This window comes from Mycobacterium sp. Root265, assembly GCF_001428895.1.
Lineage (GTDB): Bacteria > Actinomycetota > Actinomycetes > Mycobacteriales > Mycobacteriaceae > Mycobacterium.
Window position 1 is genome coordinate 227,933 of sequence record NZ_LMJA01000033.1, and the last position, 46,237, is coordinate 274,169.

At 67.6% G+C, this 46,237-nt stretch carries 51 protein-coding genes and 3 pseudogenes (1 of these 54 only partly in view); 30 read left to right on the plus strand and 24 right to left on the minus strand.

Features of this window, described 5'->3' with window-relative positions; all coding sequences use genetic code 11:
• From ASE48_RS31735 to ASE48_RS31745, 3 genes are all read left to right on the plus strand, one after another.
• Positions 1-294: the 3' end of a septum formation family protein gene (locus tag ASE48_RS31735; protein WP_082614568.1), read on the plus strand. It extends 1,137 nt beyond the left edge of the window; 294 of the gene's 1,431 nt are visible here — the last part of the coding sequence; its start codon lies off the left edge, out of view; its stop codon occupies positions 292-294.
• A gap of 16 nt (positions 295-310) precedes the next feature.
• Positions 311-649 (plus strand): metallopeptidase family protein, encoded by a 339-nt coding sequence (locus ASE48_RS31740; RefSeq protein ID WP_156409481.1) that lies wholly within the window; start codon positions 311-313, stop codon positions 647-649.
• A 65-nt stretch (positions 650-714) separates the two neighbouring features.
• Positions 715-957: a hypothetical protein gene (locus ASE48_RS31745; RefSeq protein ID WP_156409471.1), complete on the plus strand. Its 243-nt coding sequence runs from the start codon at positions 715-717 to the stop codon at positions 955-957.
• Here ASE48_RS31745 and ASE48_RS31750 read toward each other — a convergent pair.
• Together ASE48_RS31750 and pheA are read right to left on the minus strand one after the other, a co-directional pair.
• Positions 903-1,580, minus strand: a complete 678-nt coding sequence (locus ASE48_RS31750; protein WP_057171173.1) for a histidine phosphatase family protein — start codon at positions 1,578-1,580, stop codon at positions 903-905. The two genes, ASE48_RS31745 and ASE48_RS31750, sit on opposite strands and share 55 nt — an antisense overlap.
• The gene (pheA, locus tag ASE48_RS31755) at positions 1,577-2,506 is read right to left on the minus strand and encodes a prephenate dehydratase (protein WP_057171174.1); all 930 of its coding nucleotides are present in this window, start codon (positions 2,504-2,506) and stop codon (positions 1,577-1,579) included. The genes ASE48_RS31750 and pheA overlap by 4 nt, the downstream gene beginning before the upstream one ends.
• 115 nt (positions 2,507-2,621) lie before the next feature.
• On the opposite strand from pheA, the gene ASE48_RS31760 reads away from it, so the two are divergent.
• On the plus strand, positions 2,622-3,413 hold the full coding sequence (locus tag ASE48_RS31760) for a DUF2470 domain-containing protein (RefSeq protein ID WP_057171175.1): 792 nt from the start codon (positions 2,622-2,624) through the stop codon (positions 3,411-3,413).
• Between the two features lie 21 nt (positions 3,414-3,434).
• Complete coding sequence (locus ASE48_RS31765; RefSeq protein WP_057171176.1) at positions 3,435-4,196, plus strand: CPBP family intramembrane glutamic endopeptidase; 762 nt, start codon at positions 3,435-3,437, stop codon at positions 4,194-4,196.
• 140 nt (positions 4,197-4,336) lie between these two features.
• Here the strand turns inward: ASE48_RS31765 and ASE48_RS33740 are convergent, their stop codons facing one another.
• Entirely contained in the window at positions 4,337-4,471 is a 135-nt protein-coding gene (locus tag ASE48_RS33740) for a hypothetical protein (RefSeq protein WP_268766345.1), read from the minus strand.
• On the opposite strand from ASE48_RS33740, the gene ASE48_RS31770 reads away from it, so the two are divergent.
• Together ASE48_RS31770 and ASE48_RS31775 are read left to right on the plus strand one after the other, a co-directional pair.
• Entirely contained in the window at positions 4,459-5,472 is a 1,014-nt protein-coding gene (locus tag ASE48_RS31770) for an LCP family protein (protein ID WP_235571784.1), read from the plus strand. The genes ASE48_RS33740 and ASE48_RS31770 overlap by 13 nt on opposite strands.
• 139 nt (positions 5,473-5,611) lie before the next feature.
• Positions 5,612-6,157 (plus strand): ferritin, encoded by a 546-nt coding sequence (locus tag ASE48_RS31775; RefSeq protein ID WP_057171177.1) that lies wholly within the window; start codon positions 5,612-5,614, stop codon positions 6,155-6,157.
• Between the two features lie 15 nt (positions 6,158-6,172).
• Here ASE48_RS31775 and ASE48_RS31780 read toward each other — a convergent pair whose 3' ends face one another.
• From ASE48_RS31780 to ASE48_RS31790, 3 genes are read right to left on the minus strand one after another with little or no spacing between them, the layout of a single operon-like run.
• Positions 6,173-6,976 (minus strand): glycerophosphodiester phosphodiesterase, encoded by an 804-nt coding sequence (locus tag ASE48_RS31780; RefSeq protein WP_200962327.1) that lies wholly within the window; start codon positions 6,974-6,976, stop codon positions 6,173-6,175.
• Positions 6,977-7,016: 40 nt separating this feature from the next.
• Positions 7,017-8,054, minus strand: a complete 1,038-nt coding sequence (locus ASE48_RS31785; RefSeq protein ID WP_057171179.1) for a DUF4328 domain-containing protein — start codon at positions 8,052-8,054, stop codon at positions 7,017-7,019.
• A 20-nt stretch (positions 8,055-8,074) separates the two neighbouring features.
• Positions 8,075-8,413: a rhodanese-like domain-containing protein gene (locus ASE48_RS31790; protein WP_057171239.1), complete on the minus strand. Its 339-nt coding sequence runs from the start codon at positions 8,411-8,413 to the stop codon at positions 8,075-8,077.
• 403 nt (positions 8,414-8,816) lie between these two features.
• On the opposite strand from ASE48_RS31790, the gene ASE48_RS33260 reads away from it, so the two are divergent.
• From ASE48_RS33260 to ASE48_RS31805, 5 genes and pseudogenes are all read left to right on the plus strand, one after another.
• Entirely contained in the window at positions 8,817-8,972 is a 156-nt protein-coding gene (locus ASE48_RS33260) for a hypothetical protein (protein ID WP_194166871.1), read from the plus strand.
• Positions 8,973-9,115: 143 nt separating this feature from the next.
• A pseudogene (locus tag ASE48_RS32490) lies at positions 9,116-9,204 on the plus strand (superoxide dismutase); the annotation flags it as partial.
• Between the two features lie 11 nt (positions 9,205-9,215).
• Positions 9,216-9,939 (plus strand): annotated as a pseudogene (locus tag ASE48_RS31795) (superoxide dismutase).
• A gap of 183 nt (positions 9,940-10,122) precedes the next feature.
• Complete coding sequence (locus ASE48_RS31800; protein ID WP_057171180.1) at positions 10,123-10,656, plus strand: hypothetical protein; 534 nt, start codon at positions 10,123-10,125, stop codon at positions 10,654-10,656.
• Between the two features lie 510 nt (positions 10,657-11,166).
• Positions 11,167-11,565 carry a helix-turn-helix domain-containing protein gene (locus ASE48_RS31805; protein WP_057171181.1) on the plus strand — a complete coding sequence of 133 codons (399 nt, stop codon included), beginning with the start codon at positions 11,167-11,169 and terminating at the stop codon, positions 11,563-11,565.
• A 66-nt stretch (positions 11,566-11,631) separates the two neighbouring features.
• Here ASE48_RS31805 and ASE48_RS31810 read toward each other — a convergent pair whose 3' ends face one another.
• The 3 genes from ASE48_RS31810 to ASE48_RS33625 all read right to left on the minus strand — a co-directional run bounded on the left by ASE48_RS31810 (position 11,632) and on the right by ASE48_RS33625 (position 14,330).
• Entirely contained in the window at positions 11,632-12,795 is a 1,164-nt protein-coding gene (locus ASE48_RS31810) for a hypothetical protein (protein ID WP_057171182.1), read from the minus strand.
• Positions 12,792-13,283, minus strand: a complete 492-nt coding sequence (locus ASE48_RS31815) for an ImmA/IrrE family metallo-endopeptidase (protein ID WP_057171183.1) — start codon at positions 13,281-13,283, stop codon at positions 12,792-12,794. The genes ASE48_RS31810 and ASE48_RS31815 overlap by 4 nt, the downstream gene beginning before the upstream one ends.
• Positions 13,284-13,346: 63 nt before the next feature.
• Entirely contained in the window at positions 13,347-14,330 is a 984-nt protein-coding gene (locus tag ASE48_RS33625) for a hypothetical protein (protein ID WP_235571786.1), read from the minus strand.
• 220 nt (positions 14,331-14,550) lie between these two features.
• Here ASE48_RS33625 and ASE48_RS31825 point away from each other — a divergent pair, with 220 nt between their 5' ends.
• The 6 genes from ASE48_RS31825 (at position 14,551) to rraA (ending at position 18,519) form a co-directional block, all read left to right on the plus strand.
• Positions 14,551-15,231 (plus strand): DUF6474 family protein, encoded by a 681-nt coding sequence (locus ASE48_RS31825; RefSeq protein WP_057171241.1) that lies wholly within the window; start codon positions 14,551-14,553, stop codon positions 15,229-15,231.
• Positions 15,231-15,764 (plus strand): copper resistance CopC family protein, encoded by a 534-nt coding sequence (locus tag ASE48_RS31830; protein WP_082614571.1) that lies wholly within the window; start codon positions 15,231-15,233, stop codon positions 15,762-15,764. Before ASE48_RS31825 ends, ASE48_RS31830 begins: the two co-directional genes overlap by 1 nt.
• A complete protein-coding gene (locus ASE48_RS31835; protein WP_057171242.1) occupies positions 15,761-16,681 on the plus strand; it encodes a CopD family protein in 921 nt (306 codons plus the stop codon). Before ASE48_RS31830 ends, ASE48_RS31835 begins: the two co-directional genes overlap by 4 nt.
• 65 nt (positions 16,682-16,746) lie before the next feature.
• Positions 16,747-17,226, plus strand: coding sequence for a hypothetical protein (locus tag ASE48_RS33745; RefSeq protein WP_057171185.1), 480 nt, complete (start codon positions 16,747-16,749; stop codon positions 17,224-17,226).
• Positions 17,227-17,281: 55 nt separating this feature from the next.
• Positions 17,282-18,037, plus strand: a complete 756-nt coding sequence (locus ASE48_RS31845) for a MerR family transcriptional regulator (protein WP_057171186.1) — start codon at positions 17,282-17,284, stop codon at positions 18,035-18,037.
• On the plus strand, positions 18,034-18,519 hold the full coding sequence (gene rraA, locus ASE48_RS31850; protein WP_057171187.1) for a ribonuclease E activity regulator RraA: 486 nt from the start codon (positions 18,034-18,036) through the stop codon (positions 18,517-18,519). The genes ASE48_RS31845 and rraA overlap by 4 nt, the downstream gene beginning before the upstream one ends.
• A 27-nt stretch (positions 18,520-18,546) precedes the next feature.
• On the opposite strand, the gene ASE48_RS31855 is transcribed toward rraA, so the two are convergent.
• On the minus strand, positions 18,547-20,016 hold the full coding sequence (locus ASE48_RS31855; RefSeq protein WP_057171188.1) for a flavin-containing monooxygenase: 1,470 nt from the start codon (positions 20,014-20,016) through the stop codon (positions 18,547-18,549).
• A gap of 78 nt (positions 20,017-20,094) precedes the next feature.
• Here ASE48_RS31855 and ASE48_RS31860 point away from each other — a divergent pair, with 78 nt between their 5' ends.
• The 3 genes from ASE48_RS31860 to ASE48_RS31870 are packed head-to-tail and all read left to right on the plus strand — an operon-like array spanning position 20,095 to position 22,299.
• The gene (locus tag ASE48_RS31860) at positions 20,095-20,721 is read left to right on the plus strand and encodes a TetR/AcrR family transcriptional regulator (RefSeq protein WP_057171189.1); all 627 of its coding nucleotides are present in this window, start codon (positions 20,095-20,097) and stop codon (positions 20,719-20,721) included.
• A 27-nt stretch (positions 20,722-20,748) separates the two neighbouring features.
• Entirely contained in the window at positions 20,749-21,960 is a 1,212-nt protein-coding gene (dinB, locus tag ASE48_RS31865; RefSeq protein WP_082614572.1) for a DNA polymerase IV, read from the plus strand.
• 48 nt (positions 21,961-22,008) lie between these two features.
• Positions 22,009-22,299 carry a YiaA/YiaB family inner membrane protein gene (locus tag ASE48_RS31870; protein WP_057171190.1) on the plus strand — a complete coding sequence of 97 codons (291 nt, stop codon included), beginning with the start codon at positions 22,009-22,011 and terminating at the stop codon, positions 22,297-22,299.
• Position 22,300: 1 nt separating this feature from the next.
• On the opposite strand, the gene ASE48_RS31875 is transcribed toward ASE48_RS31870, so the two are convergent.
• Together ASE48_RS31875 and ASE48_RS31880 are read right to left on the minus strand one after the other, a co-directional pair.
• A complete protein-coding gene (locus ASE48_RS31875) occupies positions 22,301-23,332 on the minus strand; it encodes a PHP domain-containing protein (protein ID WP_057171244.1) in 1,032 nt (343 codons plus the stop codon).
• Positions 23,333-23,370: 38 nt separating this feature from the next.
• Positions 23,371-23,952, minus strand: coding sequence for a TIGR03086 family metal-binding protein (locus tag ASE48_RS31880; RefSeq protein WP_442928791.1), 582 nt, complete (start codon positions 23,950-23,952; stop codon positions 23,371-23,373).
• Positions 23,953-24,028: 76 nt separating this feature from the next.
• Here ASE48_RS31880 and ASE48_RS31885 point away from each other — a divergent pair, with 76 nt between their 5' ends.
• Entirely contained in the window at positions 24,029-24,883 is an 855-nt protein-coding gene (locus tag ASE48_RS31885; protein WP_057171191.1) for an LLM class F420-dependent oxidoreductase, read from the plus strand.
• A gap of 382 nt (positions 24,884-25,265) precedes the next feature.
• Here ASE48_RS31885 and ASE48_RS31890 read toward each other — a convergent pair whose 3' ends face one another.
• Positions 25,266-26,732, minus strand: a complete 1,467-nt coding sequence (locus tag ASE48_RS31890) for a glutamate synthase subunit beta (protein ID WP_057171192.1) — start codon at positions 26,730-26,732, stop codon at positions 25,266-25,268.
• Positions 26,725-31,299: a glutamate synthase large subunit gene (gltB, locus tag ASE48_RS31895; protein WP_057171193.1), complete on the minus strand. Its 4,575-nt coding sequence runs from the start codon at positions 31,297-31,299 to the stop codon at positions 26,725-26,727. The genes ASE48_RS31890 and gltB overlap by 8 nt, the downstream gene beginning before the upstream one ends.
• A 501-nt stretch (positions 31,300-31,800) precedes the next feature.
• Between gltB and ASE48_RS31900 the strand changes: the two genes are divergently transcribed.
• Complete coding sequence (locus tag ASE48_RS31900; RefSeq protein ID WP_057171246.1) at positions 31,801-32,610, plus strand: PaaI family thioesterase; 810 nt, start codon at positions 31,801-31,803, stop codon at positions 32,608-32,610.
• Positions 32,611-32,728: 118 nt separating this feature from the next.
• Positions 32,729-33,502 carry an aquaporin Z gene (aqpZ, locus tag ASE48_RS31905; RefSeq protein WP_057171194.1) on the plus strand — a complete coding sequence of 258 codons (774 nt, stop codon included), beginning with the start codon at positions 32,729-32,731 and terminating at the stop codon, positions 33,500-33,502.
• A gap of 1 nt (position 33,503) precedes the next feature.
• Here the strand turns inward: aqpZ and ASE48_RS31910 are convergent, their stop codons facing one another.
• The 3 genes from ASE48_RS31910 to ASE48_RS31920 form a co-directional block, all read right to left on the minus strand.
• Positions 33,504-34,046 (minus strand): Dps family protein, encoded by a 543-nt coding sequence (locus ASE48_RS31910; protein ID WP_057171195.1) that lies wholly within the window; start codon positions 34,044-34,046, stop codon positions 33,504-33,506.
• Positions 34,047-34,129: 83 nt separating this feature from the next.
• Positions 34,130-35,026 (minus strand): DNA-3-methyladenine glycosylase family protein, encoded by an 897-nt coding sequence (locus ASE48_RS31915; RefSeq protein WP_057171196.1) that lies wholly within the window; start codon positions 35,024-35,026, stop codon positions 34,130-34,132.
• 9 nt (positions 35,027-35,035) lie between these two features.
• Positions 35,036-35,395 (minus strand): DUF427 domain-containing protein, encoded by a 360-nt coding sequence (locus ASE48_RS31920; RefSeq protein WP_057171197.1) that lies wholly within the window; start codon positions 35,393-35,395, stop codon positions 35,036-35,038.
• A gap of 63 nt (positions 35,396-35,458) precedes the next feature.
• Here ASE48_RS31920 and ASE48_RS31925 point away from each other — a divergent pair, with 63 nt between their 5' ends.
• Positions 35,459-35,917 (plus strand): SRPBCC family protein, encoded by a 459-nt coding sequence (locus tag ASE48_RS31925; RefSeq protein ID WP_057171198.1) that lies wholly within the window; start codon positions 35,459-35,461, stop codon positions 35,915-35,917.
• A gap of 10 nt (positions 35,918-35,927) precedes the next feature.
• Here ASE48_RS31925 and ASE48_RS31930 read toward each other — a convergent pair whose 3' ends face one another.
• Positions 35,928-37,337, minus strand: a complete 1,410-nt coding sequence (locus ASE48_RS31930; protein WP_156409472.1) for an NAD(P)/FAD-dependent oxidoreductase — start codon at positions 37,335-37,337, stop codon at positions 35,928-35,930.
• A 33-nt stretch (positions 37,338-37,370) separates the two neighbouring features.
• Between ASE48_RS31930 and ASE48_RS31935 the strand changes: the two genes are divergently transcribed.
• Together ASE48_RS31935 and ASE48_RS33925 are read left to right on the plus strand one after the other, a co-directional pair.
• The gene (locus tag ASE48_RS31935) at positions 37,371-37,838 is read left to right on the plus strand and encodes a DUF4262 domain-containing protein (protein WP_057171199.1); all 468 of its coding nucleotides are present in this window, start codon (positions 37,371-37,373) and stop codon (positions 37,836-37,838) included.
• Positions 37,839-38,133: 295 nt separating this feature from the next.
• Positions 38,134-39,126: pseudogene (locus ASE48_RS33925) on the plus strand (DUF222 domain-containing protein); the annotation flags it as partial.
• Positions 39,127-39,432: 306 nt separating this feature from the next.
• On the opposite strand, the gene ASE48_RS31945 reads toward ASE48_RS33925, so the two are convergent.
• The 4 genes from ASE48_RS31945 to ASE48_RS31960 form a co-directional block, all read right to left on the minus strand.
• Positions 39,433-40,260 (minus strand): class I SAM-dependent methyltransferase, encoded by an 828-nt coding sequence (locus tag ASE48_RS31945; protein WP_057171201.1) that lies wholly within the window; start codon positions 40,258-40,260, stop codon positions 39,433-39,435.
• A 62-nt stretch (positions 40,261-40,322) separates the two neighbouring features.
• A complete protein-coding gene (locus ASE48_RS31950; RefSeq protein ID WP_057171202.1) occupies positions 40,323-41,336 on the minus strand; it encodes an NAD-dependent epimerase/dehydratase family protein in 1,014 nt (337 codons plus the stop codon).
• Complete coding sequence (locus ASE48_RS31955) at positions 41,333-41,833, minus strand: nuclear transport factor 2 family protein (RefSeq protein WP_057171203.1); 501 nt, start codon at positions 41,831-41,833, stop codon at positions 41,333-41,335. Before ASE48_RS31955 ends, ASE48_RS31950 begins: the two co-directional genes overlap by 4 nt.
• Before the next feature lie 20 nt (positions 41,834-41,853).
• On the minus strand, positions 41,854-42,303 hold the full coding sequence (locus ASE48_RS31960) for a hypothetical protein (RefSeq protein WP_235571788.1): 450 nt from the start codon (positions 42,301-42,303) through the stop codon (positions 41,854-41,856).
• 70 nt (positions 42,304-42,373) lie between these two features.
• On the opposite strand from ASE48_RS31960, the gene msrA reads away from it, so the two are divergent.
• Positions 42,374-42,883, plus strand: a complete 510-nt coding sequence (gene msrA, locus ASE48_RS31965) for a peptide-methionine (S)-S-oxide reductase MsrA (RefSeq protein WP_057171204.1) — start codon at positions 42,374-42,376, stop codon at positions 42,881-42,883.
• Here msrA and ASE48_RS31970 read toward each other — a convergent pair.
• Positions 42,880-44,202 (minus strand): cytochrome P450, encoded by a 1,323-nt coding sequence (locus ASE48_RS31970; protein WP_057171205.1) that lies wholly within the window; start codon positions 44,200-44,202, stop codon positions 42,880-42,882. The genes msrA and ASE48_RS31970 overlap by 4 nt on opposite strands.
• A gap of 107 nt (positions 44,203-44,309) precedes the next feature.
• Between ASE48_RS31970 and ASE48_RS31975 the strand changes: the two genes are divergently transcribed.
• Positions 44,310-44,900, plus strand: a complete 591-nt coding sequence (locus ASE48_RS31975) for a TetR/AcrR family transcriptional regulator (protein ID WP_057171206.1) — start codon at positions 44,310-44,312, stop codon at positions 44,898-44,900.
• Here the strand turns inward: ASE48_RS31975 and ASE48_RS31980 are convergent.
• Positions 44,872-45,441: a TetR/AcrR family transcriptional regulator gene (locus tag ASE48_RS31980; protein WP_057171207.1), complete on the minus strand. Its 570-nt coding sequence runs from the start codon at positions 45,439-45,441 to the stop codon at positions 44,872-44,874. The two genes, ASE48_RS31975 and ASE48_RS31980, sit on opposite strands and share 29 nt — an antisense overlap.
• Before the next feature lie 54 nt (positions 45,442-45,495).
• Here ASE48_RS31980 and ASE48_RS31985 point away from each other — a divergent pair, with 54 nt between their 5' ends.
• Complete coding sequence (locus tag ASE48_RS31985) at positions 45,496-46,143, plus strand: class I SAM-dependent methyltransferase (RefSeq protein WP_057171208.1); 648 nt, start codon at positions 45,496-45,498, stop codon at positions 46,141-46,143.
• Positions 46,144-46,237: the final 94 nt, after the last annotated feature.

Here is a 46,237-nt window from a genome sequence, read left to right on the forward strand (position 1 = left end):
AGTGGGAGCGGAAGCAGCAGCGGCAGTTCCAGCAGCAGCAGCAGCCAGCAGACCGAGTCCAACGAGCACCTGCCCGGGCAGGCAAGCCAGACCTCCGAGGCGGCGCCCACGTCTGAGGCGCCCGTGGGCGGGAACACCTTCCTCAACGGTCCCCCGGTCCCCCCGCCGCCACCTCCGGCGGCCGGTCCTCCGATGGAGGGGGTTCCCCCGCCCGCCCCGCCGGCACCCGAGGGCGCCCCCGCGCCGCCGCCCGGGCCTGCGCCGGTCGAGCCCGTGCCGCCGCCGCTCCCGTAATCGCGTGCCGGTCTCGATGAGCGCGCAGCGGTTCGAGGAACTGGTTTCCGACGCGCTCGATCTGATCCCGTCCGAACTGGCCGCCGCGGCCAACAACGTCGTCTTCCTGGTCGAGGCGCGCCATCCCGACGAGCCCGACCTGCTCGGGCTTTACGAGGGCATCGCCCTGACCGAGCGGGACTCGACCTACGCAGGGGCGCTGCCCGACGCCATCACCATCTACCGGGACGCTCTGCTGGACATGTGTGAGACCGAGGACGAGGTGGTCGACGAGGTGGCCATCACGGTGGTGCACGAGCTGGCCCACCACTTCGGTATCGATGACGAGCGCCTGCACGAACTGGGTTGGGCGTGACACCTGTGCCCGACCCGCCGGGTCGGAACCGTGCCCTGTCGGTGCGCGGTGCCACAATGACGGATATGAGCACGACAAGCCAAAAATCCGGGACCTGCCGGGAGTGCGGCGTCGAGCACGAGCACTGCCACGGCACCGTGATCCTGCACATCGGCCTGCGCCCGGAGTGCACAGAAGCCGACTGCGTCACCCCGGAGGCGCTGCACGGCTACACCATCGACTGCTATGCCGTCGGGTGCGGCTGCGCGCTGGATCAGCCCATGGGGCCGGCGGTCTCGGCTGTTTCCTTCTCCTCGGCGTCGGGATAGAACGGCGGGGTCAACGAACCCCATCGCACGCAACTCCAACGGCCGTCGGTGATCGGGCTGAGCACCACCGACTCGGTGTTGTTCAGGTGATGGTCCACCGCGAAGGCACCGTCCACCCCGGCGAGCACGGACGCCACCAGCCGGATCGCGGCGCCGTGGCTGACCACCACGATGTCGCCGTGCCACCGGTCATCGTCGAGATGACGCAGCCGTAGCTCGGTGAGTACCGGCACCACCCGGCCCAGCACCTGCCGCCCGGTCTCGCCGCCGGGCACCGGGACATCGAGATCGCCGTGATGCCAGCTGCGGTACACCGCCTCGAAGGTATCGATCGCGGCTTCGTCGTTGCGGTTCTCCAGATCGCCGACCTGAACCTCGTGGATGCCTTCGAACTCGTCGGTCGACAGGTCGAGATGGCCGGCGATCCCCGCCGCGGTCTCGCGTGCCCTGGTCGCCACCGAGTGCGCCACCATGGCGATCGGGCTCGTCCAGTCGGCGGCGAAGGTGCGCGCCTGCTGATGGCCGAGGTCGGTCAGCGCCGCACCCGGCGGCAAGGTGTCGAGGCGTCGCTCGACGTTGCCGTAGGACTGTCCGTGCCGCACCAGCACCAGGCGCCCCGTCATGCCGATCCTCCTGTCCGTGTTGCCTGCAACCAGCCTGCCGCCTCGTCGAAACCCGGGGGCACCGCCCCGACCGCCGCGCCGGTCGGCCACGAACCCAGGTACCGGACGTCGGCGCAGCGCCGGTGCAGCGCCTTGAGCGCCTCACCGACGGCCTCGTCGGCGATATGGCCGACACAGTCGAGAAAGAACTTGTAGGTGCCCAATTCTGTTCGGGTGGGCCGGGATTCGATGCGGGTCAGGTCGATGCCCCGGATCGACAGCTCGGTCATGGCCGCCACCAGCGCGCCCGGCACGTTGTCCAGGCGCAGCACCACCGAGGTGCGATCGGCGCCGGTGCGGGCCGGTGGGGCCCCCGGCGTGCCGACCAGCACGAAGCGGGTGCGCGCGTTGGCTTCGTCGACGATGTCGGCGGCCAGCACCGCCAGTCCGTAGCGCTGCGCGGCGAGTGCGGTGCTGACCCCGGCATCGGCGCCACCGCCCGCCACATCCTGGGCCGCGGCGGCATTGGAGTAGGCCGGCACGATGCGGGCGTTCGGGAGGTGGGCCGCCAGCCACTTGCGGACCTGCGCGGCGGCCACCGGGAACGCGGCCACCGTCTGGATATCGGCGGCTGTCACCCCCGGCCGGGTGACGATGGTGAACGCCACATCGAGGGTGTGCTCGGCGTAGATCTGCAGGGCGGATCCATCGGCCAGGCCGTCGAGGGTGGGGATCACCGAACCGTCGATCGAGTTCTCGATCGGTACGCACGCGTAGTCGGTGTCGCCGGTGCGGATCGCTTCGAGCGCGCCGCCCGCGCTGTCATGGGGCAGCGGGACGACCTCGGTGGACGCGTCGCCCGGCGGCACCAGCCCACCGGCCACCATCTGCAGCAATGCCGCCTCGGTGAAGGTCCCCTCGGGTCCGAGGTAGGCGATACGTGGCACGTCCTCAACCCTAGTGGCTCGGCGCTCGGCCTCCCGGTACGCCGGGGGAAACCTTGCGCATCCAGCAGGATCTGTAGTTAAGTAAGGCTTACCTCACTAACCGGAAGGTGATCAGATGTCTGTGACGGCACCGACGACAGCCGAGCGGATCCGCAGCGCTTGCGCCCGCGCCGGCGGCGCGATGCTGGCCGTGGAGGGCCTTGAGCCCGCCGCCACGCCGGTCCACCATCTGCTCGATGACGGCTCCTTCGCCATCACCATCCCCGCCGACGGGCTGCTGGCAGGCATGGTGGTCTCGTCCGGCTCGGCAGGCATGCAGGCCGTGCTGGAGATGACCGACTACGCGCCGCTGCCGTTGCGCGAACCGGTGCGCTCACTGGTCTGGATCCAGGGCCGGATGTTCCTGGTACCCGACGGCGAAGTGGCCGGGATGCTCGACCTCGTCGCCACCGAGAACCCCAACCCGGCTCTGCTGCAGGTGAATACCGGTAGCGCCGAAGCGTCCCGCGGCGACACCCCGTACGCGCTGGCCCGCCTGGAGATCGAATCGGTGGTGGTCGCCGATTCCACCGGCGCCGAGTCCGTCGGCGTGGGCGCGCTGCTGGCCGCCCGGCCCGATCCGTTCTGCGGGTTGGAGTCGTGCTGGCTGCGCCACCTGGAATCCGCACACCGCGAGGTGGTGGAACGCTTGGCCACCCGACTGCCGCAGACCCTGCGCAGCGGCCGGGTTCGCCCGCTGGGACTGGACCGCTACGGCGTGCAACTGCGGGTCGAGGACGAGTCCGGCGATCACGACGTCCGGCTGCCCTTCGCCAAACCCGTCGATGACGTCACCGGCCTGAGCCAGGCCATCCGGGTGCTGATGGGCTGCCCGTTCCTCAACGGGTTGCGCGCGCGGCGCATCTGACCCGCCATTAGCCTGGCGGCGGTGACTGCACCCCCAGGGCCGCTGCCGTCCCCTCGGACGCTGCGGATCGAGATCGCCGTCGTGCTGGCGGTCACCTTCGGACTGAGTGCCTATGTGGCGCTGCTCAATCTCATCGAGGCGGTGCTGCTCGGGCTGGGTGGCCAGACGGTGGCGCTCAACCAACGCCGGTCACCCTTCGACCTGATCGACCTGGGCCTCAATGTGGCCTCGGTGGTCCAACTGCTGGCGTGGGGCGCCCTCGGTCTCTACCTGTTGTGGCGCACCGGGACCGGCCCCGCCCAGATCGGCCTCGGCCGCTTCCGGCTGCACCCCGACCTGACCGGCGGGCTCGGACTGGCCGCACTGATCGGCATACCGGGGCTCGCGCTGTACGTGGCGGCGCGTGTCCTGGGACTCAGCGCCGAGGTGGAACCGGCCGAACTCAACGACACCTGGTGGCGGATACCGCTGCTGCTGATGATCGCGTTCGCCAACGGCTGGGCCGAGGAGATCATCGTCGTCGGCTTCCTGATCACCCGGTTGCGTCAGCTCAACATCAGCGCAGGCGTGGCGCTGCTGATCTCGGCGCTGCTGCGCGGGGGCTACCACCTCTATCAGGGCTACAGCGCGGGGCTGGGCAATATCGCGATGGGCCTGATTTTCGGCTACGTGTGGATACGTACCGGCAAGCTGTGGCCGCTGATCGTTGCCCACGGCCTGATCGACGCGGTGGCCTTCGTCGGCTATTCACTGGCCGCCGGCCAGCTGGACTGGTTGAGCTGAGAATCACCCGCCGAGCAGTACATTCGCAGGTGTGAACGACAACCCGCCGCATCGTCCCGGGGCACCCCGGCGGGAACCGTCACAGGAGATCCGCCGCGACCCGCGTCACCGCCCGCCTCCGGTCTGGCCGCCCAACCCGCCTAGCCCGCCGCCGGTACCGCCGGCCGCTCCGCGCCCACCCGTCGTGCGCCCACCCGCCCCGCGGCCGCCCGTTGCGCGGCGCCCCCCACCCCGGCAACCCCCGCCACCGCCTCGGCGCCCGGTGGCGCCGGCACCTGCGCCACCTCCGCCCAGGGCGTCGACCAAGAGACCGCGTCGCCTGCGCCGGTGGTTCTCGATACTGCTCGCGGCGGTACTCCTGCTGCTCTGCGGCGGAGTCGCCGGGGCGTTCTGGCTCGACTCGACACTGCAGCGCGCGCCCGTGCTCGCCGACTACCCGGAACGGCCCCCGGCCGGCCGCGGCACCACCTGGCTGCTGGTGGGCTCCGACAGCAGGCAGGGCCTGTCGGTCGACGAGCAGGGCGCGCTGGCCACCGGCGGTGACACCGGCAACGGGCGCACCGACACCCTGCTGCTGCTGCACATCGGCGGGTTGTTATCCGGCACGCCGCCGACGCTGGTGTCGTTGCCGCGCGACTCCTATGTCCCGATACCGGGCTACGGCGAGGACAAGATCAACGCGGCATACGCCTTCGGCGGCGCCCCACTGCTGGTGCAGACCGTCGAGCAGGCGACCGGGATCCGGCTCGACCACTATGCGGAGGTCGGCTTCGGGGGTTTCGCCGCGCTGGTCGACGCGGTGGGCGGGGTGACGATGTGTCCCGCCGAACCGATCAGCGACCCGCTCGCCGGTATCGATCTGCCCGCCGGCTGCCAGGAACTGGACGGCCGCAATGCGCTCGGCTTCGTCCGCTCGCGTGCCACCGCCCGCGCCGACCTGGACCGGATGACCAACCAGCGGGCCTTCATGTCCGCCCTGCTCACCCGGGCGATCAGCCCGTCCGTGCTGCTCAACCCGCTGCGCTGGTACCCGATGGTCACCGCCGCCACCGGCGCGGTCACCGTCGACCAGGGCGGCCACGTCTGGGATCTGGCCCGGCTGGCCTGGGCCCTGCAGGACAACCCGACCGCGACGACGGTGCCGATCGCCGAGTACACCACCAGCGATGTGGGATCGATCGTGGTGTGGGACAGCGAAGCCGCCGGCCGCCTGTTCGGTGCGCTGGCCCAGGACACACCCGTCCCGGCCGACGTGGTGAACACCGATGGCCCCTGACCGAGATTGCTCGCCCCGGACGACGCTCAGCAAACAATTTGGACCTCGCGTAATGGCGATCACACCGGTTAGGAATGGCTTACCTGATTAAGGGTGACCTTGGATGACACGCCGTCTGACCTGGCCTATTGTGGTCGACATGAGTGATGTCCACACCCACGACTCCAAATTCGACACCCTGCTCCGCGAGCAAATTCGTAGCGAGTTCACCGCGTCGCAGCAGTACGTCGCCATTGCCGTCTATTTCGACGGCGCGGATCTGCCGCAGCTGGCCAAGCACTTCTACGCGCAGGCCGTCGAGGAACGCAACCACGCCATGATGCTGGTGCAGTATCTGCTCGACCGTGACATCGACGTCGAGATCCCCGGCCTCGATGCGGTGCAGAACCAGTTCGACACCCCGGCGCAGGCGCTGCGGCTGTCTCTCGATCAGGAGCGCACCGTCACCGAGCAGGTCACCCGGCTGGCCAGTGTGGCCCGCGAAGAGGGCGACTACCTGGGCGAGCAGTTCATGCAGTGGTTCCTCAAGGAGCAGGTCGAAGAGGTCGCGGCCATCACCACGCTGGTGCGCATCTCGGAGCGGGCAGGTGCGAACCTGTTCCACCTCGAGGACTTCGTGGCCCGTGAGCTCTCCGTGGCGAGCGCCGATCCGACCGCACCGAAGGCCGCCGGCGGCAACCTCTGATCTTTTAAGCCCTTATCAGTCGAGACCGGCTCCGGTGAGCCCGTTCTCCAACCAGTCCTTGGTGCGGCCGGGATGATTGGTGGCCACCCACGCCACCCCGACATCCCGGCAGTACCGGACATCCTCGTAATGGTCGACGGTCCAGCAGTACAGCGCCCGGCCCTGCGCGGCGGCGCGGTCGACCAGTTCGGGATGCTCGCGCAAGGTGGCGATGGACGGGCCCACCGCGGTCGCCCCGACCGTGGTCGCGGCGCCACCGCCCAGGTAACGCGAGGTCTCACCGAGCAGCACGGTCGGCAGCATCGGCGCCGCCCGCCGGATCCGCCAGACCGCGGCCGCCGAGAACGACATCACCACCGCCCTGGCCAGATCCGCCGACGCCGGGGCGGCGATGCCGTACCGGTGCAGCAACGCCAGCACCTTGCTCTCCACCAATGCGCCGTAGCGCACCGGATGTTTGGTCTCGATGAAGATCTTCACCGGGCGCTTTGCGTCCAGTACCAGTGCCAGCAGGGTGTCCAGCGTCAGCAGCCCGGTGTCGCCGGTGGCTCCGCTGTCCCGCCAGCCGGCGTGCCAGGAACCGAAGTCCAGCTCGCGCAGCTGGGCGAGCGTCATCTCCGAGACCAGACCCGACCCGTTCGATGTCCGGTCGACCCGGCGGTCGTGCACGCAGACCAGGTGTCCGTCGCGGGTCAGCCGGACATCACACTCGACGCCGTCGGCGCCCTCCTGCAGTGCGAGTTCGTAGGCCGCGACGGTGTGTTCGGGCCGGTCGGCGGAAGCGCCCCGGTGCGCGACGACGAACGGGTGACCCGTCATGGCCGGTCCGGCAGTCTCAGCGTCCCCCGCGGTCATATGGCTATGCTGCCGGGTTCCGGTCCTCGGCCTCAACCGGAACGACGGATTCGTCGGCGGCGTCCTCTTGTCGCGCCGGCGGCGGCCCGGCCGCGACCATGACCCAGCGCCGCGACGGCCGGTCGACCGGCTGCCGCTCGAAGCCCTGGTACACCTGCAGCACCAACAGCAGGGTTGCCAGTGCGATCAGGTAACCGATGGTGGTGATCACGGTGTTGTCGGCGATGCGCTGGGCGCCGTCATAGAAGATCGTCAGCACCGTGGTCACGATGGACGCCGTGGCCAGTAGGTAGCTGAAGAACCAGGTGATCCACCAGCTGACGATGCGCAGACCTGAGCGCTTCTCGGCGCGGGCGAGTTCGATCACGAAGACCGGGGCCATCACCAGGTTCACGAACGGGATCAGGCAGCCGACCCACAATTCCCGGGTTGAGCGGGGATCCGGGCTGCCCACGTGGGCGTACGCCGCAGCTCGCCGGGCGATCAGCCAGTTGGTCAATATCAACGCGGTGGCCACCACCGCGAAGAACGCCGCCACGCTCGCCGCCACCGGAAGCCAGGTCGCCAAGGCGGCGACGATCGGATCGAGCAGCACCGTCCGATTGATCAGGAGCAGCGCGTACCGGATCACGTGCAGCAGTGCCGCGGCACCCAGCAGCGCCAGGGTGATGACAATCGTGCGGCGCACCGAGGCCGACGACGGGCCGGTGCGCTCGGCAGCGACCTGATCGCCGGCACCGTCGTCATCGAAGCGTTCGTAGAGCCCCCAGCGCGGGATGTAGGCGTAGCGCGGGGTCGGCCCCAATGGGGCGCGCTTGCGGCGCGGCGCCGGTGGCGCACCGGGACGCACCGCGATCCAGCGGTAGCCCGCAGGGGCGCGGCCCGGCTGACCCGCGGAGGGCCGGCCTGCGTCGGGCGGCGAAGTCCCCGGCGCTCCGGGCGACCCTGGAGCGAGCAGCGTGCCGCGGCAGCGCGGGCACCAGACCCGCTGGCGGTCGCGCACGTTCCATCGCGTCCCGCATTGGGCACAGACCTGGATCACCCGACCAGCCTACGACGCGCTCAGACGGTGCCCGCGCTGCCGTCGTCGGTGCTCACCGGTCGCCCGGCCTGCGCCCAGGACAGCATGCCGCCGGTCACGTTGGTCGGTTCGAAGCCGTTGCGTGCCAGATACTGCGCCACCCGCTGGGAGCGCCCACCGGCGTGGCAGATGACGTACAGGGTGGCGTCCCGGTCGATCTCGTCGATGCGGGCGGGGACATCGCCCAGCGGGATGTGCTGGGCGCCGGCCACATGGCCGCGCTGCCATTCGTCGGGCTCACGCACGTCGAGCAGCACCACCGAATCGTCGAACGTCAGCGGCAGCGCACCGACCTCGATCTGCGTCACATCGTCGGTCATGCCGTCCATGCTGGCATGCACGGCATCCCGACGCACCGGATTCCCCCGCGGCGCGGGGTGCCGCGCCGCGACAGCAATTTCTGCACTATCCACAGTTTCCACAGGTTCATCCACAGGCTGTGGTGTCCCGTCCCCATCGATTTCCCTGGACTTCTGTCCAGTACCTGTGGATAACTGCGGCCCGCGGACGGGTCTGATCAACAGGCCGAACGGGGCCTGAGCAAAACCGGCGAGCGGGTCGGGCCGGCCCGCCGGCATTTCGGATCGGCCAGATTGAATCGCGGCCCGGCGGTGAGCACCCGATTTTTCTGCGGGCGTAACAAGGTCTATGATCGGCGTCACAACAAACCGTGTGACAGATCTCACTGGGGGATGGCTTGATCGTGCAGGTCAGGAGCTTGTGATGGCAGCACACCCGCTTGGTCCGGGTTCAGCAGGGACGTCGTCTGATTGGCAGTCCTCGCACCAGTACACCAACAACCAGGTCGTTGCCCTCATCCGCGCCACTGTGATCGCGCTCGTACTGCTGGGAGTCCTGGCAGCCATCGTGTTGTTCTGACCGACTTCGAGGTTTCGACGGGGCCCCGACGGGAACCCGGGTCCTTGCGGTGCACGCGGGGATGGACCAAGGTTGAGCTCGAGCTTGTTGTCGATCAACGCGACGCCGAACTCCCTCGCGATCCATGATTAGGAAGGAACCCAGTGGCTGAATACACACTGCCAGAACTCGATTACGACTATGGCGCGCTGGAGCCCCACATTTCCGGGCAGATCAACGAGATCCACCACAGNAAGGAACCCAGTGGCTGAATACACACTGCCAGAACTCGATTACGACTATGGCGCGCTGGAGCCCCACATTTCCGGGCAGATCAACGAGATCCACCACAGCAAGCACCACGCCACCTACGTCAAGGGCCTCAACGACGCCCTGGCCAAGCTCGAAGAAGCCCGCGCCGGCGACGACCAGTCGGCCATCTTCCTCAACGAGAAAAACCTCGCCTTCCACCTCGGCGGACACGTCAACCACAGCATCTGGTGGAAAAACCTGTCCCCCAACGGCGGCGACAAGCCCGAAGGCGAACTGGCCGCCGCCATCGACGACCAGTTCGGATCCTTCGACAAGTTCCGCGCCCAGTTCACCGCCGCAGCCAACGGACTGCAGGGCTCGGGCTGGGCCGTACTGGGCTACGACAGCCTKGGCCAGCGCCTGCTGACCTTCCAGCTCTACGACCAGCAGGCCAACGTCCCCCTGGGCATCATCCCGCTGCTGCAGGTCGACATGTGGGAGCACGCCTTCTACCTGCAATACAAGAACGTCAAGGCCGACTACGTCAAAGCCTTCCGTCCCCCTGGGCATCATCCCGCTGCTGCAGGTCGACATGTGGGAGCACGCCTTCTACCTGCAATACAAGAACGTCAAGGCCGACTACGTCAAAGCCTTCTGGAACGTCGTCAACTGGGCCGACGTCCAGGACCGCTACGCCAAGGCCACCGCGAACACCGGCGGACTCATCTTCGGCTGAGTTCTCGTCTCTCAGGTCTCGGGCCCCGCGTGCTTCGGCACGCGGGGCTCTTTGCTTGTCGTTTCCGCCGCGTTTCTGGCACTCGTGTCCTCTTGCGTGCTAGTGCCGGACTACCGCATCCTGTGCACAGCGACCCACAGCAGTGTCGGAGGCGGTTACCAGCAAGCACTGTCGGGAGGCCACATGGACACCGGAGCCGGTAGAGCGGTGGAGATCGCCCCATTCCATTCGCGGGGCACCCTCAAGGGTTTCGTGGTGTCGGGCCGCTGGCCGGATTCCACCAAGGAGTGGGCCCAACTGCTCATCGTCGCGGTGCGGGTGGCATCGCTGCCCGGCCTGCTCTCCACCACAACGATTTTCGGTGTCCGCGAGGAACTTCCCGACAAGCCGGAGCCCGGCACCGTCGGCCTGGTGATGGCCGAGGGTCCGGTCGTCGGTGAATCCGCGGTTCCGCCCGGATTTTTCGCCGACCATCAGCCCGCGGCACTGCTGATGCTGCACCCACCGTCGGAGACCACGCCGTCGCTACCGGAGTGCGCGGGCGCGGCGTCGGGCTGCGTGTTGCTGCCGGGCCTGCCCCATCTGGGCCTGGAGCATCGTGCCGCCTGGGTGGAAGCGGAGGCCGACGGCACCATCACCTCGATGGTGAGCCGGGTGGGCGTCGACCCGATCAGCCATCCGGACACCGCGATCCTGGCGATGCTGCTCGCCGCGTAGTTGCACTGGCCTTTCCAGCCGTCGGCGACCGACGGGGCGGGTGTGCCGCCGTGCGCGTGCACAGCAAACGTCTTCATAACGTTTCGGACACAGTTGGGCCACAATGCCGCGTTCAGCATGTGCCGAGCTCAGCAATGATGGTGTGGCCGTCGGGCCCGCCCATGTCTACCCTTCCTCCACTTCGCCGGCACTGACAGCAAAGGTGAAGTGCAGATTTGCTGTGCGACGCCTGTTAGCTCCTGATCGGCTATGGGGTTACTGTGACAACAAGACAAGATCAACGAATCTGGGCAAAATGGCGAGGCCGTTATTTTTAGGTTCGCCAGATCACAACGCCGCAGCGTGTGTGTCGGGTTGACGTGCTGCTACAGGACCCTGCAGCGACCCCGCGAGAAGGGTAGTGTTACTTTTCGGTGGTTTGCACTTGGTTGTGGCGACAACACTCGCTACGATGATCAGCAAATACGAACCTATTGCAGACAGCTCGTGAGCCATGTGGAGGAAAGTTAGATGAGCAAGACGTTCGCCGCCCGGCTAAACCGCCTCTTCGACACGGTTTACCCTCCCGGGCGCGGTCCGCACACTTCGGCTGAGGTGATCGGCGCACTAAAGGCCGAGGGTGTCACGATGTCCGCCCCCTACCTGTCGCAGCTGCGTTCCGGCAACCGCACCAACCCATCCGTGACCACGATGGCCGCCCTCGCCAACTTCTTCCGTATCAAGCCGGCGTACTTCACCGACGACGAGTACTACGAGAAGCTGGACAAGGAACTGACCTGGCTGGCCAGCATGCGCGACGAGGGCGTGCGCCGCATCGCGGCCCGCACCGTCGGCCTGTCCCCCGAGTCCCAGCAGGATCTGGCCCTCAAGGTCGACGAGCTGCGTCGCCGGGAGAACCTCGACGGCTGATCCCTTGAGGGATCACCGCCACACACGGTGTCGTCGCGCGCAAGCGTGACGGCACCGTTTGTGCGTTCAGTCGTGGGCCTGCGCCCCGAGCTCCAATTCCCGGAACTGCTCGGCGATGGCGAGTATCCACTCCCGATCCGAGAACGTGGTCGGCTGGCGCAGCCAGTTCAGGCCGGGGAACGCCGCGTGCGCGGTGCCCTCCGCAGCGGCGGACCGGCCCGCGAAGATCCACTCCGCGATGCCACGGGCCTGTTCGTCGGCGGGCACCGGGGGTGAATCGAGATCAGCGATATCGGCGATGTTCAGCGACTGCTCGATATCGCGCTGGCCCGCGGTGGCGTCCACCGTGCGGCGCCGCATGCCCTCGGCCGCAATGGCTTCCAGGTACAGCGAATCCGAGATCAGGGACATCTGCTCGGCGACCCGGAACAACAACGGCCCGCGGGGACGCACCCCGATACCCACATCGGGATGCCGGGTGTTGAGTTCGGCCAGCAGCGGCTGGATCGTCCGCAGTTCCCGGCGCGCACCGAACCAGTCCTCCACGCTGGGCAACAGCGACCCGCCGGCCACCACCAGCATCGCGCAACCCAGCAGCGTCGCCGCCGCACCCACGCCCAGGACATCGGTATTGCCGACGGCCCGGAGCAGGAAGAAGGCGCTCGACAGCACCATGAGCACCATGCCGACGCTGAAGACGAAAAGCGCACGGCCCCGCCGGGTCCGGTTGGAATGACGCACCCCCGCCCACGCGACGAGGGTCAGCGCGAGCAGCACATAGAGCAGCGGCAGCAGCCACGACGAGGACCCGCCCGGCGCCAGGTTGCGGCGCATGTACTCCTCGGGCGCCATCTCCGGCATCTGCGGGGCGCGGAAGAACGCCACCAGAGTGGCCGCCGCGATGGCGCCCGCCACGAGGTACTGGCCGATGGCGATGCGGCGGATGGCGGCCGGCTTGCGGCCCGACGCCACGGTCGTGATCATCACGCAACTGCCTGCCGCACAACCGATCAACGCCACCTGGCTGAGCGCGACGGCGATGTTCGGCCACCGCAGCGCGGTGTCGATCAGCAGGGTCAGGGGCTGCCAGTTGAGCGCTGCGACAATCCCGAGACTGCCCAGCGCGAGGATCATCGCGGTGCTCACCAGGGATTGCTTGTTGACCAGCGCCCACCCGATTCGCAAGCCGGTCGCCAACCCGAGGAGACCGGCGATCACCCAGACGATCAACCAAACGCCTCCCCGAGCCGCACCTGCACGATCGACGAACGATCGGACGGTAGCCGCCCGAGACGGTAGATGAGTAGCGCGGCGAAGTCCTCGGCCTCCTGCTCGGCTTCCTCACCCGCGGGGCCCATGCACCCGGTCCGCTGATTGAGCATGTACCCGATGAGGTCCGACCCGGCCAGTTCCATGGTCTCGCGCGCAGCCTCCACCACCGGCATGCCCGCATGACCGAGTACCAGGTGGCCGAGCTCATGGGCCAGAGTGCGGTCCCAGGCGGGCAGTCCCTTCTGGATCAGGAAGACGTCGTGGTCGGCATATTGGCGCCACTGACCACAGACACCGGACGGCAGATCGGCCATCTTGATCTGGATCGGGCGCCCCTGGTCATCGGCGACCGCCTCGACCAGACGCGGCAGCGACACCTCACCCCGGCGTGGCGCAAGGTCGAGCACCGAGCTGACGGCGCGCGTCACGCGGCGACTTGCTGGCATTGCCTCCCCCTTCTCCTCTGGTCCACTATGGCCCGCCGTTGGACGGCAGACTGCCGAATCCGGTCAACTTGAGAACCTTGCTGAGCCACCGGACCGGATCGCGCGGCCGGCTCGGGCCTGCCGATAGCCGATGAGCCCGCCCGCGCCGGTGAGCAGCATGATGCCGGTTGCTCCCGGCACCGCGACGGCGATCACCTGAGGCATGCCGGCGGTCCGGAGGTATTCGCCGTAGCCGGCGCGGTAGGAGGCAGGCAGGACGGCATCGGTGCGCGGAGCCGCGGGGCGCTCGGCGGGCGGGGTGCGTGACGGGGCCGGTGGCCGTGCGGCATTCTCCGGCGCCGGCGCCCTCGGTCCCGCGCCGACACCACCGCCGCCGATCCCCGGCACCACCGGGGGCAGCACGATGACGGGCATCGACAGCACCGGCATGGCCGCGGGCGCGACGAGTCCGGGCAGCGGTTCCTGGGGATCCGGGACGACCGGCAGCACCGGGGACTCCGGTAGCAGTTCGGAGGGCACACCCGGGCGTCCGGCCGGCGGAGCCGTCGACGGCGCACCCCCGCCGTAGCCGTCGCCGCCGTTGGGCGCCGACGAGTCGGTGTCAGGGGGCAGCGGCCACCAGCCCCAACCGCATTCGTCGTCGTCTTCGTCCTCTTTGACGCCGTCGTCCTTGACGTCGTCTTTGACGTCGCCTTGTTCGCCGGGAGTACCACCGGGCAGGGTTTCGCCGGCACCGGTTCCGGCCTCGGGAAGTTTGCTGAGGTCGCCCTCGACGGCATCGGCGGGCGGCACCGGAGAATCCTCGGTTCCCGCTGGTGACACCACGGAGCGCTGGCCCGGTGACCCCGATCCGGCCCCGCTGACGCTGCCGACGCCACGAGGTGCGGTGCGACGGGGCTGACCGGTCGCCCCGTCGGATGTCCGGCCTGCCGTCCCGGTGCCCGCAGCGTCCCCGCTGCTGTCGGGCTCGGCTAACGCCACCGCAGCGGACACACCAGCCACGAACAGCCCCGATGACACCAGACAGGCAGCCGCGGCGACTCGCATGCGCGAACCCACGTCGTCACCACCCCTCATGGCGTCTCACGGCGCACAGGCAATCGTTTGGACGATTGTCGCATATGCCCGCGTACTTGTTTGCTGTCGGAAGTAATCGGTATCGCCCCAAGGCCGCCGAGAGTGGTAGGGACGGAGGAGCGATAGGGTTGGCCGCATCGTGGCGCCGTGATGGTGGCGGCGCGGATGAGATGACCGGGAGGCAATGCCGATGGCCCTGTTCACGCAACGCAAGAGCCGGTCGGCCCGTCGCGCCGAGGCTCGGGCGATCGGGCGCGCGACCAAGCGCGCGCTCACCAAGGGAGCCAAGCTGGAGGCCAAACTCGCGGCGCGCAACGATGCGCGACGCATCAAGGCCGATCGCAAGGCGCAGACCCAGGCGGTCAAGGCCCAGCTCAAGGCCCAGCGCGACAGCGACCGCGTGGCGCTGAAGGTTGCTGAGACCCAACTCAAGGCGGTCCGTGAGGGCAAGCTGCTGTCCCCGATGAAGATTCGCCGGACGCTGACCGTGTCCCGGCTGCTGGCACCGGTCCTGATACCGCTGGCCTATCGCGGTGCGATCGCCATCCGCGGCCTGCTCGACCAGCGCCGCGCCGACCAGCTCGGTGTCCCGCTGGCCCAGATCGGCCAGTTCTCCGGGCACGGAGCGGTGCTGTCGGCCCGCATCAGCGGTGCCGAACAGGCGACCCGGCGGGTGGTCGAGAAGAACCCGAAGGACGCCGAGACCAAGCAGTTCGTGGCCGCCATCACCGACCGGTTGACCGACCTGTCCACCGCCGTCGCCGCCGCGGAGAACATGCCGACGGCACGCCGCAAGGCCGCCCACGCCGCGATCGGCGAACAGCTCGACGGTATCGACGCCGATGTGATGGCCCGGCTCGGCCTGGTCTGATGACGCTCACCACACGGATCCTTTCGCCCGTGTTGGCGCTGGTGCTGACGGTGCTGGCGCTGGCGGGCGCCGGTGTCGCCGCGGCGCACGCCACCCTCATCTCCTCGGACCCGGCGCCCGGGACCGCGTTGACCGCATCGCCCACCAAGGTCAGTGCCACCTTCAGTGAAGACCTGCAGACCGCGTTCGCGGCGATGACCGTCGTCGGACCGGACGGCAATCTGTGGTCCACCGGCGACGTCCGGGTCACCGGTCCGGTGGCCGAGGTCGACGTGCGGCCGCTGGGACCGTCGGGCACCTATACCGCCAACTACCGCGTGACCTCCGCTGACGGCCACGTCATCACCGGTTCTTGGGCTTTCGATCTGACCGTCGCCGCGACCGGCACGCCCGGCCCCTCGGTCGCGCCGGCCCCTGCGCCCGCTGCCGCCCCGGTGACGCCCACCGACGACGGTGTCCCGGTCTGGCCGTTCGTGGTGGCGGCGGTGGTGCTCGTCGGCGCCGGCGTGTGGTGGAGCCGACGCCGCACGTGACACGCACCCGGCGGGCGTGCCTGGGCGCACTCGTCGTCGCCCTGAGCGTGGCGCTGGCCTGGGTTCTCGCCCGCCCCGACGGGGCTCTGGTGCCGACCGTGACGCGGGTGCTCGCCGATGGTGCCGCCGTGCTGGTGCTCGGCCTCGCGGTGGTGCCGTGGCTGGACACCGCGCGCTACCGCACCGAACTCGCCCGGCGCAGCACCGCGGTCATGGCGGTCACCGCGTGGGTGTGGCTGGCCGCCGAACTGATCCGGCTGGTGACGACGGCGGCCGATACCGCCGCGGTGGCGGTTCGTGACCTGGGGGTGCGGACCGCGATCGAGTTCGCCGTGTCGACGACCGCGGGCCGGGCCGACCTGATCTGCGTGGCGGCGGCGCTTCTGGTGGTCGTGGTGACCCTCGCGGCGCGTAACCCCGGCGCATCGCTGGTGGTCGCCGGGGTCGCCGCACTGGGCACCGCGGCGCGCACCCTGGCCGGGCACCTGTCCGAGAGTGCGCTCGGCGGTCTGGCGGTGACGCTGCACGCGCTGGCGGCCGCGCTGTGGTGCGGCGCGCTCGCGGCGATCGTGCTGGTGGTGGATCGCCGCGGTCAGTGGGCCCGGGTATTGCCACGCTTCTCGCAACTGTCGTTGTGGTCGGTGCTGGTGCTGCTGGTGGGCGGGGTGTTCAGCGCCGTGGTGGTGATCGGGTCACCTGCCGAACTGGTCGGCACCGGGCACGGCAGGCTGCTCCTGGCCAAGATCGTCGTGACAGCGGCTCTGTTGGCGCTGGCCTGGCATAACCGGTCGCGGTGGCTACCGTCGGCGCGTGGTCACCGGGTCAGCGCCGAGGTGTCCACCCGACGCTCCGATACCGAGCTTGCCCTGATGGCGGTGGCACTGACGTTGGCCGCCGCCCTGGCGGTCACGGGCTGACGCCGGGCCCTGGGCTGGCATGATGGGACACACTGCGCTGGACGACACTGCAAAGGAGCAGCACCATGGCCGACGAGCAGGACCTTCCCGAACAGAAGGCCCCCGCTGAGCAGGTCCCGGCTGACCCACCTGCTGTGCCTCCCGCCGCCGAGGCTCCCGCGAAGAAGGCCCCGGCCAAGAAGGCACCGGCGAAGAAGGCCGCTCCCGTGAAGAAGGCCGCACCGGCCAAGAAGGCGGTCGCGAAGAAGGCCGCTCCGGCCAAGAAGGCACCTCCGGCGAAGAAGGCCCCGCCGGTCACAGCCACCCCTGCCGAGCCGGCTCCGGTCGTCGAGCACTCTGCGGAACCGACGGCGGTCGCCAAAGAAGCCGCCAAAGAGGTTGCTGCACAAGCGAAGTCCGCGGTTGCCGCGGCCGTTCCGACACCGTCCGCGGTGCCGGCCCTCGGTCCGGAACAGTCCCGGCTGCCGCTGGCGGTCGCGCTGGCCGTCGGCCTGCTCGCGGTCCTGGTCGTTCTTCTGGCCCGCCGCAATTCCGACCAGGACTGAGGTTCCGCGGGGCGGGGCTTGACCCTCACGCGACGTCAGGGCCGATAGTGAGTCCATGGACGTGAGAACCGTCGGCAACGTCGCCGCCCTGACCGGGCTGTCCGTGCGCACCCTGCACCACTACGACCACATCGGCCTGGTGGTGCCCGGCGTGCGGACTCCGGCCGGTTACCGGGGCTACACCGATGCCGATGTCGAGCGGCTGCACCTGGTTCTGGTGTATCGCGCGGCCGGACTGCCGCTGGATGAGATCCGCGTCCTGCTCGATGACCCCGAGGTCGACGGGCTGACCAGGCTGCAGCGCCAGCATGCCCTGCTCCTGGAGCGGGCCGAAGGTCTGCAGCGCAGCATCAGGGCAGTGGAGGAACTCATGGACGCGCATCGCAGCGGTATTCAGCTGACCGCCGAGGAACAGGTCGAGATCTTCGGCACCACGGCATTCGGCGAGGAGTATGCGGTCGAAGCCGAGCAGCGCTGGGGCGACACCGACGAATGGAAGCAGTCCCGGCAGCGGGTCGCGCAGCTGACGAAACAGGACTGGATCGATCTGAAAGTCGACGGGGATGCGCTGCTGGGCGACCTGGCGGCTGCAAAGCGCGCCGGTGTACGTCCCGGCTCGCCGGAGGCCGACGCGCTGGCCGGCCGGCACCGCGCGAGTATCGACCGCTTCTACGATTGCGGCGGCGAGATGCACCGCGGACTGGTCGAGATGTACCTCGCCGATGCCCGGTTCACCGCCCACTACGACGATGTCGAACCGGGTCTGGCGCAGTTCGTCCACGATGTGGTGATCGCTAGCATCATGGCGTGAGCATCGAACCGCGCGCGACCGCTGACCTTGTCGACGAGATCTACCCCGACGTCCGCAGCTGCGATCTGCAGTTGCGCAACTACGGCGGTGTCACGTCGTTCGCAGGCCCGATCACCACGGTGCGCTGCTTCGAGGACAACGCCCTGCTCAAATCGATCCTGTCCACGCCGGGTGACGGTGGGGTGCTGGTGGTCGACGGCGATGGCTCGCTGCACACCGCGCTGGTCGGCGACATCATCGCCGGCCTGGCCGCCGAAAACGGTTGGGCCGGGGTGATCGTGCACGGCGCGGTCCGTGACGCGGCCGCGCTGCGGACCATCGACGTGGGCATCAAGGCACTGGGCACGAATCCCCGCAAGGGCACCAAAACCGGTGCCGGAGAACGTGATATCGAGGTGTCGTTCGGCGGTGTCACGTTCGCGCCCGGTGAGATCGCCTACAGCGACGAGGACGGGATTGTCGTCGTCGCTGCAGGCGACTGAACGGCTCGTCGCTGTAGGCGGGTGAACCTAGGCCGACACCGCGGCGCGGTGCTTGGTGAAGTGCAGCGACTCCTCGTCGACCTTGCCGTGCCGGATGAGGCGCAGGTCGAAGAAGTAGTTCTGCTTCAGCTTCCAGGGCGCCTCCGAGCCGGACTTCGGCAAGGTGTCCATGGCACGGCGGAAGTATCCCGGCGTGAAATCCATGAACGGCTCTTCGTCGATCGCGTCGCCCGGATGCTGCGGTTCGACCCGGTCGAAACCGTTGGCGTCCATGTAGTTCAGCACGCGGCAGATGAACTCGGAGACCAGGTCGGCCTTGAGCGTCCATGAAGCGTTGGTGTAGCCGAAGGTGATGGCCATGTTGGGCACGCCGGACAGCATCAGGCCCTTGTAGGTCATCGACTTGGTCAGGTCGATCGGCTCGCCGTTGCGGGTGGCGGTGGCGCCGCCGAACAGCTGCATGTTCAAACCCGTTGCGGTGATGATGATGTCGGCCTGCAGCTCCTCGCCCGAGGTCAGCTTGATGCCGGTTTCGGTGAAGGTCTCGATGGTGTCGGTGACGACGTCGGCCTTGCCCGCCTTGATGGTCTTGAAGAAATCGCCGTTGGGGGCCAGGCAGACTCGCTCGTCCCACGGGTTGTAGCGCGGGCTGAAGTGCTTCTCGTAATCGAAGCCGTCCGGCAGCCGCCGGGTCGCCATGTCCTTGAGGGCTTTCTTGAACATCTTCGGGAACTTGCGCGCCAGCTGGTACTGGCCGGTGGCCATCGCGATCGCCTTCCAGCGATTCACCACGTGGGCGACGTTCTTGGGCAGGTACTTGTTGGCCTGTGCGGCAACGGGATCCACCAGCGGAAGCGAACCGATGTAGGTGGGCGAGCGCTGCAGCATGGTGACATGGCCCGCGCCCTCGTTGACCAGCGACGGGATCAGCGTGATCGCGGTGGCGCCGGAGCCGATGACAACGATCTTCTTGCCCGTGTAGTCCAGCCCCTCGGGCCAGTGCTGGGGATGGATGATCTGGCCCGCGAAGTCCGCGGCACCCGGGAACTCGGGCGCGTAGCCCTCGTCGTAGTTGTAGTAACCGCTGCAGACCGACAGGAACGACGCGGTGATCTGCTTGCGCTCACCGGCGTGCTCGATGTTGATGGTCCAGCGGTTGTCGGCGTCTGACCAGTCCACCGAGGTGACGCGGTGCCCGGTGCGGATGTGCTTGTCGATGCCGTTCTCGGCGGCGGCCTCGTTGATGTAGTTCCAGATGGAGGCGCCATCGGCGATGGCCTTCGCCGAGGTCCACGGCTTGAACCGGAATCCGAGGGTGAACATGTCGGAATCCGAGCGGATACCCGGGTACTTGAACAGATCCCAGGTGCCGCCGATGTTGTCGCGGCGTTCCAGGATCGCGTAGCTCTTGGTCGGGCAGCGGTCCTGCAGGTGCCAGGCCGTGCTGATGCCGGAAATACCGGCGCCGACGATCACAACGTCGAGGTGTTCATTCATGATACCGACGGTATCAACATGGTGTTGAGTGAGTCAACGGTATGTTGAGAAAGTCGACACGGTGTTAAGGTGGGGGCCGTGACCACCGCCAGCCGCGGCCGCCGGGCCGCCCGCCCCTCCGGGGACGAACGGCAGCAGGCGATCCTGGACACCGCCGCCCGCCTCATCCAGCAGCGGTCCTTCTCCGACATCTCGGTCGATGACCTGGCCAAGGGCGCCGGCATCTCGCGTCCGACCTTCTATTTCTACTTCGCCTCCAAAGAAGCGGTCCTGCTGTCGCTGCTCGATCCACTGATCAAGCTCGCCGACACCGGGTTCGACAACGCCCTTGAGCACATGCCGACGGATCCGAAACGTGCGGTCCGGCGGGGCATCGAGATTTTCTTCAGCTCGTTCGGATCCCATCCGGCCACCGCGCGGGCCGGGACCGAGGCAGTGAGGAACAATCCCGAGTTCCGGGCGTTCTGGGCCGGCCTGATGCAGAAGTGGATTGCCATGACGGCCGCACTGATCAATGCCGAACGCCGGCGCGGCGCGGCGCCGGAGACGCTGCCCGCCCTCGACCTGGCCACCTCGCTGAACCTCATGAACGAGAAGATGATGATGGCGACGCTGGCCGATGACCGTCCCTCGGTCGAACATGACCGCGTCGTGGACACCCTCACCCACATCTGGCTGACCAGCATCTACGGCAGCACGCCCTAGCCCACTGTCGGACCCGGATGCGAACATGTGTTCGTGTCCCACTCCGGGCAGGCCAGCATTATGCACGCCGATCTCGACTCGTTCTACGCGTCGGTCGAGCAGCGCGATGACCCCTCCCTGCGCGGACTGCCGGTCATCGTCGGCGGCGGGGTGGTGCTGGCCGCCAGCTATGAGGCCAAGGCGTACGGGGTGCGCACCGCGATGGGCGGCGGGCAGGCCCGCCGCCTCTGCCCTCAGGTGATCGTCGTGCCGCCACGGATGCGCGCGTACACCGAGGCCAGTCGGGCCGTCTTCGACGTTTTCCGCGACACCACTCCCCTGGTCGAGCCGGTCTCGGTGGACGAGGCGTTCCTTGATGTCGGCGGGCTTGGCCGGGTGTCGGGCACGCCGGTAGAAATCGGCGCCCGGCTGCGCGAACGCGTCCAGGTCGACGTCGGCCTGCCGATCACCGTCGGGATCGCCCGCACCAAGTTCCTGGCCAAGGTCGCCAGCCAGGAGGCCAAGCCCGACGGGCTGCTGCTGGTGGAACCGGACCGCGAGCTGGCTTTCCTGCACCCGCTGCCGGTGCGTCGGCTCTGGGGCGTGGGCGCCAAGACCGCGGAGAAGCTGCGCCTGCACGGCATTCACACGGTGGCCGACGTGGCCGAGCTCAGCGAGACATCGCTGGGCGCCATGGTCGGCCCGGCCATGGGCAGGCAGCTCTTCGCCCTGTCCCACAACATCGACCGCCGCCGGGTGGTGACCGGGGTGCGCAGGCGGTCCGTCGGCGCGCAACGAGCGCTGGGCCGCGCCGGGAACACCATGTCCGCTCCTGAGATCGATGCCGTCGTGGTGAATCTGGTGGACCGCATCACCCGCCGGATGCGGACCGCGGGACGCACCGGCCGCACCGTGGTGCTGCGGTTGCGCTTCGACGACTTCGGCCGCGTCACCCGCTCGCACACCCTGCCGCGCGCCACCGCGTCGACCGAGGCCGTGCTGGGTGCCGCCCGCGAACTGGTTGCCGCCGCCGCTCCGCTGATCGCCGAACGCGGACTGACCCTGGTGGGCTTCGCGGTGTCCAACATCGACCGCGACGGTGCGGCGCAGCTGGAACTGCCGTTCGGCAGCGCGGCGGATCCGATCGCCCTGGACGCCGCCGTCGACGAGGTACGACAGCGGTTCGGCAACGCCTCGGTGACCCGCGGAGTGCTGCTGGGCCGCGACCCGGGACTGGAAATGCCGATGCTGCCGGATTGAGTAGTTTCACGCATCCGGTTGAAGCGTGCCCTCCGGCAGGCTTGCCCCATGAACGCATTCAGCGACACGGCCAAGGTCACGGCGGCGTTTTCGCTCCAGGCCACCATCGCCTTCGGCGTCAGCTTCGTCGGCGTGCTCGGCGGCATCGTCTTCCTGCCGCTCGACATCTGGCAACGGCTCTTCCTGACCATGTCGGTGCTGTTCCTGGTCACCAGCGCCTTCACCCTGGCCAAGGTGATCCGCGATCAGCAGGAATCGGCCACCGTCCACGCTCGCCTCGACGAGGCGCGCATGGAAAGACTCATCGCCGAGCACAATCCGTTCACGTCATCGACGTGAATCAGTGCGCCCACTCCAGCAGCCGATCCGCCGACCAGGTGTTCACGATGCGGTCCACCGGCACCCCGGCGTCCAGGGCGCGCTGCGCGCCGTAGCCCAGGAAGTCGAGCTGACCGGGGGCGTGAGCATCGGTGTCGATCGAGAAGTCGCACCCGATCTGCAGCGCCAGATCCAGTAGCCGGCTCGGCGGGTCGCGCCGCTCGGGGCGCGAATTGATCTCCACCGCAACACCATTGTCCCGGCACGCGGTGAACACCGCCTCGGCGTCGAATGTGGACTCCGGACGGATCCCCCGGCCGCCCGTGACCAGACGTCCGGTGCAATGGCCCAGGATGTCGGCCTGGCCCTCGGACACCGCACGCACCATGCGGCGCGTCATCGCCGGCGCGTCCATCTTCAGCTTCGAGTGCACGCTGGCCACCACGATGTCCAGCCGCTCCAGTAGTTCCGGCTCCTGGTCCAGGGTGCCGTCATCGAGGATGTCGACTTCGATCCCGGTCAGGATGCGCATCGGCCTGGGCGAGCGAAGCGACGGGGATGTCACCGAGAAGCGTTCGCGCAGTTCGTCGATGACATCGAGTTGCTTACGCAGGCGTTCCGGCGAAAGACCGTTGGCAATGGTCAGCCGCGGCGAATGGTCTGTCAGAGCGCAGTATTCGTGGCCGAGCTCCTGCGCGGTGGCCATCATCTCCTCGATCGGTGCGGACCCGTCGGACCAGTTCGAGTGCAGATGCAGGTCCCCCTTGATCGCGGCGCGGATCTCCCCGCCACCGAGATCTGCCGCGGCTTCCTGCAATTCGACCAGTGTGTCGGGGACACGACCGGCCCACGCCTGTGCGATCACCTTGGCGGTCTTGGGTCCGATCCCCGGTAGCGTCTGCCAACTGTTGGTCTTACCGACCTTCTCCCGGTGTTCGGGTGTCATCGCCTCCACCACATCGGCGGCGTTGCGGTAGGCCATCACCCGGCGCGAGTCCTCTCGGGCCCGGTCCTTGTAATACGCGATGCGGCGTAGTGCGGCCACGGGGTCGATGCGGTCCATGGCTTCAGTGTGCCCGTGACGCCGCCCGATCACACCCGTCCCCATGCGGGGTCACGGCCGCTCAGCGCCAGCGCCCGCTCGAAATCACCGGCGTGATCGGCAACAGTCACCGGCGCGCCGAAGAGCCCCTCCACCGGGCCGGCGGCGGTGAAGGCGGTCAGATGCTCCAACAAGACCGCTGCGGTGTCGGCATCGACGGCATAGGCCTGCCCGGTGGCGATCGCAACGTCCCAGCCGTGCACCACCACCTCCGTCAGGGCCACCAGTCCGCACACCTCACCCGGCAGGTCGACGGCCCCAACCCGGGTCATTCCCTCCCACGCGTGCGGCGCCTGCCATGCCTCGGCGAACGCGGTGAGCCGGGCGGGATAGTGCTCGCGCCAGCCGTCGTCGAGTACGTAACCGCCCTCGCCGGGTGGGCTGTCGGTGAGCTCCCCGAAATCCTTGTTCGCCGCGGCCCCGAAGGCAGGCGCCAGTTGCCCGATGTGGGCCACCATCTCGCGCACGGACATCTGCGGGCAGGGCGTCGGTGCGCTCAGCTGTTCATCGTGCACGCCGCCGAGCACCGCGGCGGTACGCGCACTTGCCGTCGTCATATCGATCATGGACATACCGACCTGCACGGTGGATAGAAGTCATCGGCGCCGCATCCAGGAATTAACCGCTGCCCGAGTTCGTTTCCCAGGTGTGGACTTTGCCTTCAAGACTTCCCCGCAGAACACGACCTGGTCCGACATGCTCGCCATCTGGAAAGCAGCGGACGATATCGACGTCTTCCAATCCGGCTGGACGTTCGACCACTTCTATCCGATCTTCTCCGATTCCACCGGCCCCTGCCTGGAGGGCTGGACCACGCTCACCGCGTTGGCCCAGGCCACCGAGCGGCTCCGGGTCGGCGTACTGGTGACCGGTATCCATTACCGGCATCCCGCGGTGCTGGCCAATATGGCCGCCGCACTCGACATCATTTCCAACGGTCGCCTCGAGCTCGGGATCGGCGCCGGCTGGAACGAGGAGGAGTCCGGCGCCTATGGCATCGAGCTGGGCACCATCAAGGAGCGTTTCGACCGCTTCGAGGAGGCCTGTGAGATTCTCAAGGGCCTGCTCAGCCAGGAGACCACCACCTTCGACGGCACGTTCTACCAGCTCAAAGACGCGCGCAACGAGCCGAAGGGGCCGCAGCAGCCGCACCCGCCGTTCTGCATCGGCGGCAACGGCGAGAAGCGCACCCTGAAGATCACCGCGAAATACGCCGACCACTGGAACTTCGTCGGAGGTACGCCGGAGGAGTTCGCCCGCAAGCGCGACGTGCTGGCCGCGCACTGCGCCGATATCGGCAGGGACCCGAAGGAGATCACGCTGTCGGCGCACATTCGGCTGGGCGAGGATCGCAACTACCGCCGAGTCGTCGAGGATGCGATCGCCCTGGGCGCCGAGGGCTTGGATCTGGCCATCATCTACCTACCGCCGCCGTATGACACTGCGGTGCTGGAGCCGCTCGCGGAGACGATTCGGGACTCCGGGCTGCTGACCAGCGGCTAGAACTGACGGTCACGAAATTATTACGATCTGGCAAACGGGTGTCGCGTAGGTCCTGAATCGGGATCTGCGCGGCGCCCGGGTCGGTCAGTAGCCGAAACGCATTAACTCGTCGGGGGTGATCAGCCGCTCGTGCTTAGCTGGGAATTCACGGCATCGGACCGGGTGACGGAACCATGACCAGGCGATTCGACTCACTCGGGACCGTGAAATGGGATTGTTGTACACGGTGAGAACTCCTGCGGTCGGCTAATAGCTGCACCGTGGGGTCACATTACCGCACGACCCCGCCGCAATCATTAGACACCTGTGACGCGGCTAACACCAACCGGCACGCCGGTCACAAATCGGATGTTTCTCGTGTGACTGAAGTTGCTGATGTTGCCTACCGCTGCGGGGCCGCCGACGGCTCGATCGGCCGGGGCAACGCCGACTGGCCCATCAGGTAGCGGTCGACACCGGCCGCCGCGGCGCGCCCCTCGGCGATCGCCCACACGATCAACGACTGTCCACGGCCCATGTCGCCGGCGACGAAGACGCCGGGAACGGTGGTCTGGAAATCCTTGTCGCGGGAGACGTTGCCGCGGTCGGTCAGTTCGACACCCAGGTCGGTCAGCAGACCCTCGCGCTCGGGGCCCACGAACCCCATCGCCAGGAAGACGATGTCGGCGTCCAGATCGAAGTCCGACCCCTCCACCTTCTCGAACTTGCCGGCCTTCATCTCCACCTCGTGCACCTTGAGCGTGGTGACCCGGCCGTCGGAGCCGACGAACTGCTCGGTGTTCACCGAGAACACCCGCTCGCCACCCTCTTCGTGCGCAGAGGCCACCCGGAACATCAGCGGGTAGGTCGGCCACGGGGTGGAGTCCGCACGGGTCTCGGGCGGGCGCGGCATGATCTCGAACTGGTGGATGCTGGCGGCGCCCTGACGGTGCGCGGTGCCCAGGCAGTCTGCGCCGGTGTCACCGCCGCCGATGATGACGACCTTCTTGTCCTTCGCGGTGATGGGCGGCTCGCCGTCGGGACCGGCGACATCGTCGCCCTGTTGCAGTTTGTTGGCCCACGGCAGATATTCCATGGCCTGGTGGATACCGTCGAGCTCGCGGCCCGGGATCGGCAGGTCACGCCACGCGGTCGCACCGCCGGCCAACACCACCGCGTCGAACTCGGCGTCGAGTTGGTCGACGGTGATGTCGACGCCGACGTTGACGCCGGTGCGGAACTGGGTGCCCTCGGCCGTCATCTGCTCCAGACGACGATCGATGTGGCGCTTCTCCATCTTGAACTCGGGGATGCCGTAGCGCAGCAGGCCGCCGATGCGATCGGCGCGTTCGAACACCGTCACCGAGTGACCGGCACGGGTCAGCTGCTGGGCGGCAGCCAGGCCTGCGGGCCCGGACCCGACGACGGCGACCTTCTTCATGGTGCGCACCGTCGGGATCATCGGCTTGACCCAGTCGTTGTCGAAGGCGTGGTCGATGATCTCGACCTCGACCTGCTTGATGGTCACCGCATCCTGGTTGATGCCGAGCACGCAGGAGGCCTCACACGGCGCCGGGCACAGCCGCCCGGTGAATTCCGGGAAGTTGTTGGTGGCATGCAGCCGTTCGATGGCGTCGCGCCAGCGGTCCCGGTACACCAGGTCGTTCCACTCGGGAATCAGGTTCCCCAGCGGACAACCGTTGTGGCAGAACGGGATACCACAATCCATACAGCGGGAGGCCTGGACTTTCAGGGTCTCGTCGGAGAACTCCTCGTAGACCTCTTTCCAGTCCTGCAGGCGCAGGTCCACCGGCCGCCGGGCCGGGGTCTGCCGGACGGTGTGCTTGAGGAAGCCGTTCGGATCAGCCACGAGCGGCCGCCATGATCGCTTCGCCGACATCCTGCCCGGCGGCCTCGGCCTCCGAGATCGCCAGCAGCACCTTCTTGAAGTCGCGTGGCATCACCTTCACGAAGTGCGCCTGCTGTGCCGTCCAATCCGCCAGGATCCGTTGGCCCACCGCAGAATCGGTGGCGTCGACATGTGCCACGATCAATTCCTGCAACCCTTCGAGGTCATCGTCGTCCAGTGCGTCAAGATCGACCATCTCTCCGTTGATGTTGCCCGGCAACTTCTTCTCCGGGTCATACACATAGGCGACACCGCCGGACATTCCCGCCGCGAAGTTACGGCCGGTCTGGCCGAGGATCACCACCCGCCCGCCGGTCATGTACTCGCAGCCGTGGTCACCCACGCCCTCGACCACCGCGTGCGCGCCGGAGTTGCGGACCGCGAACCGTTCGCCGACCACACCGCGCAGGTAGGCCTGGCCGCTGGTGGCGCCGAACAGGATGACGTTGCCGCCGATGATGTTGTCTTCCGCGACATAGTCGTTCGGGGCCTTGTCCGACGGGCGCACCACGATGCGGCCGCCGGAAAGTCCCTTCCCCACATAATCGTTGGCATCGCCATACACCCGCAGCGTGATACCGCGCGGCACGAATGCGCCAAAGCTGTTCCCCGCCGACCCCTCGAAGGTGATGTCGATGGTGCCGTCCGGAAGCCCTTGGCCCCCATAGGCCTTGGTGACCTCGTGGCCCAGCATCGTTCCCACGGTGCGGTTCACGTTGGCGATCTTGGTGGTGAATCGCACCGGGGTGCCGGAATCCAGCGCCTCGCGGCACTGCACGATCAGCTGCTGGTCCAGCGCCTTGTCGAGGCCGTGATCCTGACGCGAGCTGCAGTACAGATCCTGGTTCATGAACGCCGACTCGGGCTCGTGCAGCACCGGGGCCAGGTCCAGCTTGTGCGCCTTCCAGTGCTCGGCGGCCTGGGTGGTGTCCAACGCGCCCACCTGTCCGACCATCTCGTTGATGGTGCGGAAGCCCAACTGCGCCATCAGTTCCCGGACTTCCTCCGCGATGAACAGGAAGAAGTTCTCCACGAACTCGGGCTTGCCGTTGAACCGCTCGCGCAGCACCGGATTCTGGGTGGCCACACCCACCGGGCAGGTGTCGAGGTGACAGACCCGCATCATGATGCAGCCCGACACCACCAACGGCGCGGTGGCGAAACCGAATTCCTCACCACCGAGCAGGGCGGCGACCACCACGTCACGACCGGTCTTGAGCTGTCCGTCGACCTGCACCACGATGCGGTCGCGAAGCCCGTTGAGCAGCAGCGTCTGCTGCGTCTCGGCGAGACCGAGCTCCCAGGGGGCGCCGGCATGCTTCTGCGAGGTGAGCGGGGTGGCACCGGTACCGCCGTCGTGCCCGGAGATGAGCACCACATCGGCGTGCGCCTTGGAGACACCCGCGGCGACGGTGCCGACGCCGTTCTCGCTCACCAACTTCACGTGGATACGCGCGGCCGGGTTGGCGTTCTTCAGGTCGTGGATCAGCTGCGCCAGATCCTCGATCGAGTAGATGTCGTGGTGCGGCGGCGGTGAGATCAGGCCGACACCGGGCGTCGAGTGACGGACCTCGGCGACCCACGGGTACACCTTGTGCCCCGGAAGCTGACCGCCCTCACCGGGTTTGGCGCCCTGGGCCATCTTGATCTGGATATCGGTGCAGTTCGACAGGTAGTGGCTGGTCACGCCGAAACGGCCGGAGGCCACCTGCTTGATGGCGCTGCGGCGCCAGTCGCCGTTCTCGTCGGGCTCGAAGCGGTCGACGCTTTCGCCGCCCTCACCGGAGTTGGACCGGCCGCCGAGCCGGTTCATGGCGATGGCCAGCGTCTCGTGCGCCTCGGCGGAGATGGAGCCGTAGCTCATCGCGCCGGTGGAGAAGCGCTTGACGATCTCGGTGGCAGGTTCGACCTCGTCGATCGGAACAGACTCGCGCTCTTTGAACTTCAGCAGGCCGCGAAGTGAGGCCATCCGGGCACTCTGGTCGTCGATCAGCTTGGTGTACTCCTTGAAGACCGAGTACTGCCCGGTCCGGGTGGAGTGCTGCAGCTTGAACACGGTGTCCGGGTTGAACAGGTGGTACTCGCCCTCGCGGCGCCACTGGTACTCCCCGCCCACCTCGAGCTCGCGGTGCGCCCACTCGTCGGGGCGGTCCAGGTAGGCCAGCTCGTGGCGGGCCGCGACGTCGGCGGCGATGTCGTCCAGGTCGATTCCGCCGGTGGGGCAGTGCAATCCGGAGAAGTACTCGTCCAGCACCCGCTGGTTGATCCCGATGGCCTGGAACAGCTGGGCGCCGGTGTAGGACGCCAGCGTCGAGATGCCCATCTTGGACATCACCTTCAACACGCCCTTGCCTGCGGCCTTGACGAAGTTGGCCTTGGCCTGGTCGCTGGACAGCCCGGTGATGACGCCACGGTCGATCATGTCGTCGATCGACTCGAAGGCCATGTACGGGTTGATCGCCGCCGCGCCGAAGCCGCACAGCATCGCCATGTGGTGCACTTCGCGGGCGTCGCCGGACTCGACCACGAGGCCGACCTGGGTGCGGGTGCGCTCACGGACCAGGTGATGGTGCACCGCGGCCACCGAGAGCAGCGACGGGATGGGCGCCAGCCACTCGTTGGACTCGCGGTCGCTGAGCACGATGATGCGGGCGCCGTTGCGGATCGCCTGCGAGACCTTGGTGCGGACGTCCTCCAGCGCACGGCGCAGTCCGGCACCGCCGTCGGCCACCGGGTACAGGCAGCTGACGACAGCAGCCCGCATACCGTGCTTGCGGCCGCGGATCTCGTGGTCGGGATCCACGTCGATGAGCTTGGACAGGTCGGCGTTGCGCAGGATCGGCTGTGGCAGCACGATCTGGCGGCACGAGTTCTCGTCCGGGTTGAGCAGGTCGCCCTCGGGGCCGACCGTGCCCTGCAGGCTGGTCACCACCTCTTCACGGATGGCGTCCAGCGGCGGGTTGGTCACCTGGGCGAACAACTGCTGGAAGTAGTCGTAGAGCATCCGCGGCCGCTGGGACAGCACGGCGATCGGGGTGTCGGTGCCCATCGAGCCCAGCGCCTCGGCGCCGGTGCGGGCCATCGGCGCCACCAGCAGGTTCAGTTCCTCGTAGGTGTAACCGAACGCCTGTTGCCGCATGACCACCCGGTGGTGAGGCATCTTGACGTACTTGCCCTGCGGCAGCTCGTCGACGTGGAACAGCCCGCCGTCCAGCCACTCCTGATAGGGGTGCTCGGCGGCCAGCTGCGCCTTGATCTCCTCGTCGGCCACGATGCGGCCCTGCGCGGTGTCCACCAGGAACATCCGGCCGGGCTGCAGACGGATCTTCTTGACGACCGTGGACGGGTCCAGGTCCAGCACGCCGGCCTCGGAGGCCATGACGACGAGTCCGTCGCTGGTGACCCACACGCGCGACGGGCGCAGGCCGTTGCGGTCGAGCACGGCGCCCACCACGGTGCCGTCGGTGAAGCACACCGACGCCGGTCCGTCCCAGGGCTCCATCAACGAGCCGTGGTACTGGTAGAACGCCCGCAGTGCGGGGTCCATCTCCTCGTTGCGCTCCCAGGCCTCCGGGATCATCATCAGCACCGAGTGGGCGATGCTGCGGCCACCGAGGTGCAGGAGTTCGAGGACCTCGTCGAACCGCGCGGTGTCGGAGGCTCCGGGGGTACAGACCGGGAAGATCTTGTTCAGGTCGTTGTGGTAGCCGAACACGTCGGTGTGGATGAGCGCCTCGCGGGCCTTCATCCAGTTCTCGTTGCCGGTGACCGTGTTGATCTCGCCGTTGTGTGCCACCCGGCGGAACGGGTGCGCCAGCGGCCAGGACGGGAAGGTGTTCGTCGAGAACCGCGAGTGCACGATGCCGAGCGCGCTGGTCAGCCGATCATCCTGCAGATCGAGGTAGAACGCCCGCAGCTGCGGGGTGGTCAGCATCCCCTTGAACACGAAGGTCTGACCGGAAAGGCTTGGGAAGTAGACGGTTTCACGTCCCGGTCCGTCCTGGCCCGGGCCCTTGGTGCCCAGTTCGTGCTCGGCACGCTTGCGGATCACGAAGGCGCGGCGCTCCAGGTCCATGCCGGAGGCACCGGCGATGAACACCTGACGCAGGGTCGGCATCGCGTCGCGGGCCAGCGCACCCAGGGAGGAGTCGTCGTGCGGGACGTCGCGCCACCCGAGCAGCTGCAGCCCCTCGGCTTCGACGATCTTGGCAACCGCCTCGCACGCCAGCGTGGCGTCGCGAGCGGACTGCGGCAGGAATGCGATACCGGTGGCGTAGCTGCCCTCCTCGGGCAACTCGAAGTCGACCACTGCGCGCAGGAACGCGTCGGGCACCTGCAGCAGGATGCCCGCACCGTCACCGGTGTTGGGCTCCGCGCCGGCGGCACCGCGGTGCTCCAGGTTCAGCAGTGCGGTGATCGCCTTGTCGACGATGTCGCGGCTGCGACGGCCGTGGATATCGGCAACCATCGCCACACCGCATGAGTCGTGCTCGTATGCGGGGTTGTACAGACCCTGCTTGGCCGTCATTCCCACCTGACCCTTTACTCTCAGAGCCTGCGCGCTGCTCACGTACTGCCGGCTGTCACCAGCGGCATCCGGTGGTCACCGGCTGGGCGGTCGCGGTGCCTTCGTGCAGCACTGAACGTCGGTTTTGACCCGCTCGCCACAAGTGGACAAAACGATATGACAAACACCGGGTGACGTGCCAACTTAGTCAGACCTAAGTAGCTGGCTGTCGGCGCCGTCGCGACCACGCAGGCCGAGCCGGGCCGGAATCGGCAATACCCTTGGCGGCGAGGGTTTTTCGGGCTCGATACCGTCCAACGGCTCACCACCGCCCCGCCGGCCATAATCGAGACCCTCGTCACACCCGTTTGCTGTCCCTTGATTCGGTAATCAGCCAACTGGTAATACGAATAATCGACTGTTTGCTGAAAGCCTAGCCAGATTCTTAGAGATGTTCCTTTTTCCACGTTAAATACCCCGCGGGGGTACACGCCCGCGGCAACGGCACGAAGCTGGATGACGATGGCATATCCGCTGACCACCCCACCCGGCCGCTTCGGCATCACCAATGTCGAGACCGGACCCACCCAGTACGCCGCCAGCATGGCACTGGACGGCTTGCTGAACCCGTTCACAGGTTCGGCTTCCTTGGGGCCGCTGGCAGTCCTCGTCGACCACATCGCCGGCTTCGCCAACCACGATCGTCGCCCCGAGGGTCACTGGACGGTCTCCAGCGAGCTCGCCATGGAATTCGCGCCCGGCGCCCAGGCGACCATCGCCGAGGACCCTGCGGAGCCCGTGCTGGCCGTCAGCAGGCCGGTGGGCGCTGCGGGCGCCACCTCACTGTCGGAGTGCACGCTGACCCACCGGGGCACCGAAATCGGCCTCGCCACGGTGCGCACGTTCTACATCACCGCCGCCGTGCACGTGCCCGGCGCGTTCGAGGAGCCCTCCGAGCCGGTCGAATCACTGCCGACCGGACTCGCCGAACTGATGGCCGTCGAGATCGCCGAAACCGGCGGCAGCGGCGTCGTGCTGCAACAGCGCGCGCATTCCGCGATCAACAACACCCTGGGTGCCGTGCACGGCGGAGTGGCCGCCGCCGGGCTGGAATTGGTGGGCTCGGCCGCGCTGAACATCGATCGCGCCGACACGCCGCTGCTCACCGCGTCGCTGCGGATCAATTATCTGCGGCGCCTCATCGGCGGGGGTAGCTCGCACTACACCGCGACGGCTCTGCATGCGGGACGCAGCAGCGGCGTGGCCGAGGCCAAGGGCATCGGCGATGACGGGAAGGTGGCGTTGACCGCCCGGTTGACTGCCTACCGTTGACAACTTCTGCGTCACCGTACGGCCAAGGTTCGGTGACAAGATTTTTGACGGCCTTTCCAGGCCGGTGAATCGTGCGACTCTCAGCTGGTAAGCACTGCTTCCGGCGAAGGGTAGCACCATGACCAAGCCCACAATGGCGCACCGGTTGGCCGCCGAATTCATCGGCACCTTCTGGCTCGTGCTCGGCGGCTGCGGCAGCGCAGTGTTCGCCGCGAAGTTCCTGTCCGGCGACGGTGTCTCGCTGGGAATCGGATTCCTCGGCGTCTCACTGGCTTTCGGCCTGACGGTACTCACCGGCGTGTACGCCTTCGGCACCATATCCGGCGGCCACTTCAATCCCGCCGTGACGCTCGGTGCCGCGCTGGCCAAACGGGTGGAGTGGTCCGCCGTCGTGCCGTACTGGGTCACCCAGGTGATCGGCGGGTTCGTCGCCGGCGCCGTCATCTACGTGATAGCCGGCGGTAAAGAGGGCTGGACGGCCACCGGGAACATGGCCGCCAACGGATTCGGCGACCACTCCCCCGGCGGCTACTCGCTGGTGGCGGTGCTCATCGCCGAGATCGTGCTCACCTTCATCTTCCTGCTGGTGATCCTCGGTTCGACCGACGACCGGGCGCCGAAAGGCTTCGCGGGCTTGTCAATCGGGCTGACGCTGACGCTGATCCACCTGATCTCGATCCCGATCTCGAACACCTCGGTCAACCCGGCCAGATCGACCGGTGTCGCATTCTTCAACGGCGACGGCGCACCGAGCCAGCTGTGGCTGTTCTGGGTTGCCCCGCTGGTCGGTGCCGCCATCGCCGGTGTCGCCTACCCGTTGTTGTTCGGGGTGGCAGAGGAGCTCGCCGAACGCCCGGTCCGCGACGATGCGCTGGAAGCGCGCACGGACTGAGCTACTTGCGGGCCTTGCCGGCCGCGCCCTTCTCGGTCTTCTTGCCCTCGTGGGCCAACTGGCCGCCTGAGCTCTCCAGATGCGCACGGACGAACCATTGGAACTTCTCCAGCTCGCCGCTGTGCCCGATGAGCAGATCCTGTGAGACCAGGTCGATGTCGTCGAGGCGTTCGATGTTCTTGCGGGTGTCCTCGATGATGCCGGTGTACACGAGATCGAGCGCGGCCAGATGCGCCTGCACGTTGTCGCGGTTCACCGAGTAGTCGTCCCAGGTGCGGTCGTTGATGATCGCGCCCGGGGTGCCCAGCGGAGAAGCTCCCAGCGCCGCAATGCGTTCGGCGACCTCGTCGGCGTATCCGCGCACCAACTCAACCTGGGGGTCGATCATCTCGTGCACACCGATGAAATTGGGTCCGACGACGTTCCAGTGCACGTGCTTGAGCGTCAGGTGCAGGTCGTTGTAGCGACTCAGCTGCTTCTGCAGCAGCTCGGCCACCTCGGCACCTTGCTTGTCGGAAAGCCCCGGAACGGTGAACGTGGTCATGGTGTCTCCTTCGTATCGGCGTCATTGCGTCGTCTGGCTCCCCCGACGCATACCCAACGCGCCTGATCGATAATCAATTCAGGTCACAGCGCACGTAAGTTGGGGATCGCCTGCCGAGGCCCGCGACGTTGCCGGACGGCCAGCCCGCTGGCTTCCAGCAACCGCACCGCCCGGTGCCGGTGCGGGCGCACCGGTTCGAGCAAATCAACCATCTCGGCGTCGTCGATGGGCCTGCCCAGCAAGCTCAGACCGACCACCTTGGCCAGGTGGTAGTCACCGACCGAGAGCGCGTCGGCGTCACCGAAGGCGCGTTGCATCGTCTCGGCCGCCGTCCACACACCGACGCCGGGCAGCGATGTCAGGCCGGCGGCGGCCTTGGCGGGGTGCAGCCGCTCCAGCGCGTCGGCGCGTTGCGCGCACCCCACCACCGTGCGGGCCCGACCCGGGTCCACATTGGCGAGATGGAACTCCCAGGACGGAATGCGCCGCCACACGTCGGCGGTGGGCGGCACCCGCATCCCTGCCGGTGCCGGACCGGGCGCCGGTGCGCCGAACTTGGTGGTCAGCAACCGCCACGCGCGGAAGGCGTCCTTGCCGTACACGCGCTGCTCCAGTACCGCGGGAATCAGCGCCTCCAGCACCCGGCCGGTCCGGCCCAGCCGCAGGTGCGGCACCCGCCGGTAGGCCTCGGCAATGGTCGGTTCCACCGGGTCGAAACCCGAAGTGTCGTCCTCGTATCCGAGCAACGCGCCGAATCCGTCCAGGAACTCGGCCGCACCGGGACCCCATGCCTCACATTCCACCGTGTCGGGCGCCGTTTTGCGGATCCGTGCGGTGACCGCGCCGGTGCGCGTCATCGAGGTACGCCAGGTGTCACCGGCGATCAGTTGGAAGCACGGGTCTCCGCTTCCGCGGCGCAACGGTGACAAGGTGAACCCGGGACTCACGGGTCCGCCGAAGGTCACCGATGTGGTGGGCACCTGCCCAATCTAGGCCAGCGAGATCTGCGCCTTGTCCGGGTAGAAGGCGACCTTGCCTGCGATGTCGGCCACCGCGGGGTAGGGCTGCTCGTAGGTCCAGATGGCGTCCTGCACATCACCGACGTGGTAGTAACTGGCCTCACCCTTGTAGGGGCAGTAGGTGGTCGTCTCGCTGCGCGCCAGGGCCGATGGCACCACGTCGGCCAGCGGGATGTACTGCACCGCCGGATAGGTTGACTCCTGCAGCGTCACCGCGCCGTCCGACTCCGCCACGACCACCCCGTCGACCGTGACGGTGACGTGTCTGCCGGTCGGCGTCACGGTGATCGGATGCTCGGCGGTGGGCTGCCACACGGGACGCTCGCTCATGTGTCGGACAACGTTGGCCGCGATGCAGTGATTCCCGACACCCCCGATCGTTACGATCGGCCCATGAATGCACCGATTACCGCATCCGTGACGATCGCTGCCGAACCGGCGGAGGTATACGCGCTGATCACCGACCTGCCGACGCTGGCGGCACTGGCCGAGGAGGCCTGCGCCATGCAGTGGACGAAGGGGCACTCGGCGGTCGTCCCGGGAGCGGTGTTCAAGGGCGAGAACCGCAACGGGTCGAAGTCCTGGACCACCACCTGCACCATCACCGATGCGGCCCCGGGGTCGACGTTCGCGTTCGACGTGAAATCTGCGGTCTTCCCGGTGGCGCACTGGCGTTATGACATCGCACCCGCTGACGGCGGATGCACCGTCACCGAGTCGATGTGGGACCGCCGGGCCGGATGGTTCAAGAAGGTCGCCGGCCTGGCCACCGGCGTGAGCGACCGGGCCGGTGCCAACGCCGAGCACATCAAGATCACCCTGCAGCGGCTCAAGGAACGCGCGGAGGCTTAGGCGCGTCCGTTCAGGGCTTCTGCGTGATGACGTCGGCGACCCGCGCGATGGGTGATGTCGTGCGGCGGCCGTTGGCCTCGTGCCGGTCGGCGAGTTTGTAGGCGATGTAGAGGCCGCGCACCCCGAGCCAACGCATCGGCTCGGGTTCCCAGTTACGCGACTGGTGGCCGACCCACGGCAATTCGGTGATCGGGGTGTTCCGGGTCAGCACCAGGTCGGCCAGTGTGCGCCCGGCCAGGTTGGTCGCCGTCACGCCGTGCCCTACGTAGCCGCCGGCCCAACCCAGCCCGGTGGTGCGGTCCAGGGCGACACCGGCTTCCCAATCGCGCGGCACCGCCAGCACACCGCACCACCCGTGCGCGATGGGGATGTCGCGGACCTGCGGCAGGATCGAGTGCAGCACCTCCGACAGCAGCCCGATGGTGCGGGCGGGCACCTGCCCGTCCTGATCGGTGCGTGACCCGAACCGGTAGGGCACGCTGCGCCCGCCGATGGCGATGCGGTCATCGACGGTGCGCTGCGCGTAGAAGAATCCGTGCGCGGTGTCTCCGACGGTTTCGCGTCCCTGCCAACCGATCTCGTCCCAGATGTGCGCCGGGATGGGATCGGTGGCGATCATCGAGCTGTTCATCGGCAGCCACCGCCTGCGCAGGCCGGGCAGCGCGGGTGTGAAGCCCTCGGTGGCCCGCAGCACGATCGGCGCGCGCACGGTGCCGGTCCTGGTGATCGCCTTGCCCTGCTGGATCTCGATGACCGCTGTCTGTTCGTGGATGGTGACGCCGAGGCGCTCGACGGTGTCGGCCAGACCGGCGGCGAGCGCGGCCGGTTGGATGCGGGCACAGTCCGGGCTGTGGTAGGCGGAGACCAGTCCGTCGATGTTGATCCGTTGCGCCGCTTGCGCTCTGGTCAGTTCGGTGACGTCGTTCTGCCAACGGCGTTCCTCGGCGACACTGGCGGCCAGCCGGGCCGCCTGCGCGGGGTTGCGCGCGATCTCCAGGTTGCCACCCTTGACCGCGCCCGCGTCGATGCCTTCGCGGTCGGCCACCTCGATGACCTCGTCGACGGATTCGTTGAGTGCCCGCTGCCAGGCCAGAACCTTGTCGCGGCCATAGGTTTTCGCCATCCGATTGCGATCGCCGGGAACCAGCCCGGACAGCCAGCCGCCGTTGCGGCCGGACGCACCGAAGCCGGCGAAGCGCGCCTCCAGGACGGTGATGCGCAGCGACGGGTCGGCTTTCTTGAGGTAGTAGGCGGTCCACAGACCGGTGTATCCGGCGCCGACGATGCAGACATCGGCATCGCGGTCCCCGGGCAGCCGTGGCCGCAGCGACGGCATCTTGTCGAACCAGTGCGAGACACGACCGTTGATGGTGGACACCCAGTGATTCTGCCAGGCCGGGTTGTCGGTGGTGCGGCGCATCGTGTCTGCCAAGACCGACGAAAGGGGCACATCATGTGCTGGCAATGCGATCACCCGGGGGCCACCCGGCAGGACTATCTCGACGTGCTGCGGAGCACGGTGATGAAGGAGGGTTGGGCGGTGCAGTACGTCGAGACCGAACCGCCCTTCGGGTACACGGTCGGATTGAGCGAGGCCGGACTGCCGGAACTGCTCATCACCGGGCTTCCGCCCGAGCGGTCCATGCTGCTGCTCAATGCCGTGGCGGGGTACATGGTCCGCGAGGTCACGCCCGCGCCCGGTGACATATTCACCTTTCCGGACCGGTCGTGCGCGGAGTTCGTCGAGGTGACGCACCCGGACGTGCACATGGGGTGGGCGGTGGCGTTCCGCGACGGGCCGATCCGGGGCCTGCAGGTCGTCTGGCTGGACGCAGACGGGCACTCGCCCTGGTGCCCCGACTTCAACATCGGGGGTCCGCGGCAGCCCGTTCTCGGGGACCGGGGGCCGGTCGACACCTGACGGTTGCCATTCGAAAGTGCCCACCTATCAGCGACATTCGAGCGACAGCCGAGTCCCAGAAATTTCTTTGGACTCATTGGTCACGGCCGTCACTTTCTGGGCGGTTTTGTCGGTGATCGCACGTATGTTCGAGATATGAACGGTGACGTGGTGGGCGGTCGGGAGGCGGTGCAGCACGCGCTCTCCGATCGCGCCGGGTCGGTCAAGGCACTGCTGGATGCCGACTTCACCGTCTTTGACACCGCGGAGTTGCTCGGGCTGTTGTCCGAGCGATCACCGCATCCTGGCCGCCCTGATGGATCGGGCCACCCCGCACGAGATCGGCGGGAAATCCTGGAACGACGTACTGGCCACCCGGGACCGCCTCAGCGCCGCCGAGGCCGGGCGCCGGATCGCGCAGGCCCGCGACCTCGGACCCCGGCACGCGTTGAACGGTGAGGTGTTGGAGCCGCTGCTACCCGCATGCGCTCACGCGTTGGCGGCCGGGTCCATCAACACCGCCCACATCACAGTCATCCGGTCCGCGCTCAAGCAGGCCTCGCGATATCTCGACGCGACCGAGCGGGCCCAGATGGAGGCCACCCTGGTCGCGGTCGCCGAGGCCAATACCCCCGAGACGCTGGCCGAGCTCGCCGAACAGATGGTCCACGTGCTCAACCAAAACGGCGACGGCCCCGACCTGACGCGGCACAAGGTGGGGCTCACGATCGGTAAGCCCGATGTCGATGGATTGTCGAAGGTGTCGGGGCGGGTGGATTCGGAGTTCGCGGCCTACCTGCGCACCATCCTGGACGTGTGGGCGCGGCCTGGGATCAACAACCCCGACGACGCGGAACCCCAGCACAATCCGGTGCCCAACCCGCTCGAAGAGCAGCCGCCCGGCGAACGCTGCGGCGAAACCGAACCAACGCCGAAACCTGAGCCTGTCGAGGAGCGGCCGTTCCCACGCGACTTCGGCGAGCTGGCTGATCTCGCTGACACCTTGCCCCCACCGATCAAGCGTGACCTGGAGCCGCCGGCCGGTGATCACCGCACCCCGGCCCAACGCAACCACGACGCCATCAAAGCGGTCCTGCGCGACACCCTGATGTCCAAACGCCTCGGACAACACAACGGGCTACCCGTCACCGTCGTCGTGTCCACCACGCTAGCAGAACTCGAAGCCGGTGCCGGGATCGCGGTCACCGGCTCCGGAACCCGCATGCCCATGCGCGATCTGATCCGCCTGTCCGAGCACGCCCATCACTACCTGATCGTCTACCGACACCACACCGCCGAACCGCTCTACCTGGGCCGGTCCAAACGCCTGGCCACCAAGGCCCAACGGCTACTGCTCTACAACCGCGACCGCGGCTGCACCCGCCCCAGCTGGCACCACGGCGGGTACACCGACGCCCCCGACCTCGGGTTGGGGTGCGGACCGGACAACCGGCTCGCCGAACTGGGCTGGACCAACAGCATCGACCCCCGCACCGGCCGCGTGCACTGGCACCCGCCACCACTCATGGACACCGGTGGCGACACCCTCAACCACCACTTCCACCGGCGAAGAACTCCTCCCACTACCCGAGGAGGACAACGATCCGTGACTACTTCAGAACGAATAGCGGTGGTACTGCGCCATATAGCGCAATATCGACACCCGCGACATGGCGTTCGCCAACAGCCGGTAGGCCGGCCGCACCAGATCGAAGGCTTCGGTGTCGAACGCCGATATCCAGGCCAGCAATCGCGTGCCAGGCACGGCAGAGAGGATGTCATCGGGGGCGTTGATCGCCCAATGCAGCGTGGCACCCGAACGGCGCACCACCGAATTGGACCACTGGGATTTGATGCCCAGCGAATTGAAGGCATCGAACTGCAATTCCCCTGTGCCGCAATGACCGACGATCCGGTTCAGCAGATCGATACCGTCGGCCTTGGTGAGGTACATGGTCAGTCCCTCCCCGATGGCCAGCACCGGGGCATCGACCGGGATGTCACGCAGCCACCCCGGATCGGTCACCGAGGCGGGCACCACGTGATAGCCGGCGCCACCGGTGGGCAGCAGGCGGCCGCGCAGCTCGGCAACCTCCGGGTAGTCGATGTCGTACCACTGCACGTCCGGTGCCGGCGCCACCCGGAAGTATCTGCTGTCCAGGCCGCAACCGAGATGCAGCACAGTAGCTTTCGGATGGACCGCCAGGAACTGGCGCACCCAGGTGTCGAAGTGTGCCGACCGGGTGGTGACGGCCGGGGACCGCCGCGCGGTGATGGTGGTCTGCCTCCAGTCGTAGGCGATACCCGCGACGGTCGCTTTGGCCCAGCGGTCGTGCAGGATCGGCCGCGGCAGGTCGGCATCCAGCGCCTTGGCGTACAGCGTCGCGAGCATGGTCTGCGGCGCGCCGGTCAGATCGACGCGCACGTGGTCATCGGCGGTCATGCATCACACGGTAATACCGCACCGCGGACACGCCCCCAGTTGAACGCCGTCGGGCGTGGTGTTCAGCTCGCCTTTTTGCGCTTGGCCGCTCGCAGGCCCACCCAGAACCGGGCGGCCTCACGAATGGAATCCTCCACCGGCGTTGGCTGCCAGCCGAGTTCGCGGGCGGCCTTGCCGTGATCGACCGGGGCCTCGGCCCGCATCAGCCGCAGCGAGGCCAGCGACAGTCGCTCGTCGGTGCGGCGCAACCGGCCCTTGATGGTGCCCATGGCGGCCAGCAGATAGGTCAGCGGCAACGGGATGGACCGAGCGGGTGGGGGTACGCCGGCCGTCTCGGCCGCGATCCGGGCCACCTCGGCATTGCTGATCATCTTCTCTGAGATCAGGTAGCGCTCACCGACGCGCCCCTTCTCGGCCGCCAGGATCAGCGCGCGTGCCGCGTCGTTGACACCGACCGCTTCCAGTTCGATCCCGCTCATCACAAACGGCAACTTGCCGAAGGCGGCGCCGGCGATGATGGCGCCGTGCGGGGTCCGGCCCCAGTCGGTGCCGCCGTAGGTGGTCGAGACGCACATCGCGACCGCGGGCAACCCGCGCTCCCGCGCGTACTGCAACACCAGCTTCTCGGCCTGTACGCGAGAGCGCACGTACGGTGTCAGCCCGCGCTCGTCGGCGATGTCCTCCTCGGTGGACACCCGGCCGCGGCGCCGCCCCACGGTGGCGTAGCTGCTGGTGAAGACAAATTTCTTTAAACCTGAGGCGATCTCGGGGCGCACCGCGACGTCCAGCACGTGCCGGGTGCCCTCGACATTGGTGTGGAACAGCGGTGCCGGATCCCGCAGCCAGCCGCGGGTGTCCACCACGCAGTAGTAGATGACGTCGGCTCCGGTCATCGCCGCCGCCAGCACGTCGGCATCCCAGATGTCTCCGATGAACCGCTGCACGTCGAGGTCGTCGATGCCGATGGTGTTGGCGCCCTCGCGCACCATCACCCGCACGTTCTGCCCGTCGGCGACCAGCTGACGCGCCACGTGCGAGCCGAGGTAGCCGTTGGCACCGATGACGAGAGCACTCATCGGGCCATGCTCTTCATCCATTCGGCGGCCTCGTCATCGAGCGTGCCGAGTTCCTGTGCCTTCTTGCACCACTTCATTGCCGCGGACAGGAACCGCAGCGGGTTGTAGACGTCCTCCTGGCGGCGCCACAGCCCGTCGCCGGCGTAGGTGAGGATCGACATGTTGGTGGCGGTGATGATGGTGCCGTCGCCGGGGTCGCGCATCGGGTTGTCGAGCTCGCAGATCACCCGCGACGTGGACTCGTCGATGACGGTCCACAACGCCGGAAAAGCGGTCATGTGGTTTCCCGGAAAACTCTCCATCGTCTTCCAGATCCACGGGCGCACCTGGTCGCGTCCGCGCATCGTGCCGGCGGCGTGCTCCACGTATTCGACGTCGACGGTGTACTGGTCGACCCACGGATCCCAGTTCCGGGTCCGGGCGGCTTCGGCGACTGTCTGCTCGAATGTCGCGAAGGCGTCTGTGAGCTCATCCCGGGTGAACAGCGTGCTCGTCACAACAGAAACTAGAACACGTTCTACCTGGGTTTGTCGAGGGTCGTGCCGGCGGCCAGCACCACGCGGTCACCCAGCGGTTCGTCCAGCGCGATGTCCAGCGTGCCGGGTACCGCCAGTGTGATGCACATCCGCCCGATCGCTTCCGGCGGCACACCACTGTCGAGGTTCACCGTCACGTCCTCGGGGGTCTCCTGCACGGTGGCGTGCACACCGAAGCACTCCGCGGGTCCCCCGGTGAAGTTGACGGCCAGCCCGTCACCGGTGCGCGTCCAGGACTCGACGCTGGTGACATGGGGGTTCAGGATCATCGGATTCTCGGCGAACACCGTGCGCCACTGATCGGCAGGCACTTCGGGCGGGGCGTCGACCGGAGGTACGGGCGGATCCGCGGAGGCCGATGGTGGAACGGCTAAAAGGAGGCCGCCGACCAGGATTAACCCGGCGTGCGCTGTGGTTACAGCTCTACGCATGGGTTCCACCGTAGCGGCGGAGCACAATGGATGCTGACCGTCTACGTGACTGCTGAAGGAGTGATGGCGCATGAGCGACAACCAGAAGGCGATCCTGGCCGGCGGCTGCTTCTGGGGTATGCAGGACCTGATCCGCAAGCAACCCGGCGTGGTGTCCACCCGGGTGGGCTACACGGGCGGGCAGAACGACCACGCGACCTACCGCAACCATCCTGGTCACGCGGAGGCCATCGAGATCGTGTTCGATCCGGCCCAGACCGACTACCGCTCGATCCTGGAATTCTTCTTCCAGATCCACGATCCGTCGACCAAGAACCGTCAAGGCAATGATGTCGGTTCCAGTTACCGCTCGGCGATCTTCTACGTCGACGACGACCAGAAGGCCGTCGCGCTGGACACCATCGCCGATGTCGACGCATCCGGGTTGTGGCCGGGCAAGGTCGTCACCGAGGTCGTGCCGGAGGTCGACTTCTGGGAGGCCGAACCCGAGCATCAGGACTATCTGGTGCGCTACCCCACCGGGTACACGTGCCACTTCCCGCGCCCGGGCTGGAAGCTGCCCAAGCGCGCCGAGGTCTAAGCAGCTCCTGCTCTCCGGTGCAACACCACCCGGCCACCGCGCTTGGGCGTGAAGGCCACTCCTCGCGAGTGCACCTTCTCCCCCGGCGCGGTGGTCGTGGCAATGGTGAAGTGCCGCAGCACCGTCCGTAGCACGATGTCCATCTCGACGTTGGCGAACACCGCACCGACACAGCGCCGGGTCCCGCCGCCATAGGGCACCCAGGCCAGCGGCGGACGGTTGCCGATGAACCGCTGCGGGTCGAACCGTTCGGCGTCGTCGAATTCCTTCTCGTGCAATTGGGACAGGCTGACGACGATCGAATACCCCTGCGGTATCACCCATTCGCCGAGCTCGAAGGTCGGTGAGTAGACATGCCTGCCGGAGAAATCGATGACTGTCCTGGCCCGCTGGGTCTCCAGGATGACGGCCTGGCGGTACTCGTTGTCGTCGCCCCGGGCTTCCTCGACCAGCCTGTCCATGACCTCCGGATGACGGCTGATCCGCTCGAACACCCACCCCATGGTGGATGCTGTCGTCTCGTGCCCGGCGGCCAGCAGGGTCAGTAGCTCGTCGGCGATGTCCTGGCGCGACATCGCGGTGCCGTCCTCGTAGGAACTGCGCAGCAGCAAGGCCAGCACGTCATCGCGTTCGTCGAGCCGGGGGTCGGCCGCGACCTCGTCGATGAGCCGGCCCACGACGTCGTCATAACGGCGGCGGTACTCGGCCAACCGGCCCCAGGGATGCCAGCGGCCGTGCTCCCGCTTGGGGGTGGGCAGCGTCGCGCAGCGCGAGCCCAGCGTCACCCACGGCGGGATGATCCGGCGCAGCTCGTCCAGATGTGCCCCGTCGGCGCCGAACACCGCCCGCAGGATTGCGTTCAGGGTGATCCGCATCATCGGCTCCAGGGTCGGAAATTCCTGTCCCGCCGGCCAATTCGCGGATTCTCGGAGCGTCTCCTCTTCGAAGATCTTCTCGTAGTTCTTGATGCTCTTGCCATGGAACGGCGGTGTGAGCAGTCTGCGTCTGCGCTTGTGCTCGCCGCGGTCCAGCGCGAACACCGACCCGGGCCCGAGGATCCGGGACAGGTTGGGCTGGATGTTGCCGACGTCATCGGGGCTGGCGGTGAACAACTGCTTGGCCAGCTGCGAGTCGGTGACGATCACGGTGGGACCGAACACCGGCAGCTTCATCGTGAAGGCCGAGCCGTAGCGGTTGGCCAGTCGTGCCACGACGGGCCGACGGAACAAGGCGAATCCGATTCCGGTCAACGTCTTGCTCACGGTGGGGCCGGGTGGCAGATGTTCGGCGGGAACTTCGGTGATGGTCGCTTCGCTCATGGACGCACTCCAGACCAGGGGTTGGTACTGCGTTGTACCGCAGGTATGCAGGTTACGGTACTCCGTGGTACCAGCGGGGGCAAGAGTAAATCGGCAAGGATGGCGCGATGGAGGAAAGTCGGCCGTTTCGCGCCCGCCTGTTCGACGGTCTGGCGTCTTCCATCGCCGAGCGCGGATACCGCGCCACCACGGTCGCCGACATCGTGCGGCACGCCCGTACCTCCAAGCGCACGTTCTACAGCGAATTCACGGATAAGGAAGAGTGTTTCGTCGAGCTGCTGCGCGCCGACCACGAGCAGCTGCTGGTGGCGATCCGGACCGCCGTGGACCCCGAAGCGGACTGGCGGGCGCAGATCAGGCAGGCCGCCACGGCCTATGTCGACCACATCGGCGCGCGCCCGGAGATCACGCTGAGCTGGATCCGGGAACTGCCGGCCCTCGGCGCCACGGTGCGGTCCATTCAGCGAGCGGCCATGAGCGGGCTGACCGAACTGCTGGTCGACCTGTCCGACAGCCCGGGCTTCCGGCGTGCCGAGCTCGCGCCGGTCCGCCGTGAACTCGCGGTGATCCTGCTCGGCGGCCTGCGGGAGCTGACGGCGCTGACGGTGGAGGACGAGCTGCCCACCGCGTCCATCCTGGAGCCCGCGGTGCTCGCCTCCGAGGCTCTGCTCAGCGCAGGATCAGCCGCGCCGATTTGAGCAGCCGCAGCGAGATCTCCGGATATGCCTCATATCCCATCCCGGCCCAGACCAGCGTTCCGGTGTAGAGCAGTTCGAGCGCCTCGATGACATCGGGATCCACCGCGGAACCCAGGGCCGCAACCAGGCGGGCCCGGATGTCCGCGCCGATGCGCCCGCGCAGCACGTCGACATCGGGATCCTTGCCGAGCAGCGCATTGGTCACCGCCCCCGCGAACTCGGGTTCACCGGCCACCAGCGACGAGATCTGCTCCAGCACCTCCAGCACCCGCGTCGCCGGATCCGGCGACTCGTGTTCGGCGAGCGGGGATTCGACGAGTCTGCGCCAGAACACCTCGGCAACGAGATGCTCCTTCGAGGAGAAGTACGTGTAGGCGGTGGCCGCTCCGACCCCCGCCTGCGCGGCCACCCGGCGCACGGTCAGCGCCGAAAAACCCTCGCGGCTCAGAAGTTCGAGCGCGGCCTTGCCGAGCCGGTCGACGGTATCGGCCTGCTTGGCGCTCAACCGGCGGCGCGTCGACTCCAGGGCCGTATCGGACACGTGTCCAGACACTACTGCAACCCCTCATCACCAGCAACGGTAGGTTTATCTGCCATGAGCACCGCCGACACCGCCCTGCCCGCCGAGGCCGCCCGTCTGTTCGAGTTCGCCGAGCAGGTCATCGGCTTCATGCCCGCCGACGAGGGCCGCGCCCTCTATGACGCCGCCGTGCATTATCTGGCCGGCGGTGTCGGTGTCGAGATCGGCACGTACTGCGGTAAGTCCACCGTACTGCTGGGTGCGGCGGCCGCTCAGGTCGACGGCGTCGTCTACACCATCGACCACCATCACGGGTCCGAGGAGCATCAGCCCGGCTGGGAGTACCACGACACCGGGCTCGTCGATCCGGTCACCAAGCGCTTCGACACCCTGCCCACCATGCGCCACACCCTGGACCTGGCCGGCCTGGAGGAACACGTGGTGGCGATCGTCGGCAAGTCCCCCACCGTCGCCCGGGTCTGGGGCACCCCGGTGCAGTTCCTGTTCATCGACGGCGGCCATACCGAGGAGGCCGCCCAGCGCGACTACGACGGCTGGGCCAAATGGGTGGCTCCCGGTGGCGGACTGGTCATCCACGATGTGTTCCCCGACCCCAACGAGGGTGGACAGGCTCCGTTCCACATCTACCGCCGCGCAATCGATTCCGGTGACTTCAAGGAGATCTCGGCGACCGGATCGCTGCGGCTGCTGGAACGCGTCTAGTGTCCTGAGTCATTAATTACGATCTAGTTGTTAATCTGGGTTGTGCCGACCCCTCATGCTGCTGAGATTGTGTTGTCTGCCGCCGAGCGTGCCG

What these genes read in the sequence shown, in the direction of transcription:
- ASE48_RS31740 (WP_156409481.1), top strand. Translation starts at nt 311, where the DNA reads ATGAGCGCGCAGCGGTTCGAGGAACTGGTTTCCGACGCGCTCGATCTG.
- ASE48_RS31745 (WP_156409471.1), top strand. Translation starts at nt 715, where the DNA reads ATGAGCACGACAAGCCAAAAATCCGGGACCTGCCGGGAGTGCGGCGTC.
- ASE48_RS31750 (WP_057171173.1), bottom strand. Translation starts at nt 1,580, where the DNA reads ATGACGGGGCGCCTGGTGCTGGTGCGGCACGGACAGTCCTACGGCAAC.
- ASE48_RS31760 (WP_057171175.1), top strand. Translation starts at nt 2,622, where the DNA reads ATGTCTGTGACGGCACCGACGACAGCCGAGCGGATCCGCAGCGCTTGC.
- ASE48_RS31775 (WP_057171177.1), top strand. Translation starts at nt 5,612, where the DNA reads ATGAGTGATGTCCACACCCACGACTCCAAATTCGACACCCTGCTCCGC.
- ASE48_RS31780 (WP_200962327.1), bottom strand. Translation starts at nt 6,976, where the DNA reads ATGACGGGTCACCCGTTCGTCGTCGCGCACCGGGGCGCTTCCGCCGAC.
- ASE48_RS31790 (WP_057171239.1), bottom strand. Translation starts at nt 8,413, where the DNA reads ATGACCGACGATGTGACGCAGATCGAGGTCGGTGCGCTGCCGCTGACG.
- ASE48_RS33260 (WP_194166871.1), top strand. Translation starts at nt 8,817, where the DNA reads ATGGCAGCACACCCGCTTGGTCCGGGTTCAGCAGGGACGTCGTCTGAT.
- ASE48_RS31800 (WP_057171180.1), top strand. Translation starts at nt 10,123, where the DNA reads ATGGACACCGGAGCCGGTAGAGCGGTGGAGATCGCCCCATTCCATTCG.
- ASE48_RS31805 (WP_057171181.1), top strand. Translation starts at nt 11,167, where the DNA reads ATGAGCAAGACGTTCGCCGCCCGGCTAAACCGCCTCTTCGACACGGTT.
- ASE48_RS31815 (WP_057171183.1), bottom strand. Translation starts at nt 13,283, where the DNA reads ATGCCAGCAAGTCGCCGCGTGACGCGCGCCGTCAGCTCGGTGCTCGAC.
- ASE48_RS33625 (WP_235571786.1), bottom strand. Translation starts at nt 14,330, where the DNA reads ATGCGAGTCGCCGCGGCTGCCTGTCTGGTGTCATCGGGGCTGTTCGTG.
- ASE48_RS31825 (WP_057171241.1), top strand. Translation starts at nt 14,551, where the DNA reads ATGGCCCTGTTCACGCAACGCAAGAGCCGGTCGGCCCGTCGCGCCGAG.
- ASE48_RS31830 (WP_082614571.1), top strand. Translation starts at nt 15,231, where the DNA reads ATGACGCTCACCACACGGATCCTTTCGCCCGTGTTGGCGCTGGTGCTG.
- ASE48_RS33745 (WP_057171185.1), top strand. Translation starts at nt 16,747, where the DNA reads ATGGCCGACGAGCAGGACCTTCCCGAACAGAAGGCCCCCGCTGAGCAG.
- ASE48_RS31845 (WP_057171186.1), top strand. Translation starts at nt 17,282, where the DNA reads ATGGACGTGAGAACCGTCGGCAACGTCGCCGCCCTGACCGGGCTGTCC.
- ASE48_RS31855 (WP_057171188.1), bottom strand. Translation starts at nt 20,016, where the DNA reads ATGAATGAACACCTCGACGTTGTGATCGTCGGCGCCGGTATTTCCGGC.
- ASE48_RS31870 (WP_057171190.1), top strand. Translation starts at nt 22,009, where the DNA reads ATGAACGCATTCAGCGACACGGCCAAGGTCACGGCGGCGTTTTCGCTC.
- ASE48_RS31880 (WP_442928791.1), bottom strand. Translation starts at nt 23,952, where the DNA reads ATGTCCATGATCGATATGACGACGGCAAGTGCGCGTACCGCCGCGGTG.
- gltB (WP_057171193.1), bottom strand. Translation starts at nt 31,299, where the DNA reads ATGACGGCCAAGCAGGGTCTGTACAACCCCGCATACGAGCACGACTCA.
- ASE48_RS31900 (WP_057171246.1), top strand. Translation starts at nt 31,801, where the DNA reads ATGGCATATCCGCTGACCACCCCACCCGGCCGCTTCGGCATCACCAAT.
- aqpZ (WP_057171194.1), top strand. Translation starts at nt 32,729, where the DNA reads ATGACCAAGCCCACAATGGCGCACCGGTTGGCCGCCGAATTCATCGGC.
- ASE48_RS31910 (WP_057171195.1), bottom strand. Translation starts at nt 34,046, where the DNA reads ATGACCACGTTCACCGTTCCGGGGCTTTCCGACAAGCAAGGTGCCGAG.
- ASE48_RS31920 (WP_057171197.1), bottom strand. Translation starts at nt 35,395, where the DNA reads ATGAGCGAGCGTCCCGTGTGGCAGCCCACCGCCGAGCATCCGATCACC.
- ASE48_RS31925 (WP_057171198.1), top strand. Translation starts at nt 35,459, where the DNA reads ATGAATGCACCGATTACCGCATCCGTGACGATCGCTGCCGAACCGGCG.
- ASE48_RS31930 (WP_156409472.1), bottom strand. Translation starts at nt 37,337, where the DNA reads ATGCGCCGCACCACCGACAACCCGGCCTGGCAGAATCACTGGGTGTCC.
- ASE48_RS31935 (WP_057171199.1), top strand. Translation starts at nt 37,371, where the DNA reads ATGTGCTGGCAATGCGATCACCCGGGGGCCACCCGGCAGGACTATCTC.
- ASE48_RS31945 (WP_057171201.1), bottom strand. Translation starts at nt 40,260, where the DNA reads ATGACCGCCGATGACCACGTGCGCGTCGATCTGACCGGCGCGCCGCAG.
- ASE48_RS31950 (WP_057171202.1), bottom strand. Translation starts at nt 41,336, where the DNA reads ATGAGTGCTCTCGTCATCGGTGCCAACGGCTACCTCGGCTCGCACGTG.
- ASE48_RS31960 (WP_235571788.1), bottom strand. Translation starts at nt 42,303, where the DNA reads ATGCGTAGAGCTGTAACCACAGCGCACGCCGGGTTAATCCTGGTCGGC.
- msrA (WP_057171204.1), top strand. Translation starts at nt 42,374, where the DNA reads ATGAGCGACAACCAGAAGGCGATCCTGGCCGGCGGCTGCTTCTGGGGT.
- ASE48_RS31970 (WP_057171205.1), bottom strand. Translation starts at nt 44,202, where the DNA reads ATGAGCGAAGCGACCATCACCGAAGTTCCCGCCGAACATCTGCCACCC.
- ASE48_RS31975 (WP_057171206.1), top strand. Translation starts at nt 44,310, where the DNA reads ATGGAGGAAAGTCGGCCGTTTCGCGCCCGCCTGTTCGACGGTCTGGCG.
- ASE48_RS31985 (WP_057171208.1), top strand. Translation starts at nt 45,496, where the DNA reads ATGAGCACCGCCGACACCGCCCTGCCCGCCGAGGCCGCCCGTCTGTTC.